The sequence below is a fragment of the Sphingobacterium sp. FBM7-1 genome (assembly GCF_020687765.1).
GTDB lineage: Bacteria > Bacteroidota > Bacteroidia > Sphingobacteriales > Sphingobacteriaceae > Sphingobacterium.
Genome location: NZ_JAJEWJ010000005.1, coordinates 173,014 through 230,684, shown reverse-complemented (window position 1 = coordinate 230,684; position 57,671 = coordinate 173,014). Strand labels below are relative to the sequence as shown.

Genomic DNA, 57,671 nt, shown 5'->3' with positions numbered 1-57,671 from the left:
AGAGGATAAAAAACCGGTAGCTTTTTCTGCATTGACCGCCAAATCGTCGCCTAATATACCTGCCGTTTTACGTGTAGCAACTTTAGCCGTCACGGCTACGTCGTCCATTAAAGCTGCGATATCGTCCAAAATCGCAAAAACACCTGATGCCATAAGCTTCTGTTATAAGAAATAAAAATAGAAAAATTCCTTTTTACTACCCAAACAAAGCACGGAATAAATCTTCTAAGGTCGCCATGGGACGGATAGCAATGTCATACTTTTTGGCATCCAACCCTTTCGTGTTGTATTTCGAAATAAAGATGCCCTCGAAGCCCAGCTTCTGGGCTTCTGTGATACGCTGCTCAATGCGGTTGACGGCGCGAATTTCGCCGGATAAGCCTACTTCGCCGGCGAAGGTGACTTGCGAAGGTAAAGGAATGTCTTGCTGGGAGGAAATCAACGCGGCGATAACGGCTAAATCGATCGCAGGGTCTTCAACGCGTAATCCGCCGGCTATATTCAAAAACACATCCTGGGCACTCAGCCGAAATCCGAAGCGCTTTTCTAAGACGGCGAGCAACATGCTCAAACGCTTGGTGTCGAAACCGGTGGAGGTACGCTGTGGGGTACCAAAAGCGGAGTTACTCACCAGAGCTTGTACTTCAATCATCAGCGGACGCATCCCTTCCAACATGGCGGCAATGGCCACTCCACTCACGGGTTCGTCTCGCTGGGAGATCATAATCTCCGAGGGGTTGGAAACTTCCCGAAGTCCGGAACCTTGCATTTCGTAGATACCCAGTTCGGAAGCGGATCCGAAGCGGTTTTTAACCGCCCGCAGAATGCGGTACACGTGGTTCCGGTCGCCCTCAAACTGCAAAACGGTATCAACCATATGCTCGAGTACTTTGGGGCCGGCGATGGAGCCGTCTTTCGTGATATGCCCCACGATAAACACGGGCGTACTGGTCTCTTTAGCGAAACGCAACAGCTCGGCGGTACATTCGCGCACCTGCGATACGGAGCCGGGAGCCGACTCGATATGGGAGGAATGCAAGGTTTGGATCGAATCGATCACTACGATATCGGGCTGTACGGTTTCGATCTGCTTAAAGATCTGCTGCGTAGAGGTTTCTGTTAAGATATAGCAGTTTGCTGTGGCGTTCTGCGATAGGCGCTCGGCTCGCATCTTGATCTGCTGCTCGCTTTCCTCCCCGGAGATATAAAGTGTTTTTACTTTCGGCACGCCCAAGGCTAACTGCAGCATCAAGGTAGATTTTCCGATACCCGGTTCGCCGCCGATCAGCACCAACGATCCGGGTACAATGCCGCCTCCCAAAACCCGATTAAACTCCCTGTCGGGCGTGCTTAAACGCTGCTCGTCCTGATAGACGATCTCGTTGATCACCGCTGCTTTGTTGGCGCGGCGGGACGTCGCCGGCAAGGTGGTACTCCGCCATTCGGGCACCTTGGAACTGGTTTTCTCGACGACTTCCTCGACGAAGCTGTTCCACTGTTTGCACGAAGGGCATTGTCCTAACCACTTGGCCGACTGATAGCCGCATTGTTGACAGAAATAGGTTGATTTCGCTTTAGCCATTGAGCGAAAATACTAAAAAACAAAAGATTTCAGCCTATATAACTGCTTGATACGTTACTTTCCCTTCGTGATCGATACACTGCACGCGCAATTCGGTTTGATTGATTGCGAAATACATAAAACCGTATGCACTGGCTTGATAACGGCTATAGGCGACATCGTCGCGCACGGGCGTAATTTATACCGGTGTACTGAATTTTCCCGATATGTCCGTCTTCGATATGGATCGGGGTTTGGTAAGCTTGCTCGAGCGTCGCGAAAACATCGGGCAAGGGTATATTTTCTAAATGCAGACGGCTAGTGATCGATGCCGGAACGGCGGCCTTCGTTTCGGCTGCCTTGACGCGGCGCGCGGGCTCTATCCGCACGATACGCATATGTGCATCCAATACCAGACTGGCTCCCCGGCGGTCTAAGAAGACGTTTTCAAAGGCCGGAACGGCTGTGGTGGAAGCGACGACGATTTTACCGCCGTGCAGCTCGACGGCGGTACGCTGTTCGGCTACACGGGTATCGATCGTAAAGGAGGTACCCAATGCGGTCGTTTTCGTCCCACCGGCATACACGCTAAAGGGCCTGCTGGTATCGCGTACAACGTCAAAAAATCCTTTTCCTTCGAGGTAGATATCCCGTGCGGTTACCGAAAAATTGTCGCGGTATTGCAGGCTACTGTTAGCAAACAGGTGCACGGTAGATTGATCGGGAAGCTGAACGGTATCGGTTTGGTCGCTGTCATTAACAATGGACACCCACCGTGGGCTAAGGGCTAGGACGCTGTCTTGCGCGCTGTATTGCGTCGACCCGCGCGGCGCTACCGGTGCCTGCCAAAATTGAAAGGCGATAAAGATAACTTTTATGAAATATTCATGTGTACAAAATACAATTTATTTACATATAAACGAATAAATAATGTCTTGGATGCGGCTTCTAATGTTAAGCTCGTTGAGCTTTGCGGAAACCTGCGGATGAACCCGGTTGGATAAAAAAATATAAATCAGCTGGTTTTTGGGATCTATCCAGAGGCAGGTGCCGGTATAACCGGTATGACCGTATACGGACTCATTGGCGCGCTCGGAGGGATATGCTTTTCGGGGATCGGGATCTGCCCGATCGAATCCTAAACCGCGCCGGCTGGTCTGCGACTGCTTGGAGGTAAATAAATCGATGGTGGCGGGTTTAAAATACTGTATGCCACCATAGTCGCCTCTGTTTAATAGCAGCTGTCCATAGATGGCTAGGTCATTGGCGGTTGCAAATAGACCAGCGTGGCCGGCAACTCCACCTGCCATGGCTGCGCCTTCGTCGTGTACATAGCCTTGCAACAGTTCTTTACGGAATACGCGGTCGTCTGTGGTGGGCACGATCCTTTCCTTCGCAAAACGCTGCCGCGGATTATAACCCGCCGTCTTCATACCAATGGGGCGGTAAAGGAGTTCCTGCACATAGGCGTCCATCGGCTTGGCTGTCATGCGTTCGGCGATTTCTTTCATCACGTACATACTGATGTCGCTATAGACGTAATTGCCGGGAGATGCGACGGGCGAGCGCAGCATCTGCGGCCACATGACCTCCTGATAATAGTTATTACGCAGATAGGCGTTTTCCGCCACACGTACTTGGTGGGCGGTGTCTGGCTGATGCACTAGATCGCCGGCTTTTAGCTGTTGATAAAAAGGTATAAAGGGGGTGAAGCCTGCTTCGTGCAGCAATATGCTCCGCAGGGTAAGGTCTTTTTTACGGGGGTCTTTTACTTGCCCGAGGTAGCTGTTTAGCGAGCTACTGAGCTGGATGATATCGCGTTCTTGCAGGTGCATGATGACCGGCGTGGTACCCGCAATTTTGCTGATGGAAGCTACATCGAATAGATCGCTGGTTTTCGTTTTTGCGGCTCCGGTATAGGTATGGGTGCCATATCCTTTTTCCAGAATGACCTGTCCGTTTTTTACGGCCATCACGACCATGCCGGGGGTAGCACGTTCGCGGATGGCTTCGGCAGCGATGGCATCAACCTTCTTCACCATGCCCACCAAGTCAAAACCGCAGGAGCTTGCCGTGCCGTACTGCAGGCGCGTTTGCTCGGTTTTATTTGGCCCTTGCGTGATGGCCAGCCCGCCAAATACCGACATGGCTGCATAATGCTGCGCTTCTTTGCTAAACGCGGGATAGATCAGTTCGGCATAATTTCCGCTGAGTCGTCGAGGAGACCAGCTGGCGGTGGTTGGCCGCTTTTCAAAACGCACGAGGATGACCTGCTTTTTTTGAACGAGCGACTGTTTGACGAGCAATAGCAGGTCGTTCCGCAGATCTTCTGATGTGCCGGCGACGATGATCGTATTGGAATACTTGGTGTTTTCTTCGTATTGGTTAAAATCCGTACTGTTTATATCGGCATAGCGTTGAAGCATCTGCACAAAAGGGGCGTACTTCGCTGGAAAAGGGGTTACGACGGTAAGGCGGTGTTTATCCAGCCGTTTTAGGGGCAAAAGCGCGCCGGCATTCTGCACCAGGACGGCTTTATTGACCACGTTCTGTTTATATTGGGCAAAGCTGCTGGAGGTATATAGGAGTAGGGACAGACAAAAGTAGACGATCGTACTTCTCATTTTATTCGCGGTTTAAGCTATAAATGTATTAAAAATATCTGCAACATTATGCCCCCGACGAAGATGGATAGCGGGTTTATTTTTGTTTTTTTAGCGGAAAAAGAGAATATCGGCTATATTTGGTCTATGCCCGAAATGATCCATAATAAAACGATCTTCTCCTTATTGGAGGTGTCCCGCAGCATTCAAAAAACAATTGCGGATCGCTACAGAAGTTTGTATTGGATCAAGGCGGAGATGAACAAGCTCAACCACTATAGCCATTCGGGGCACTGCTATCCGGAGCTGGTCGAAAAGAAGGATGGCAAAGTGGTGGCAGAGATGCGGTCGATTTTGTGGAAAGCGGATTACCAACGCATTAATGCGCAGTTTCGCAAATTGCTAAATGAACCTTTGCGAGATGGTATCACCATTTTATTTCAGGCGGGGATTTCGTACGATCCGTTATATGGTTTCAGCTTAAAGATTGTGGACATCGACCCGACCTTCGTGCTGGGCGAACTGGAAAAGGAGAAACGGGAAAGTATACGAAAGCTGCAAGGGGAAGGGATATTTGATGCGAATAAAAGGTTGCCTTTCCCACTGCTGCCTAAACGCCTGGCCATTATTTCGGTAGAGACGAGCAAGGGCCTGTCTGATTTTTTTAAAATTATTCAGCGAAACCCCTGGAAGTATCGCTTTGAATACACCTTATTTCCTGCCCTATTGCAGGGTGACAAGTCGGTGCCTTCGATTATCCGGCAATTAGCGAATATTGCGGAAAAGACGGAGGAGTTTGATGCGGTAGCGATTATCCGCGGTGGTGGCGGTGAGGTTGGACTTTCTTCTTACAACAACTATCAGCTGGCGAAAGCCATCGCTATTTTTCCTATCCCGGTGATTACGGGGATCGGACACTCGACGAATGAAACTGTCAGTGAGATGGTGGCCTATCAGAACGCAATAACGCCCAGTGAACTGGCTGATTTCTTGATACAGAAATTTCATCAATTCGCCCTGCCGGTAGATGAGGCTATGAACCGCATCATACGGGCATCAACGGCGCTGTTCGAAAAAGAAGCGCGCCGTCTAGTGGAAAGCAGCCAGGTGATATCCTGGAACAGCAAAGCCTTACTGGCGACGCAACGTCATCAACTCAGCAGTACGATAGGCCACTTGCAGCTGGCTAGCATGCAATTATTAAAAGATAAAACCACGGAGCTTCATAATATACAGCGCTTATTGCAACTGGCAGACCCAAAACAGTTGTTGAAAAGGGGGTTCAGTATTACGAAGGTTAATGGTCGTGCGCTTACCGAGAATAGCGCGGTGGAAGTGGGCGATGAAATAGAAACGGTTTTGTATGAAGGCACCCTATATAGTAAAATAACCCGAAAAAACCCTGAACCATGACGCAGAAGACATACTCCTATAAGGATGCGCTCGAAGAGCTTCAATTGATTGTTTCGGAAATCGAATCCGGTCAAACCAATGTGGACGAGCTAAGCGAAAAGATCCGCCGGGCGGCTCAACTGATTGCCCTGTGTAGGGCAAAATTAACGGCGTCTGAAGAGGAAGTGGAAAACTTACTCGCACAGCTGGCCGAGAGTACCGCGCCCGCTACGGACGAACAGCCGGAGGATCAGGAAGAATAACAATAAATAAGCCCCGCACATGTGCTTTTGTACGGGGCTATTATTCGGTATGGCTGTAGGAATTAAGCGGTAACTTTTGTTCCTACCGACTTACCTTCGATGATATCCAAGATCACCCGGTCTCGTTTACCATTGGCAATATAGGTCGGGATATTTTTCGCAGCCGTTTGTTTGGCGACTTTGAGTTTGGATTCCATCCCACCGCGACCGGAGGTTTCGCCCTTGTTTGTTTTCGTTACGTATTGTTCTACCTGCTGATCGACTTTGATCTCGCTGATCAGTTCAGAAGCTGCATCATCGGGATGCCCGGTGTAAAAACCGTCAATATCGGTCAGGATAATCAGCATATCCGCGTGGATCAGCTCGGCGATTAAACTCGCTAGCTCGTCGTTGTCCGAAAACATCGAGTGTGATACGGAAACGGCATCATCCTCGTTCGCAATCGGAATAACGCCTTCGGACATTAATCCTTCGTAACAGTTAATCATATTGGTACGGTGCTCGCCGGGGTTAAAGTCCCGCTTGGTGGCCAGTACCTGCGCGCACCGCATACCGTAATTCTGAAACAGGGTATAGTAATGGCGCATCAAACGGGGCTGTCCGATAGCGGAATATACTTGCCGACGTTGTGATTTGTCGGGTATGGCGCTATCGCCCAAAATCTCGCGACCGGCATTTACGGATCCCGAAGAAACCAATACCGTCATGATATTTTCTTCATATAATTGGGCGATCTGATCGACCAATTTATTTAAAGAAGCGAGCATAATACGGTTGTCCCGGTTGGCCATTACACTGGTGCCCACTTTTATGACTACTCTTTTCTTATACATACCTACTTATTGTTTTCTTTTCCCAGCTGTACGGCTCTTTCGAACGCAGCGTAAGCTGCATCTTTAATCAATTCGTTTACATTATTTTCTTCCATAGAATCTAACGCAGCACGCGTTGTTCCGCCTTTGGAGGCGACCCGATCCATCCACGCAGAGGGATTGAGATCGGAACTGTTAAACAGCTCTACCGCTCCCTGGAAAGTTTGCGCGACCATGAGGCGAGCGTCTGCTTCGCGGAAACCCATCTTTATAGCGGCCTCCATCATCGACTCCATAAAATAAAAGACGTAAGCGGGGCCAGACCCGGATATTCCGGTGGATTTGTCGATTTCCATTTCGTTGGCCAGCTTAATGGAGCGGCCGGTCGTATCAATTAACTTTTCTACCGTCAGTAATTCTAGACGGGATACTTCTTTGGACCCGATAAAGGATGTAAACCCGTGGCCCACCTGCGCAGCTAGATTAGGCATCGCGCGCACCACTTTTTTAATGTCCATGGCTTCTTGCATGGTTTTTATCGTGACACCGGCCATGATGGATACAAAAATCTGATCTGGCTTTTTGTGTTGTTTGATTCCTTCGAATACTTCATCACTGTGATAAGGTTTCACCGCAATAAATACGATATCTGCTTGGGGCAGACAATCTTCTAGTTTTTCGTAGACCTCGAACGTACCCTCCGCCCGTAATTCGGCAAGCTTTTCTGCCGAGTTGTCTAAAATCATTAAATCTTTCTCTCTCAATAAATCTGATTGGGCCATTCCATGGGCATACGTCAGTCCCATGTTGCCGGCACCAATTACTAGAATTTTCATCTTTTTTTGTTTTTTAATGGATAATACATTGCCTTAATGTGCTTTTTTCTGAAAAACCATATGGACAAGTTTATCGGGTTAAATTCGTGTTTTAATAACATTAGTTATCACATAACCCCACAAGGAACGTGCTGAAAATTAATGTGATGCAAAATAAGCACTGCGATTTAAAAAGAATTTGTCTCACAACTTACTGTTAGGTAGCCGGTTATCCTAACCATTAACTTTTTTCATATTTTAGTAAACGGCGGTTTTTAGTCACTGCCAAAATGACTACAAAAGGGGACAGCCGTTTATGCTCGTGCAAAATCAGCATTTGGCTTTTCTGCTGATAGGGGGTCTCTATCTATTGTTATTATTGTAAAAAATGTGCTTGATTTATTCGTCGGCTTTGGGAGGGCTTTTAGTAACTCCGGCTTTAAAGCGAGGTTTGAAACCTGCAGGCTTGCTAGAAGCTGCTGGTGCAGGTGATGCTGACGGGGTTTCCGAAGAAGGCTTGTCTGGCTGCGGAGCCTGAGGCGTAGTGGCTTCTTTCGGGGATTTCGTAGTTGGGGCTTTGGTAATGTTCGCTTCGGGATTCGTGGTTTTCGTATCAGACGTCGGCGTTTCTGTCGCTTTAGTCACTCCAGCCTTGAAGCGAGGTTTGAAACCTGCAGGCTTGCTTGAAACTGCTGGTGCGGGTGCTGCTGGGGTTTCCGAAGTAGGTTTCGCCGGCTCCGCGGCCTGAGGAGTATCGGCTTCTTTAGGGGATTCCGTAGCCGTCGCTTTAGTAACTCCAGCCTTAAAGCGAGGCTTGAAACCTGCCGGTTTGCTCGAAGCTGCTGGTGCAGGTGATGCTGGCGTTTCCGAGGCAGGTTGAGCTGGCTCTGCGGCAGGAGTAGCAGCTTCTTTCGGGGCATCTGCTACCGGTGCTTTGGTCGCCCCCGCTCTAAAACGAGGTTTGAAACCTGCAGGCTTACTAGAAGCAGCTGCTGTTGCGTCCGCTGGGGCTGGCTTGGAAACGGCTTCCTTGATAATTTCCGCGGAAACTGCTTCGTCTTTGGCTGCCGTTTCCTCCTCTTCTAACACCCCATACTGCTTCCGCAATTTATTAAACCAAAACTTCTTGGTATGGTCGAAGCTTTTTTCGCCCATTTGAACAAAATGTTGCTTAAACTCATCATACAGCAGTGGGTTACCACCTTGCAACTGTGATAAGTCTATTTTCTTTTTAGCAAAAAACTCTTCAAATGTCATGGCAAATGCTTCTTATTCCATATTGTGGTATACGGCCTGTACGTCATCATCTTCTTCAATCTTGTCGATCAACTTGAGTACATCGGCTGCTTGTTCTTCATCCAACGCGGTATGCGACAAGGCGATACGCTCTAGTTTGGCAGATTTTACTTCGATTCCTTTTTCTTCCAAAAGGCTCTGCATATTCCCAAAATCCTCAAAGGAAGTTTGGACGACAACAATATCGTTTCCTTCTTCGTCTGCTTCTACATACAATTCTTCCAATCCGCCGTCGATAAGTTCCAATTCCAACTCTTCGACGTCTAATTCTTCTGTGGCTGCAAATCGAAAGATTGATTTGCGTTGAAAAATAAAATCAAGTGAGCCTGTCTTACCCAATGAGCCACCTGACTTCGTAAAATAACTGCGGATATTCGCAACGGTACGGTTCGTATTATCCGTTGCGGTTTCGATCAACACCGGTACCCCATGTGGACCATAGCCCTCGTAAACATACTCTTCGTAACCTTTCGCATCTTTTTCAGAAGCTCTTTTAATCGCTGCTTCGACACGATCCTTCGGCATGTTAACAGCTTTCGCGTTCTGGACAGCCGTACGCAAACGGGAGTTGTTTTCTGGATGTGGGCCACCCTCTTTTACCGCAATTGCTATTTCCTTGCCTAAACGAGTAAACTGCACGGCCATTTTGGCCCAACGTTTAAATTTTCTTTCTTTCCTAAATTCAAAGGCTCTGCCCATTTTTATACGTCTGTTTTGAGGTTTGCAAATCATGTCTCCTGCCATCAGCCACCAATATACTTGGTGCGATCACCCCTGTTCCGTTATGCGTAAAAATCAGTGCTACTTGTCGACCAACGCTTAGCAATAGTTTGGCGGGGTGTAATCCACATAAGACCTCTCAAAATTAGGAAGAATATTTTTATTTTCCGCATCTCCCCTTTACCAAGCAGGCGGGGCGCTACCAAAAAGAAGCAAGGCTCCTGTTCGGTCATTTTTTGGTTAAAAAATTGCGATTTTTTAAACGTTCCTAGAAAAACATTGAAACCAGCGTAATATATTATAAAATATATTTTTATTTTCATACTTTTGCGCAGTAAATTCACGGTAATTTATTTAAACATCATAAACATTAAACAAATTTCAGTATGAAAGTTGCAGTAGTAGGCGCAACGGGCCTTGTAGGGTCAGAGATTTTGACCGTTTTAGCGGAACGTAATTTCCCAGTAACAGAGTTGATTCCAGTAGCATCGGAACGGAGCAAGGGTAAGGAAATCGAGTTTAAGGGGAAGAAGTACAAGATCGTTACTCCAGCCGAAGCTATTACACTGCAACCTGACGTGGCTTTGTTTTCGGCAGGTGGTGGCACTTCTACAGAGTATGCTCCCCAATATGCAGAGGCAGGTATCACGGTAGTAGATAACTCGTCAGCATGGCGTATGGATCCTACCAAGAAATTGGTGGTTCCAGAAGTAAATGGTGATGTCTTGTCTAAAGACGATAAAATCATTGCAAATCCAAATTGTTCGACCACACAGATGGTGGTTGTGCTTCAGCCGCTACATGCGAAATATAAAATCAAACGTGTTGTCGTATCCACCTACCAATCGGTTACGGGAACGGGCGTTAAGGCGGTAAATCAATTAATGGATGAACGCGCTGGAAAAGACGGAGAGAAAGCATATCCTTATCCGATTGACCTGAACGTTATCCCACATATCGACGTGTTCCAAGATAATGGGTATACGAAGGAAGAGATGAAAATGATTCAGGAGACGAATAAAATCTTAGGAGACGATTCGATCCGCGTAACCGCAACGACGGTGCGTATCCCCGTTATGGGCGGGCACTCCGAGTCGGTGAACATTGAATTCGAAAACGATTTTGACCTAGCAGAGGTTCGTCAACTTTTGACGGAGCAGGAAGGTGTTATCGTGGTCGATGATCCAGCAAACCTAAAATACCCGATGCCAAAAGACGCGCATGGTAAAGACGAGGTGTTAGTTGGACGGATCCGTCGGGACGAGTCGCAAGATAAAACATTGAACCTTTGGGTAGTGGCCGACAACTTGAGAAAAGGAGCCGCAACGAATGCCGTTCAAATCGCAGAATTGCTTGCTAAAAAAGGGCTTATTTAGCAACTTTAAAATTTTGAATGAAGGGATAGTGTGTGGCATTAGCCTGTTAAGAAAGGGGATCATGTAATTGCATGATCCCCTTTCTTTAACTTTATTGTCGCATCCAGCTATTTGAGGTATATCGGTTTTGCTTCTTTTTCACGAAAAAAAGAAGGTAAGACGTAACATTATGCTAAAAAAAGAAAGACAAGCTTATATTATTCAACAGATTAACGTACATAAAAAGGTGTTATCGGCTGACTTATGTATACAGTTAAATGTTTCAGAAGATACCGTACGACGCGATCTTAACGAACTGGCAAATAACGGACAGGTCTTGAAAGTACATGGTGGTGCCTTGGCGAAATCTTTTCCCTTTCCTTCACAGGATGGGAGTGTCCATAGCCAAGAGTCCAAAAAGGTGATTGCCCAAAAAGCGATGGAACTTCTGCAGCCTGGCATGACGGTACTGGTCGGTGGCGGGCCCCTCTTGATCGAATGGGCAAGGTCTGTTCCGGCTGATCTCTCCTGCACGTTCTTTACAGTGAGCCCACTGGTGGCCTTAGAATTAGCAGAGAAAGAAAATAGTGAGGTTATTCTTATTGGTGGAAAACTATCCAGAAACACCCAAATGGTATCCGGCGCGCAGGTAACCCAGGATCTTTCCGATTTACGGGTAGACCTCTGTTTATTGGGAACTGATGGGGTTTCGCTCAATGAGGGCATTACCGATACCGATTGGGAAGCTGTACAAATTAAACGGGCGATGATTAAGTGTGCTCGAAAAATCGCTATCCTGAGTATAGCAGAGGCGCTGAACGTAGACCTACAAATCCGTGTGGCACCCCTACGGGACCTGACTTATCTTCTTACTGATTTAGAACCCGAACATCCCAAATTAAGTTTATTTACGCAACAAATTGTATTGCGTTAAACGCGGTTCTCCACCTATTTTTTCCCAAGTAGTCTTTGCATCGCGCGCTGGACGATCCAGAGGTTACTTTCGATCTTGAGGTTGTGCCACAGTAGATTATAATCCGTTTTTCGATGGAAAACCAATCGCTTTAAATGTTTGAGTAGTGCGCGCAGGGAATAGTCCGGAAATCCGTTAAATGCCTTGGCGTAGTATTTAGCGTGGTATTTATGCCATTGGTCTACAGCGATCTGATCGACATAAGCCAGATAGTCCGCTTCCGGGGTCAATCGCTGGCTGAGGCGATCCAATAGTTGCTGAGAGGCTGCCGGTGTGTGCAAATGCAGATCATTCCCGGTTTTCTCTACGATGTGAAGGTGGCATCCGGCCAGTTGTCCATTTTCGACCTCAAGTTCCAACATCGCTCCCGTATTCCAGCTTTTCGTATCGGCAATACCGTCAAAATAAAAGTTGCCTAGGCTGTAAAAAATAGGTTTGTTATGGTGATATTCCATCCCCTGCACCATATGCGGATGATGCCCGATGACGACATCTGCACCGCTATCAATCAGTTCCCGATATCGATTGCGCCATTCGGGAATCGGAACATCGATCATCTCTACACCGGCGTGGACTTGTACGATCAACAGATCTACCTGCGTCTTATAATCGGCAATATCTGCACGTACCCTGGGGTGGTTTATCCAAGCATATCCCACCTCCTTCTCGCCTTCCAGCGCGCCATAACCGTTTTCGCCATAGGCCACAAAACCATAACGTACACCGTCTATTGTTTTTATCAGCAAGCCATAGGCTTGCGCCTGATTGCCTACGCCAATGGTGCTGTCCTTAGCCAATGCCGCCAGCGTGTGGTTCAGACCCTCCTCACCATAATCATAGATGTGATTATTTGCCATGGCGAACAAGCTAAAACCTAGTGTTTGGAGCAAATGTACCGCGTCGTTCCGCTGGTTCAACACCGGACCGGTTTTCGCGATAGGGTATCCTTTTCCACGCAAAGGAGCCTCCAGGTTGCAACAGCGGATCGTCTGTTCGTCGAATATCCGTCGAAGCGCCGGGGATAACACAGGCTCCGTTTCCAGCACAATATCGCCTACAAAAAGTAACTTATGACGCATTTCTTTTCGATAACATAATTTCAATGGGCTTGATGGTAATATACGCAAAATACGCCTGCATCAGCTTGTTCTTAAAGCCCATGAGCTTTAATCCTTCTTTAACCTTGGGCATGTGCATGAGGGTCTGGAAAACACGTTCCTGCCAATTTATTCGTGCCAAGGTGGTGTTAATCCACTCCAGGTATGCCGGATCAATGACTTCTCTCAGCAGCCCAACATTTAGCGGCTCCAGCGGATGATGAAGCAGCGCGTAGTAATTGAGGGAGTTTTGGTAGGTATAGTGATGCTTTTCTTCTTCAAAAAGCACGTTATGTTTTTTGAAAAAATCACGCTGCCACTGCCTATTGGCGCGTCGCTCGGCCGGAAGATTGAGCATATCCAATGCGATATCCTGTTCGAGAAAAGGCGAATACGTTTCGAATCCATAATACGGCGGAAGATTGACGAGAAACTGCAGCATCGTCATTTTTGTACGCATCGTGGTCAACAAACGGTATTCAGGCAGCTTTAACAGCGCTCGCTGCTTCTCGAAAAAAGGCGTTACCAACGCTTCTTGATAGTTTGCTTTTAACGCCCGGCTCGCATCTGCGCTCATGCCATGCGTATGGCCTAAGGTGCGATAGGACGCTGGGGTATCGACTTCAGCAACGGTAAAGGCACCGGCCCAAGCATCGCCGATAATACCGCTGAGTAATTGTAGTTTTCTATGGTTTTCACGCTCGGCAATCTGCTTATAGAACTCCATATGGTAGGTGCCCGAAGCCGCAACGGAAACCCCGTACAAGGCATACCAATCGGCGATATAATGATTAAAACCGCCAAGATCAACGCGGTGCCAATCGGTGTTCAGCCTTTCCGAAAGCGCTTGTGCGTATACGGCTTCGCGCGATTGCTGCTGGTCATAGGAGGTGCCATAGGTGTAGGCCCGGATCCGGTTCCTATCCTTCACGAGGATGTTCAGTAAACGCGAGTCGAAGCCCCCGCTGGTCGGGATCAGGATGTCTTCCTGAAACGAATTTGCCCAACGGTTTATCCGATCTTCCATTTTATCCAGAACGTCCGCTTCTTTTGACGGTTTCCCGAATCCTTCTAACACCTGATCCGAGTGTTCGGTAACCACCAGCTTACCGTCTATAACCGTTAAAGATTCAGTCGGTAATAGATACTTGACATGCTTCACTGGCGTGCGCCCGAAGACGACGTATCCGTAATCGAGGTAAGCGGCAAGTCCATGCAGATCGATCTCTAAATTGGCGTAGTCGATCACCTCATTGATAGACTTACTGACGGCTCCTGTTCTTTCATTATAAAAAACTGTGCCGCATCCTACCCAATTTCCGTGTATTGTTTCCATTATTTCCGCTTCGATAATTTACGTTTTCCTATTTCCAACAGCTCCAACCACACCGGATTGCGCGACAGATGAATGACCGTGAGATACAGCCCGACAAATAACATTCCTTGAATAAGGAGCAACAACAGCAACGGTAAATCCGCGAGTAGATGGCTTACTCCCCAAACGGCTAAAAAAGCCCCCAGGCTCGCCAAAAAGGGTGGCAGTATATCTTGGAGCTGTTTCCATAAGCCATAGCCATATACCCGCCCACTTACGAGCGTATTGACACCATAAAACAACAGGCGCACCGCGAGCTGCCCATATATGATTGCCAGGATACCAAAAGCGTAGGTCTGCCACAGCACGAGCGCTGCAAGGGCAAATTTGCCAAGCTCCAGTCGCAGGGTATAATTGGACTTCCCTTTAATATTCAAAAAGTTAACATTCAGATCCGTCAACGAAATAAATATCCCCGCAAAACACAACCATTGGAAATAAGGAACAGAGGGAATCCATTTGTCTGTCAGCACAACGATAAACGCGGGCTCCGCAACGGTGATCGCACAGAAGCTTACCGGAAAAAGCACGAAGGCCAAAGTCTGTATCGTCTTTCTACAGGCATTCAGAAACCTAGGGTAGTCATTTTGTATGGGGGCTAAGGTCGACAAAGTGGTGCCTTGAATGATGGATGAAATGAGCAAGTTTGGCGTCTCTCCCCAGCGATTTGCCTGATAATAGTATCCTGTCTGCTCTTCGGTAAAATGCTTCCCGATAAAGCTATAGTATATCTGGGAGAAAGACCGGCCGAGGACATTCCCTACCATAAAAGAAAGGGAAAAACGCAGGTGATGCCGCAACGACGGAGCAGAAAAGAGGAAACTGATGCGCCAATTGCCCCAAAACCACAACAGGGAGCTCCGAAACAGGGCATATAAGAGCGGTTGCAGTAAGATCGCCCAGATTTCCAGCCCCATCACAGCCAAGGAAACAGCGACCGTTCCCATACATATCACCGAAATGACGTTGATCCGGGCGGTTCTCTTGAAATCGAAGTTCCGGAGCAGTTTGACGTATTGCACAATGCCGAACGAATGCACCACCACTTGTAAAAACATGATCCGCGCGTAAAAAGCCAGGTTATCGATATTATTAAAGCGCTCAATAGCGGGCGCAAAGAAAAACAGCAGCAGGTATACCAATGTACTCACGAGCAGATTAAAGACAAACATGGTGGAGTAGTCTTTTTCATCCACCGCTGGGGAACGCACCAGTGAGGTGGCCAGACCACTATCCACCAGGGCGGTGGAAATGGTGGTAAAAATCATCAAGACCGCTACCAGCCCAAAATCTTCTACCGGCGACATACGAGCGATGATGATACCGACCAAGGTAATGACCAATTGATAGCCAAATCGATCGATAGCATTCCAAAAAAGTCCTTTGAGTGTATTTTGCTTGGTATTTTCGCTCATGCAAAGACATTAAAGCCACAAAGTTAGCAAAAAACGTAGCATATCTGTTCTCTGAAGCTTTCTGTAGGGTAATTCATGAAACTTCATAAAAGAACAGCGTCCGTTTCGTTTTCGCGATCAGGCGATAGCCTTGTTCTTTTAAGAAGTCAATAATGGGCGTCGACGAATAGCCATCCATATCATAGCTGTCTTCTACCAAGATATAATACGGTCGGTATTTTGACCAGTTGTTGGTTTTCAGCACGGCCAAATCAAATCCTTCGGCATCCACGGAAAGAAAATCAATTTTCGTATCGCTTTGCAGGTATTGATCTAATATCGTATCCAGCCTGCGGACGGGAACATCAATCGTTTTCACGATGGAATAGTGTGTCGTATCGTCTCGTTGTGCTGATATTTTAGACGAAAATCCATTTAACGCCGGCTCGTTGAAACAATAATAAGTCAGGGTGCCGTCATTTTCCGCTACGCCTAAATTAAGGTTGACATCACGCTTCCGAAACCAGCGGAACCATTTCATCGCTTCTGGATTCGGCTCGATATTGATCCCTTTCCACCCTTTTTTATAAAAGGCCATGGTATTCGAAAAGCGGTAGGGATGATGAGCGCCTACGTCTACGTAAAATCCCTTATATTTTTTCCGCCCCTCATAAAACCCCAACAGCACAACATCTTCACCTTCCTGGGAGTAGGACGCTTGGGATATAAACTTGTGAATAGGTAGATATTTTAACAAAAACCGTTTGATTTTCTTCATTTTGGAATACGTTGTTAAGCTATAGGCGTCCGATGACAAAATATAGGTTTAAACTTACAAAATATTGTAGGTATGGAAAAGGAGAATAAAGGAATCTGGGTAAAATATATAGGAGGAGCAAAAAGGCATGAATACATAAATAAATATTAGCATGGTTTTTGAATCATTCTTTGTTCCTTTGTATAGCATGCAGAAACTTGCTCCTATTATATTATTTGTATACAACCGACCGAAGCATACGCGGCGGGTACTGGAGGCCTTGGAGAAAAACCTGTTGGCCCAGGATTCCGTAATATACATTATCTCGGACGCGGCGAAAAACGCGGATGCGGTTGAAAACGTAAATCAGGTACGGGCACTTATCCGCGAACCCTGGGACTTCCAGCACATTACGATTGTGGAACGTCAGAAAAACTGGGGGCTGGCGGAGAATGTGATCGACGGGGTCACCCGGATCATTCAGGAGCATGGTAAAGTCATCGTTTTGGAAGACGACCTGTTGACCTCTCCCTATGCGCTAACCTATTTCAATGATGCACTCCACCGATATGAGAAGGAGGAGCGGGTGATGGAAATCAGCGGCTATATGTACCCGGTCGAACATCCTCGTCGTTTGCCGAAAACGTTTTTTTTCCGGGTGGCAAACAGCTGGGGCTGGGCAACCTGGAAACGGGCATGGGATCATTTCGATCCCGATATCGAGGCTTTGACCAAAGACCTAAAGCGCAAAGATATTCGGCGGTTCAGCATTGATGGGAAGGAGAATTTCTGGAAACAGGTAAAGCAATTTAAAGCGGGAAAAATCAATTCGTGGGCTATCCGCTGGTATCTTTCTGTTTTTAATCAGGATGGCTTAGTGCTTTACCCGCGTCATTCCATGACACAAAATATCGGGACCGATGGCTCGGGCACGCATTCGGATATAGACGATGTGTACCGCGTGAAGCTGGCGACCCAAAAAGTAAAATATTTTCCCAACGAAATAACCGAACATCCGAAGGCTTACGCGGCTATCAAACATTTCTACGCGCACCGAAAGGGGAATATTGTGGAGCGACTGATCCGGTACGCGATTAAAAAGTGGGGTAAAAAATGAGACAGCATATGCATAAACTTCAACCGAAAGTTTCCATTATCACGGTGGTTTATAATGATGTCCGGGGCATCGAATATACAATTCGCTCGGTCATGAAACAGACTTATGCCGAATTGGAATATATCATTATAGACGGTGCCTCGACCGACGGTACGCTAGCGGTTATTGACCGCTATCGGGAGGAAGTATCCGTACTGATTTCGGAAAAAGACGCGGGTATTTACGATGCAATGAACAAAGGGCTGGCCGCCGCGACCGGCGACTACGTGCTGTTTCTCAATTCGGGCGACGAACTTTATGAGGACATGACCTTGGAAAAGGTGTTTTCTGCTGCAGATAATGCAGACATTTATTATGGCGAAACGAAATTGATCGATGAAGAGCGTAACATTGTCGGTGACCGGCGTCATAAAAACCCGAAACAGTTTGACTGGAAGTCGTTTCGTTATGGCATGAATATCTGTCATCAGGCTATTTATGTAAAACGGACTATTGCCGAACCGTATGATTTGCAGTACGCCCTTAGTGCCGATATTGACTGGGTTATCCGGGCAGCTAAAAAGGCTCGGAAAATTGTTAATGTAAATCAGTACGTCGCAAAATACCTGGTAGGTGGCTTGTCGCAAAAACGACATCTGCAAAGCTTGAAAGAACGCTACGCCATCTTCCAGAAACATTACGGTACATTCGCCAACGTGGTTAACCACGGCGTTATTGCCGCACGCCTTATCTTACACCGATTAAAACATGGCCGAACAAGAGCATAATTGGGCTGAAAATATGTTGCAGCCGGAGTTGTTGGTCGAACTGGCAAATACTAAAATGCCTTTCGGTAAATACCAGGGGTGGCTATTATGCCACCTGCCCGAACCGTATTTAACTTGGTTTCATCGCAAAGGATTCCCGAAAGGCAAACTGGGGATGCAGTTAGCGACACTCTACGAAATAAAGTTGAATGGTTTGGAGTATTTGCTCAAACCTCTTATCAAGAAATAGTCTTTATCCTTTTTTCTTGATAAAAAAGGATGCAAAAACCGAACGAAGTGAGCTCATGGATGCTAAAACAAACACGAATCCATAAATCAAGACTTGCACGTTTCATCCTTCTCAAATATCAGATCTTCATTAAAAAAATACAATTGCACAATCCCTCATTAACATCTAAAGGTCGCATACGGATGTTTGAGGTATGTAGAAATTCATCCTTAGCACGAACCATTCCTCTCAAATATCCGAAGCGACGAGTTTTTTGTTTCTTTTTTGCGGAAAAAAAGAAAATAAAAAACAGTATTTTTGTAAAAAATTTTAACATTAAACGCCGTTTGCAGCGGTATCAATGAATATGGAAAAATATCAAACGCTACTGTACTACTGTTACAGTACTATCGAAAATGCAGAACAGTTCGCTGCTGATCATCTTGAATTTTGTAAATCACTGGGTCTTGTTGGTCGTATTATCGTTGCCGATGAAGGTTTGAACGGGACGGTTTCGGGAACTCGGGAAGCTTGTCAGGCCTATATGGACGCGGTGCATGCCGATGAGCGGTTTGCGAAGACGGATTTTAAGGTGGATGAGGTGGACGAGCCTTCTTTTATCAAAATGCACTGCCGGTACAAACCGGAGATTGTTCATTCGGGTTTGCGCGATCCGCGGGTTATCGATCCCAATAAGGAAACGGGTAAACACCTAGAGCCGAAAGATTTCTTGGAGATGAAAGACCGGGAGGATGTGGTTATTCTGGACGTACGTTCTAATTACGAGCATACGGTCGGTCGTTTTAAGAATGCGGTGACATTGGATATCGAGAACTTCCGGGAATTTCCGGAAAAGATCAAGGAACTGGAACAGTATAAAGACAAAAAGATACTAACGTACTGCACGGGTGGAATTAAATGTGAAAAAGCTTCCGCTTTATTGCTAAAAGAAGGTTTCAACGATGTTTACCAACTGCATGGTGGGATCATCAAGTATGGTAAGGAAGTAAACGGTAAGGATTTTGAAGGACAGTGTTATGTGTTTGACAACCGCCTTACTGTTGATGTGAATACCGTTAATCCATCTGTCGTATCGACCTGCAGAAACTGCGGCGCCGTTACGGCAAAGATGATTAACTGTGCAAACCCCGAATGTAACGAGCATTTCACCCAGTGTGATGATTGCGGCTGGGAAATGGAGGGGTGTTGTTCGTCGAGCTGTATGGAGCATCCTCGCAAACGCACCTATGATGGAACGGGCTATTACGTGAAAGTTCCACAGCCCGTGAATGTAGACAAGATCAGCAAAAGAAAACATAAAAACCGACCCGCGGCAGCCCGCGAGAGCTAAAAACAAGGGGCCTTCGATATCGTATCGAAGGCCCCTATAAATTTTTGCTGAGGTTGCTGGGTTTTGCTTACCGAAGCGTTAACAATACCGGACAGTGATCGGAATGCACTGCCGAAGGTATAATCTCTGCCCCGGCGATCCGATCTGCTAAGGATTTAGATACCATATTATAATCAATCCGCCAACCTAAGTTTCTCGACCGCGCTCCAGCACGGTAGCTCCACCAAGTATAGTGATGTGGGTCGGGATTCAGGTGTCTAAAAGAGTCTACATACCCGGAGTTGATAAAATTTTCCATCCACTCCCGCTCCGCCGGCAAAAAGCCCGAGCTATTCGCATTCGATTTGGGATTATGGATATCAATTGCGCGATGACAGATGTTATAATCGCCTGAAATCACCAGATTTGGCTTTTCTTGCAGCAGTTTATCGCTGTACTCCTGAAAATCTGCCAGAAAACGATATTTGAAATCCTGCCGCACATCGCCAGTCGTTCCCGAAGGGAAATATACGCTCATCACCGAGAGATCATCGAAATCTACACGGATGGTACGTCCTTCAAAATCATAATCCTCATGTCCGCAACCGTATTCGACATGCTTGGGGGTGATCTTGGTGAAAATAGCCGTGCCGCTATATCCTTTCTTTTGAGCCGGATACCAATAATGCTCGTAACCCATCTGTTCCAGCATAAGAATTTCAGGAACTTGGTCTTGGGTAGCTTTAATTTCCTGCAAACACACGACGTCCGCATCCATGCTCTTCATCCAGCCCAGCCAATCTTTTTTTAGTGCTGCCCGAATACCGTTTACGTTATAGGTGATAATCTTCATTAATAGTATCTCGAATAGAAAATGTCTAAAATCTTGGTAAAGAAACCCGTTTTAGGTTGAAGTCCGGCCTGTTCCCGTTCCAGATTTAAGGCTTCTCGCCGGGTCAGTAGCTGCATCGACATACGCACGTCCTCCAAAGGACGATCGCGCTCATCAGTCTCTACCACCGCTATCTGATCTATGGTTGCCACACCGCTTAACAGTTCGCCGAACACCGTATAGTTACCATCCAGATGAGGCACGCCTCCAACCGTTGTATAGGCCTCCCGCTGCTGTGCCGTCAGCTTCTTCCCGTTTAAGCGGAACGTCTCTAAGGAGTCTAATGCAGCCGGACTGAATACGCGGCCCTGCACCAGATAAAACTGCGATGCGGATGACTGCTTTGCGGGATTATTATCCCTTGCCGCACCAATCGTTCCTTTTTTGTGAATGAGGCTGTCCTGAATCTCTGCCGGAATCTTATAGTCGGGTCCGCCTGTGCCAAGTGCCTGTTTCTGTGCTGCGTAACGGGAATCGGGATCTCCGCCTTGAACCATAAAGTTTTCAATAACGCGATGGAACAGCAATTCGTCGTAGTACCCTTCCTTAACCAGTTTAACGAAGTTGTCGCGGTGCTTAGGCGTTTCGTTATACAGCATTAATAAGCATTCGCCTTTATTTGTCTGTATAGCTACATAATGATGTTTCGGTGTTTTCGCCCAAGCCATCGTGGCCAATAGCATGCCCATAACGAGCAGCCCTATTTGTTTGTAGTTTCTTCTCATGAATGCGTATTACGATAAGGTATAGGTATCCTCAAAATAATCAATAATCAAGGATTTCAGAATCATTTCTTGTTCTAACAATGTATAGTTGGGAATGGGCTTCACCAAATCCCAATGCGGCCAACCCTCTTCATCTAACCCCTTCAGCTCATAAAAGCCCATCGCACTGAAAAGGCGGCAGGTAGCGATGTGCATAAGCTCTTCTTTTTGTCGTTTAGAAAACTGTTGTGGACCTTTTCCGAGTTCCTGCACGCCGATAAGAAAGAGCATCACTTTAAGATCAGGGAGTTCCATGTCGAAATCCTTTGCAATAATGCTTTGCAGTTCCTTCCACTTTTTATTAATCTCCGATGCTTTCATACCTAACAAAAATAGGGAATTATTTACGCAGTTCCTGCAAGAGTTCCTTACAGCGTTTTTCGATCATGTTGTACACGGGTTCAAACTGTGTTTCGTCGTAGTAGGGATCTGGAACAATCCCTTCGGATAAAAATAGCTGCACCTTAACGCGATCTTCGTCGTTCCGCCCTAGCGCCAGCACATCCCGCAAGTTGTTGTCATCCATCACCAAAATCCGATCATAACGATCAAAAAGCTCCGGTTGAAACCATTGCGCCCGCTGCGTGGTGATGTCTACGCCGTATTTCTTGGCTACCGCGATGGAGCGTTTGTCGGGTTGGTTGCCCACGTGCCAATCGCCCGTGCCCGCAGAATCAATTTCCCAGTCTAAACCCTCCTGCTCCACCAAGTGTTGCATGATGCCATGTGCCAGTGGTGACCGGCAGATATTACCTAAACAAACCATCAAAATTTTCATGCCCCGAAAATACCGCTATTCCTTTGAATATAGAAGCCGAGGGCACAAAGTGATACATTTATGATAAAAAAACGCGCCACCCACTTTACGGTAGATGACGCGTTTCTTTGATTTTTATTTCCTTTAGTATTGGATCGGGAAGTTGAACTCTACCGTTCCGTTTTCGGACACACCCGTAATCCGTACGATGTTTCGTTTGGTACTGCCTAATGCAGATTCTACATCATCGACGCTGTTTACAGGTTTTCCGTTTACATGTGTTACCACCAGGCCTTTTTCCACGCCGAAGTATTCAAACATACCCCCACGGTGTACCTGCGTGATCACCACACCAGAGTTAACCCCGAACTTCTTCTTCTGCGCAGCATTTGCCGGCGTGAAGCTCGCACCTAATTTATTAAATATTTCGGTCGCACTGGCACTTACTTCTTCTGAAGCCGCTGACTTTTTCGATTCCTGTGCCTTCAACGTAACCGCCACTTCTCGCTCTTTACCGTCACGCTTATAGGTCATTTTAAGTTTGTCACCCGGATTCAAGCGCGCGACACGTTCTTGCAGATCAGACGAAGAATAGATCGTTTTGCCTTCTACTTTCGTAATAATATCTCCGGTTTTAATACCGGCTTCTTCAGCAGCACCGCCTTTTACGACATCAAAAACATACAATCCTTGGATGTCATCAATCTTATATTCTTTACGGATGCTTTCGTCAACCTCGCGGAAACTCACCCCTACATAACCTCGCTGCACGGTACCGAATTCTTTAAAGTCGTCTACAATCTTTTTCACCAAGTTAACCGGGATAGCAAATCCGTATCCAGCATAAACACCAGTTGGAGAAGCAATAGCGGCATTGATACCAATCAACTCACCTCTAGTATTCACCAAGGCACCACCACTATTTCCTTTATTGATCACCGCATCTGTTTGGATAAAGGACTCTACCGCGGTACGCACGATCGGCTCCTGCGGCTGCCCATATCCATAAGGGGATCCTTGTCCTTGCTCCCCGAGAATACCGATCTGACGGCCTTTCGCACTTACAATACCCGCCGTAACCGTAGATTGTAGGCTTAACGGATAACCAACGGCCAATACCCACTCGCCGATACGCACATTGTCGGAGTCACCAAACTTCACAAAGGGTAAGTTGGTTCCAGAAACTTTAATCAAGGCAAGGTCGAAATCCGCATCGCGACCAATTACTTTCGCTTCGTAGGTCCGCTGATCGGTCAATTTAACTTCGATTTTATCGGCATCTTCCACCACGTGGTTATTGGTCACGATATAACCATCTGGCGAGATCAACACACCTGATCCCGAAGCGGTTGCTTGTCGAGGCTGTGCTTGCCGGCGCTGGGGCATGCCAAAAAACTCTTCAAACATATCGAAAGGCGAACTGCCGCCACCGCGTTGTGAACCGCGCGCCGTCATCGTCACTTTGATGTGCACAACACCGGGCGATACGGCTGCAGCGGCTTGGGTAAAGTCTGGATTACCCGTTGAAGACGTAATTTCGGCTCCGGGGTTATTCGCAAAATAGACTTTCTGCTTTTCTTCGAAGGTCATCTGTTCGTTTTGCTTATTTTCGAAGAGCTTGTACCCTCCAATAGCCACCGCGCCTCCAACTGCGGCTATTAATAAACTCATTCCTATTTTCTTCATTGTCATAATTACTGTAATGATCTATTATCTATAAAAATTTTCTTTTTACTTTTGTTATGGTTTATTCAAATGTAGTACCATTAGAAATTGCATGGGAAGTTTTGACAGTTAAAAAATGTTAATCGACCAGCCTAATCGCGACTTTTAACATGATTTAACAAACAAAAGCTGCATTGTAACAAGAATATTGATTTCCTACCATATAATCAAGCAAATGCATAGAAAAATAAAATTTTCAAAATACCAAGGGGCCGGCAATGATTTTGTATTAATCGACAATAGAAGCGGTGTTTTTGACCGAAAGGACGAGCATCTGGTTCGAGCGCTCTGTGATCGAAGATTTGGAATCGGTGCAGACGGTCTAATGCTTCTTCAAAATAACAAAAATTTTGATTTCGAGATGATTTACTACAACGCAAACGGTACAGAAGGGAGCATGTGCGGCAACGGGGGGCGTTGTATCGTAGCTTTTGCACGTGATTTGGGAATCATAGAAGAAAAGACTGTCTTTTTGGCAGTCGACGGCGAGCATGAAGCTGCTATCCATGGCGATCAAGTGGATCTAGGGATGATCGATGTTTCGGATATCCAGCGAGATGGTGCAGCATATGTACTGAACACCGGATCGCCGCATTATGTCGCTTGGGTAGAAGACCTCTCCCACAGCAATGTGTATGAGATGGGATCCGCCATCCGTAATAATGACCGTTATAAACAGGAAGGAATCAACGTCAATTTTGTAGAGAAGGAAGAAACAAGCTATTTCGTACGGACTTTCGAACGGGGCGTGGAAGATGAAACGCTCGCCTGCGGTACCGGTGCCACCGCATCTGCCATGGCCATCGCACTCGAAAACGGCTTGGAAGGTGAACAAGAAATCCCCATCCGGGTTATGGGCGGACAGTTGTACATCCGATTTCACAAAACCGGTGACAAATTTACGGACGTACGGTTGATCGGGCCGGCAAAGTTTGTTTTCAACGGTACTATTCCTTCTTTTTCCCCGTGAAAAAGAAGCAAAAACCTCCTCGCTTCGGATTTTTGAGGGATTGGATAGTACCAAGAAGGGGGTTCTACCTCCTCAAAATCCGGATGCGAGAATAAATATCCACGAGGGTTAGTGCATAAAACCAAACGTGCTATTCTCTCGCACTATTTTTATTCGACTATTCCTGAACAGAATAAAACTCACTTCGTTCAGACATTATTCTGTTCTATACGGAATAGCCTTCATAAAAATGGCCGCAGAACAATATAAGGTCGTCTATACCCGCCTCCGCACGATCAATCATGAATCGCGTCCGTTGACGTTATTGCACTCCCCCTCCTTAACACACAAAGGTCGCGTCCGGATGTTTGAGGTATGTAGAAACTCATCCTTAGTACTATTCCTTCATTTTTTCCTTGATGAAAAAACGAAGCAAAAAAATCAAGACTTAATATTGTTCTGCTATTTTTATTCGACTATTCCTGAACAGAATAAAACTCACTTCGTTCAGACATTATTCTGTTCTATACGGAATAGCCTTCATAAAAATGGTCGCAGAACAATATAAGGTCGTCTATACCCGCTTCATCACGATCAATCATTCATCGCTTCCGTTGACGCTATTGCACTATCCCCTCCTTAACACACAAAGGTCGTATCCGGATGTTTGAGGTATGTAGCCCCCCCCTTCTTAGTACTATTCCTTATCTCAAATATCCGAAGCCACGATTTTTTTTGCTTCTTTTTTGAGGAAAAAAAGAAGAATAACACTATAGCACTCCCCCTCCTTACCCTATAAAGGTCGCATCCAGATGTTTTACGACTGCACAAATTCATCCTTAGTACAATCCAATATGTAAAACATCTGAAGCGACGATTTTTTTGCTTCTTTTTTGAGGGAAAAAAGAAGAATAAAGCTATATTAGAAGCTTTTTTGAGGGACTTCCGAAATTCGATGCAGCAAGTTAAAAGTAAATTACCGTTTAAATTAATCTATTCGCTAGGAATACATCCGTATTTAGGTTATTTGATGGAGCCACATATTGTGCAGTTAAACGCAAATGGCTCGTATTCCTTGAGTTATAGGCGGATTTTTACCAATACGATTGGTGATTTTGCACCGGCATTGGACGAAACCGACTACCAGCTTATAAAGCTGCTCGACGAGATTGAACAAACCCATATCATCAAGGCATTTAATAAGAAGGCGATGCGTCCGGCGGACTTCTTCGGGAAAGTTTTCGACGAGAAAATTTACGAACGGATACGTCCCAAGATCGAACAGAAAATGCTCACCGTCTTAAAGCAGCTGAAAAACAAACCGCTCTTTTTGATGAGTAAAGACGGCTATCCGGCCGAGGAGGAAATACGTATTGCGGACGAGCCTACTTCGATTTTGTTCCATTTTCGACGCAACGAGACGGAGACCCGTTATTTCCCGACGTTGAAATACCAAGGGCATCGGCTGGATTTTATGTATAAGGATGCGCGCGTTATTGTCAACAAGGAAGCTTGGTTGCTCGTAGAAAACACCCTCTATTATTTTGATCAGGATATAGATGGCAAGAAACTTAGCCCTTTTCTTAGCAAACGATACATCAGCGTACCGCGGAATACGGAACGCCGATACTTTGAAACTTTTGTGAGCGGACTGATCGAAAAACACCATGTGTATGCGGAGGGTTTCGATATCAAGACGCACAAGGAAAATGCGATACCTACCTTAAGACTATCCTACGTTTCCGCGGGGCAGTCCTTTTTACAGCTGTCGTTTAGATACGGTCCGTATGAATTTTCGGCGGGCACCGAGCATCCGGTAACCGTTCGACTAACACATGATGAAGAAAATGACACCTATGTTTTTCATCGGATAAAACGCTCACTGGTTTGGGAAAAAAAGCAGGCGGATCTGCTGGAAGAATTGGGGCTGCGCCGGAAAGACGCATTATTTGCCAACTTTGTTACGGCAGACGAATCAGGGTCTATTGTGGATTGGCTAAATACGAAGCAAGAGCAGCTTTTGGAAAAAGGCTTTACTATTACCCAGACCAAAAGTGATCGGCGTATTTTCATCGGAAAGATGTCTCTCGAGATGGCGATTGAGGAAGGAAACGACTGGTTTGATGTGCAGGCGGTTGCTCATTTTGGCCCTTACAAAATTCCATTTATCTCCCTGCGCGACCATATTTTAAATAAGAATAAAGAATTTACGTTGCCGAACGGCGAAATTGCGCTGATCCCGGAAGAATGGTTTTCGCAATATGAACATTTGTTTCTCTTTGCAACGAACAAACATAGTTTACAGCTCAGTAAAACCCATATCGGCCTGTTGCACGAAATTTCGGAGCACACGGCGCTTTCTTTCCATCGTAAGCTGGAGCAATTGCTAAACTTTGACAGCATTACCGAGGCGCCCCTGCCGGAAGGATTCCGGGGTGAACTACGCCCCTACCAGAGAGCAGGCTACAACTGGTTTCATTTTCTGCAGGAATATAAGTTCGGTGGCTGCCTAGCGGACGATATGGGATTGGGAAAAACTGTACAGACGCTTGCTTTGCTCCAGCAGCAAAGGGAACAGCTTAAAGGAACGGACTATGCCAAGACCTCACTGCTGATCTTGCCCACGTCGCTCCTTTATAACTGGCAGAAGGAAGCAGAGAAGTTTGCGCCCCAGCTACGTATTCATCTCCATACGGGTTCCAACCGGCTAAAAGACACGTTTGGCTTTTCGCATTTTGATCTGGTGATAACGACCTACGGGATCGTCCGCAGCGATTCGGAAATGCTGACGAAGTTCTTTTTCAACTACATCATCCTGGATGAAAGCCAGCATATCAAAAACCCGACGTCCAAGTCGTTCAAGGCTATTAAAGTCCTCAAAAGCAAACATCGACTGGTACTGAGCGGCACACCGATCGAGAACTCTGTGGGCGACATCTGGTCCCAGATGCATTTTGCCAACCCCGGTCTGCTGGGTTCGTACAGCTATTTTCAAAAAGAGTTTGTAGCACCTATTGAGAAAAAGAAAGATGAAGAAAAAGCCGCTCGTTTACAAGCTATTATCAAGCCTTTCATCCTCCGTCGTACCAAGGATCAGGTAGCCAAAGAGCTGCCGCCGAAAACCGAACACACGGTGTATTGTGAAATGACGGAGGAACAGGCCAGTTGGTACGAACGCATAAAATCGGAATACCGAAATGCTTTACTGGACAACCAACTACAGCAGAAAAAACAGGGCAACCAGATCATGCTTTTGCAAGGATTGACGAAGCTCCGGCAGATGGCCAATCATCCTGCGATGCTGGATCCGGAGACGGCTTTCCCTTCCGGTAAATTTGATACCGTTATCGAGATGCTACAGTCTATCATCGCAGAAAATCATAAAGTATTAATATTCTCGCAATTTGTAACTCACCTACAGCTATTTCGGGCGCATTTCGACCGAGAAAAAATAGCCTATGCGTATTTGGATGGGAACACCAAGCATCGCGCAGACGCGGTGGAAGCGTTTAAAGAAAAGGAACAGACGCAGATCTTTCTCATTTCCATTAAAGCAGGGGGTGTGGGGCTCAACCTGACGGAAGCGGACTACGTTTTTATCTTAGACCCTTGGTGGAATCCTGCCGTGGAGCAACAGGCGATTGACCGCTCGCACCGTATCGGACAGACGAAAAATGTGTTTATCTATAAATTTATCAGCAAGGATACGGTGGAGGAAAAAATACTGGCGCTACAAGGTCAAAAGAAAAGTCTATCCACTTCGCTCATCACGACGGAAGAGAGTTTTATGAAATCCCTGTCCACGGCGGACATACAGGAACTGTTAAGGTAATTTGTTAATTAAAAAAGAATAAACAATTCTTATCAATAAACGAAATCAGCTTCTATGTTTTTTTCTGCCTAGAGAAAGCCGGTCCGACCCTCCGGCTTACCCCCTATTCTTCATATTTGTTGTTAATATTCCTAACAGTTGATTTTAAATCATCAATCAAGCTCTGTGGCTCTAATATTTTAAGGTTGTCTCCAAATGATAAAAGCTCCATAAAGAAATCATGCGTAATGAATAGTTTGAGCTGTATTCTTAATTCATCAGCATTATCTACTAGAATCCGTTGGGAATCGTGCAATGGCAAAGACTTGATATACTTTCCTTGAAATGCATTGAAAGAAAGTATTACATCTTCTGGCTGATGACCGTTCGGACTAATGATACCGAAGCAATATCTATAATATTCATTTACATCAAAATCTTTCGGAACGGTGAATTTTCTCTTCGAAATATCTAAATCTGTTATACGGTCGAGCGCAAAACTCTTTATCGCGTTATCGCTCAGATCCTTGGATAAGATATACCATCTATTTTTGAATTCTTTTAGAGCATACGGCTCTACCGTGCGCTCGGTTAATTCATCCTCCCAATATTTTTGATAGACAAAGGTTATCTGAACTTGATTTTTCATGGCATGAAGTAAACCATAAAGATGTTCCGTACCTTGAGGTTTCCGCTTTTCAAAATGAATATGTTTAGACAACCTATCGGCTACGTTCAAAGCATTGAAGGTATCGAAAGCTTCCAATATCCGCTCGCTTGCTTCTGGTTGACCGTCAAAGTCGATGTAATAGACCTTTTTAGAAAAGTCAAATAAAATATCAATATTGTACAAAGAACGGATGTCGTCTCTATCTCGTTGAAATGTACGCTTCGAAACATTAAAATTATAGCCTTGAACTTCTGATTCCAACGCTAAATAATCCTCGATTTCAGCAAATGTGGCTGAACGCTTTCTTAACTTTTTAATAATGAGACTATACCTAGCAAGTGACTCTCTTTTTGACATAACTTATGATAAATTGATGCGTTAATATATTGAATGTTTTTGTATTTTGTTTTTCCATAGTCGGAATGATTGTGACCAAATACGTGGTACTTTGGTGCCAACTGAAATATAAAATCGCTGATTTCTTCACTGCCAAATCCATTGTCTAAAATACCATAAGGAGGATAATGTGATGCAATGATGTCAATTTTATTTTTCGTTTCAAGACTATTATAAAAAGGGAAAGCACTAATTCCCATTATGTTTATTTCACGTATTACTATCGTTGCGTCATTTAACCAGATAATGTCTTTACGAATCAATTTTTTACCCCATTCTGGTTCTAACTCGAAAGGCAAATCATGATTTCCGTGAATAAATATTTTATGTGGTATTTCTAATTGAGCGTACCATTTAAAAAAATCCAAAACTTCATCCATATCTCCTGCATTACAAATGTCTCCACAATGAATTACAATCTGAATGTTTTTAGGAATATCGATTAAACGATGTTTGCCATGTGTATCTGATAACAATAAAATGTTTTGGCTTTTAATTTTAATCGTGTGCATAGCCAAATCCAATTTTAGTTGTTTTTGTTATTATGGATTCCTCGCTACAAAATGACTGTATTTCTTCAAAGTTGGTCATTGTGCCGTGAACGATTTCCTGTATTTCACTTTTGCGAATAATATTATCTATCTGCCCACCTGAAAAATCAAATTTATCTGCGAGTATTTGACATGCTTCTTCATTCAAATGAGGCATTTTTGATTTCCATATTTTAGCTCTTACCTTTTTTGTGGGTTTATTGAACTGTACTTTGAATAAAAATCTTCGCTCAAAAGCGATATCCAAATTATTCGCTAAGTTGGTAGTTGCCATTAAAATGCCATCAAAGTTTTCAAGCTCTTCCAGTATGATATTTTGGATAGCATTTTCAGTTTGAGCTACATTGGAATTACTGTTTTCTTTCCTTTTGGAAATAATGGCATCAGCTTCATTGAAAAGTAAAATAGGTGTTAGTTTAGATTCTTTTGCATAAGCTCTGTAATCTGTGAAAATACGTTTAATGATTTTTTCACTTTCGCCAAACCACATGGATTTTGACTGACTGATTTCCACTTTCATTATTTCTCGGTTTGTCGCTTTTGCCAATTGTTTTACAATTTCGGTTTTTCCTGTTCCAGGTGCGCCATGTAACAAAACTGCAATTCCTTTGGGTAAACCTTTATTTGTTAATCTTGTCTGTGTTTCATTAAACTTGTCTTCTTGAAGTAAATTTTGAAGTGTTTCTAATTGATTCATCTCCTCATTATCAAAAACCAATTCACGATAAATAACTTCCGAGGGAATAATGATATTGTCTTTTTTCTTTTTGTTTAGAAAAAGTTTAATATCACAATCATTCAGAAGTTGGAACGAGGTATCCGTCAATTTCATTTCTGTATCATTGAAAAATTGGGCTTCTATAATTTCAATCAGATTATTGTTGATTAGGATATGATTGCCCGACAACAATTTTTGTACTTCATTTACTCTCTCTGAAGGACTATCATAAATACCATCCAAAGCTCTTCCAATATCTGTAGATTCATTTCCTGATACTGTTTTCCATATTAGGTATAAAAACATATAAGCATCCTCTGTGCTAAAGTTGAATTGCTTTACTTTTTCTATTAACGGAAAATGTGTGTTGTCTGCAATCAATTTTTCAACTTCTCGAAATAGTTCAAAGGTTGAAATTTTATCATCGTCTCGTTGGTCGCCCAATTTGTATAACTGTTCTAACAAATCTATAATACCCTTTATTTTATTCTCATTGATTTTGAGCAAAGGTTTGTTTTGTAAAATGGCTTCTGTGATTTTTTCGTGAATAACAAATTGGTCATTAGCTCCTGCTAACTTCACACGGTGTCTCGATTTCTTTTTTTCAAAAATCCCAACTTTGTGCAAGTACTCAAAATCATCGCTGTATTCCAAGATTTTCATTGGATTACAATCAAAATATTCTATCAAATCGTTCAAATCGACAGTATCTCCTTTGTAGTTTAAAGCAAAAACCATTGCAATAAAAAAGGTTTGATTATCCGACGTTTTGAAATATTGGGAAAGTGTATCTAGTTCGGATTTGATGCTTTCAAAAAATGAATTTTCAAGCTTACAATTTTTTGATTGTTCGTACACTTTCCCAATGCTTTCCAGAATTTGTTTCTTTGTGATACTTTCCATAAACCTATCTTTTTTGACAAAGGTATACCCAGAGTAAGACAAAGTGTGTCGTGGTTTATATTAGCCTTTTATATTCTTTTTAAAATTCTGTAGTAATGATAATATATTTTCTTTACCAACAGGATTCTGACTATGTACATCAAATTTGGGCAATCGAAAATTATTATCTAAACAATAATTTACTAACCATTTAGCACAATCATACCCACTCTCTTCGAGCCCTAAATCGTGGTCAAAAGAAATGAAATCAGGCAGTCCACTATCAGTAATGTAAGTTACAAACTCCGTATAAGAACGAACTCCTATGTGTCCTTCTGGGATTGGTCTCAAATCATCAAGATAAAGTTTTTTCATTGAGTTTGTCTTCGGTGTTTAGCTCTATAATATAGTCAAATACAGAATTTCTATTTTCAAATTCTTGTTTATTATACCAATCGTTGTTTTGTGTACAAACATATTTACTGGAGTTACAATCAAATGCGATTTGTCTTCCGTTAAATTCAAAATATTTCCAATCATTCACAGAGCTTTGCTTGCAATACGAAATATCAGGTTGCTCGATCATTAACTCTACAAATAAAGAATACGAATAATATTCCCTGTGCTTTCCATTTGTTGCAGTTTTTTCGAGTAATAGAATATCAAATTCATTATTCCGCCTAATTAATTTTTGATCCCCACAAGCGGAAACCATCTCAAACTGTTTAACGAAGTAATATCGCCAATCATTTTGATCCGAAAATTCATCAACAATGGTTTGCAAATCTTTGGATAGATTTGAAACAGATACTTTATCAACAAGCTGTTTTAAATATGCTCGTTTTTCGTTATTATCTCTTAGGAGCCTCTTCCAACTAATATCACGTTCATTTCTTCCTTTGCTGATTAAAAAACTATAATTTCTACCAATACTCAACAAATAATCACCTGTTGCTAACAAAGCTCTTTCAAAAAGATAATTGTCAAAGTTTTTCACTCCGTCATTACTAAATACGGCTCTTGCTTTTTCTGCGTATTCTTTGAATTTATCAATATTGTGTATTTCGTTTTCATCTTTACACCAATCTAAAATAAAGCCGATTTGTCCGTTGAAATATCCGTGATTTTCAATTTCAATAATTGTATTTTTCCAAACCTCATTTTGTGTAATAAGTTTCGCTTTTAGTTTTTCTTCTATAACTTGCTCACTAATGAAACCCGAAAGCGAATTAATTTGTATTTCTGCGAAGTGATCAACGATTGAATTTCTATATTGCAACAATTCGTTTATAGAACGTAGAGCATTTGCAAAGTCATTAGCATTATTGAATAAATAGGGTCTGCTACCTTCTACCAGATTACGAACAACACGCAACCAACTTTTCAATTTTTCAATTTCAATATTTTTTTCCGATGCCAAATATTGATAATAAGCAAAAGCAATAACCAAATCAGGATATGATAAGTCATTTTTAATTGTACCATTAAAAATTTCTTGCTCATTCACATAAGTGGTTTCTGAAATAAATGTATTCAATCCATCTTTATCAGACAATTTATTTAAAGTAGCTTTCAATGTTGTAAAATACTCCTCATCAAAACAACCTAACTCCAAATATTGATTGAATGGAATTGTATCGCTTCCTCTCAATAAATCAACGTTGGCTCTGAAATTATCACTTTTGATATCTGCTTTAAGCGTATAATTAATTACTGCCTTTGTTCTGAAAAAATTCAGAAGCTGTTCGTCAAAAATGTTTTCGGTTTCATTACGATATTTCCAAAACAAATCTGTCCAAACTGTGTCAATTTTATGAGCAAAGGTTTCTGTTGGGTCTGAATAGTCTTCCCATTTATCGATGTGTTGCTCAAACTTTGCTTTGAAATTTTCAAAATCGGTAAGAGGCTTACCTCTTGCATTCATTTTGATATACAAATCATCAGAAAGTCCAAAGTCTTGCAGTTCTATGTAATGAAAGCTAATGTTGTTTAACTTGTTCCAAACTTCGGTGTTATCTTTAAAATTTTGATGAATCGCATCCAACATAGTCAGCATCGATTTTATTGTTGGGTCTCTTTTCCAAGAAAGGAAAAACCAGGAGCTATTAATGATTGTCTTGGACAACTCATTATTCTTTGGTTTTATTTTTTCTTTATCATGATAATCTGTTTCTAACAAATTATCAAAATCAATTCCTATATTGATTAAATCATTGCAAAATTCACGTGAGCTGGTACGTGTTTCGTAAGTGAATTTTGTCAAGAGTTTTATCAATCCATTGTCTAACTTATTTTCTTTGGTAGCAACGAACCAATGCAACAAAAACAAAGTTGTTAATCGCTGTTGCCCGTCGAGAGGTTGCAAAGTTGTATTATCTTCTTTATCCTTTTTAACACTTCCGTAAACAAAATCTAACTCTAGTTTTTTACCATCAACAACTTCTAGCAAAGCATTCAAAAAATTAGTTCTTATATCTGCTTTTCCCTCTCTGCCTTGAGCGTAATCACGCTGTATAATAGGAATTTCAATTTTATGCTTACTAATTAACTCACGAAAAGTTAATTTTTCAGATGTTGGATTATTGTTCATTTTCTGTTAATTCGGTTTGAGGTAAATATTCAGTAATTACTTCTTGTATCTTTTCAAAATATGACGTTTTGTCATTTTCATTCCATACTTCAATATCTTGTACATTGCTGGAATAATATTTCATAAAAACATTCTTAGTACAAATGGGAATAAAAGTTCCTTCAATTTCTCTTTCGATTATCTTTTTCCTCTTTTCTTTAAATGAATCGTTTTTATAAGAACGATTTGTTCCTCTGTCTAACAGACAAAGATTTTGCAGTCTGTTATCTTCTTCCCCTAAAACATAATCAATTATATAATCAAACTCATTTTCGTCAATAGTGTTGCCTGATTGTATGGTTTGTTCAATTTGATTATTTCTGTCTTTATCTTGATGATTTTCTGTTTCGACAAAGTTGTTTCTCAGCCAATCAGCTTGATTTTCCTTGTTTACTTTCACTTCTGTTGCAATAGCGTGAATATGTTCAACGTCCCAAAACTCTTTTTTATACCGGTCAAAAGGAAAACGATTAGTTTCGTTTTCATTATTGAGCATTGTTTGAATGTTTTGCAGTAATAAAATTTCACGTATATATCCTCCGTTATATTCTACTTCTTCAAAATTCACTTTTCTAAATTTGGATTGTATTTCGTGGTTTAGCCAATTTGCAAATACTGTTTTTGACTTTTCTTTTTTTTCGTTAAGAATATTTTTGATGTTTGTTCCAGTTGCAATCAAATAGCCAATTTTATGGTACAATTCTCTGTCGTTGAACCACTCTTCAAGCGTTTGAAAATATTTTTTAATTTCCTGCCAATTATCGATTATCTCGTTTTCTAGTTTGGTTTTGAATTTCTCATTAAAGAAATAAAAAGTTGAATATTTATCATCGCTTTGTTTGTCAGCCATTAAATTGAAAATAAACTCTATTCTCGTTGCCAAATTGTTTTCACTTTTATTGATGAAATACCAAAACGAATCATCTTGTAAAGCATATTCGATTCTATCCCACTCTGAGGCAATTTCTAATTGTTTCAAACGCAGTTTTTCCGCGTCGACGTTTTCAAAATTCGAACTGTTCAAAAACAAAGCTTTTATCAATTCAGCATTTGTTAGCGGAATTTTTCCGCTATTGATTCTCGTGAAAATATCAATAGAAATTTCGTTCTTTGAAGTTTCGTACCAAATAACTTTAGTAGAATCATTAAATTTCAACTCAAATGATTTTTCTACTTTTTTTTCTTTGAACCAGTCTTTAATAGTTTGATAAGCAATTGATATGTGGAAATAGTCAATATTTGAATCGTCCTTTTCTATTTTTCCCAATTCATTTTTTAAATAATTCGCAGAACCTTCTCGTGTTTCATATTCCACTTCAAAAAGTTCCGTTCTACCTTCTTCTGTATATCGTTGATTCAAATAATATAAAATCAAATAAGTCGTAGTTAACCGTTGCTGTCCATCGATTACTTCCCACTCGTTTCTGTCTCTGTCTGTTTCCTTTACAACAATAGGCTGTAAGCAATACCAAGTTTTTTCACCGGAATTGGCAATTTCTTTTGGTGAAAATTCATTGATATCATTCAACAAGTCTTTTACCTGTTGTTCTGTCCAACGATAACCTCTTTGATACGATGGAATAAAAAAATTCATCCCCAATAATTCGGAGATTGGTTTAATTGATATGTTGTTCATTTATAAAAATTTTTATACAAATCCTTATTCGTGATGGTTATTAATTGTTTATACTCACAATGCCGGCGCATGTTTTCCTTTATTCGCTCCGTCCGGATGTCTAAAACAATAACCGTTGGTCAGGTTTTGGATACTACTTTGGCCTGTCCCACAATACTTGCAGGTATACTTTGTTTTTTCGCTACCTTCGTACAATTTGTGTCTTCCCTTGTTTGCTCCGTTGGGATGCCTAAAGCAATAACCGTTGGTCAGCCCCATGACACTGGAATGTTTAGTTCCACAATATTCGCAATAATAGTTTGCCATAATTTAGATATTTAAAACCGTGCCTACTCTATCAAGTTTTCGGCTTCCCTTTTATTCCACCACAATGTTGGGATGAGCTTCAGCTAACCCGTGTCCCGGTGGAATTTGCATAGTGAATTTTATTTTAGTTAATATATTTCTCTTCTCGGTTACGGAAGAAGCTAAACGCTGATCAATAATAAGGTCTCAATTGCACAACGTTATACAATAATAGGAAATAAACTTACACAATCAAGCAAATAATTCCCATACTTTTTCTATTTTAAAGTATCGCATATAATATTCCACAATTTCCTCTTTTCCGAATCCCGCTTCTATAAAATCCACCAATTTCCTGTCACCTTCACCCTTTGCCAAGAGTCCAACAATAGCATTTAAAAACACGTCATCTCGTTTTGCTTTACTATCGGTCAGCCATAAATAATAGTATGCCGCTAGGCATTCATCCCCAACTTCTCTGCATATAAAATCGTAAAGAGCGCGATCTCCCTTATCTATTCTAATCATAGCAACGATACCATCCCGAATATCAAAATCGTTGATATCCATAATTTTTCGGAAGTAACCTTCCTGCATATACTCGTCGAAAATCCAATTGGGTAAAAGCTGGGTATCGGAAGCATAAATCTTGGGACCATAAGGCCAGTAGAAACGAGGGCGCAAAGTGTTGAAGGAAGACTCTCCCCCGGAGCCATTGGTAAGCGTAGTCATCTTTGTCCTCCATGAGCTTTGATAATAGGGATACCGTAGTGCATAGACAACGTCTTCTCCAAAGAACATATGAAATACCTCAGCATTGCATAGATTCCTTGCATGCAACAAGCTCTCTTCGTCGATCACAAAGTTTTCGTCAATGTTTTTGCTATAAGCGTCATAATGGTGAGTACTTTTATACACCGTGTACACCATTACTTCACGCAGAAATCCGGCTAAATTGAAACTGCTTTTCTCCCATTGATATAACATAACGGAAATCGTATCGAAAAGATCAAACCTAATCCCTTCCATACATAAGAAAGGAGTATTGAATTCCGTCTCGATCAGCTTATCAAAATTGTTATCTTTTTTAAACGCTAAATATTCATCGGGGCGGAGCATAATAGCATCACGCAGTGCGTCTGCTACAACGGTATGATGAAGATGTATATCCATCTTATTTTTAGCCTTTCTCAAAAAATGGAGATTGTTGCAGTAAACCACTTTTGGCTTAGGCTTGCCTAATACATAGGAATATAGCCACTCCAATCCCGCTTCAAAGAGCGTGTCATAAACTTTTCTCTCCGCCTCCGATCCGAAATACTCTCCTCTTCCAATAAGAAATTTGAAGCGGGTATTTCTAATTATCTCGCGTACAATATTTTCGTTTATCATAGCATCAAAATATCAGCTCGCATCATGTGACCATCGATACGGTAGATACTCAGGGACAAAACTTGGCCTTAAAAACTTAGCAGCTTCAATGGCATTTTTAAAATCTGCCGAATTATCGATGAGATACGTAGCGCCCGTACTGGGGCAGGTAAATTCGCTCCAGCAGTACGGCTGCCCGGATTTCCCCTTCCGATCCTGCAAATAATCAAATTTTTCTTTGCTTTTGTACAGCCGTAAAACTTCTGTATATCCCGAATGATGCACAACCTCTTTCTCGTCCACTAACTCTGCCTTTAAAAAATCCAGCAACCCTTTGTCGCCTATCCGTTCGTTGACAAGGGTGATGATACCCGACCGGATATCTTCGTTGTCTTCTGCTAAAAACCGGCGATAGAGCATATCCGTTCCATAACACCTAAATATCCATTCCGGCATTTCTCTGCCGTGTATGTAGTAAGCTTTCCCCCCTTGAGGCCATTCTATAGCCGGGTATACCGTAGAATGCAGCAGGCCGTGTTCATCCTGCCGTATGACGGGGTTGGAGAGCGCTAGCACAAAATCGTCCCAGAAAAAAACATAATAGACACCGGAGCAGTACATTTTTTTTAAATAAGAAAAATCTAAGGCCATAAAATCGCCCAAACGTATATGAAAATCCAAATAAGCTATCCGCGCCAAATGCTCTTTTAAGTTTATACCATTTTTACCATACCCATTTATAATATCTTGTACAGTGTGTTGATGACTGAGGTGAAGGTGTTCCGATAACACTCTTTTCAAAAGGAGATCGTCAATCCACTTGTTCTTTCCCCTGATACAGCTATCAATACATCGATTTAAAGCATTCTCAACGGTCAACCTGTTTATCTTTTTTGATTTCACATCACGGATCACATCTACATCCAGACCATTGCAATAACGGATTTGCGGTTTGGGACGGTGCAATAGATTTTTGTAAAGCCACTGCACACCCTGCTCAAAATCTTCTTTACGAATCTGGCTATCAATCAACACTTCTTTGTACTCGCTACGTATATTATTAAGTGTCGCGCTGTTATAAAGGTATTTTTCGTCGTTGTTTTCTTTCATCATAACAGATAATGAATTTATTAGGTGTCTAATCAGTTATTCGTCGCCTATGGTTTTCTCTCGGATTGAATCTTTGTTGAATGCCAACCCTATAAATCCCCTTGGGGATAACGGTGTGTCTATGATCCTTTTTGGCCAAAATCTGCGCTTCGTCAAGCGTTAGTTTGTTGTCTCTTAAATGCTCCGCCAACGAATGGTTTAAAATACAGTCTTCTTTAGTCTCAATGATAAAGCTACCAGCCAGCTCATACATATCGTAATCACCAAACAGAGCGTGAAACGAGCCTGAACGTTCCGAAGCAGCGATAAATTTTTTATCCACTTTTTCTGTTCCAAAAGGAATTTGATCAATCTTAAACCACTGTGTGTCGCCTTGGTGTGCAAATTGTTCTAGAATATTCATATTAAAAAGTTTTTTGTTTCCTACAAAATTGATCACGACCTCTGCCAAAAGGTGTCGTTGTCTTATGCGCTATCTTGCCCAAGGTTAAATCCTACGCGCGCCATGCCTTTCATCTGCATGAACTCCTGCTCCTCTTGGTTGTAGATAGCAGCCAATGCCATGGGAGCAGTAATATGCGACGTAAAACCTAGTTTATCGGAAAGTGCTTGCGCTTTTGGCACTTGTAGCTCCGTAAATTCGTATTTGGCAATGAGCCGACCCTTTCGTAATAGTGCTTTGTCCACATTCGACAGATCGGTATTGAACGAGCAAATTACCTGAATGTGGAGACAATCTGCCAACAAGCCATCGGCGAGGTTCAACAGTGTCGATACGGGCGAATGATCGTTGACATTACGATCTACAATAATCTTCTCGGCATCTTCGATGACCAATACGGAGTTGCGGTTGTCCATGAGCAAGGAAATCAGATCGGGCTTGGTCATAACAGGTGCCATATCAGTCGGCAAGAAAATAACCTTTTTCTTTAAGCTACCGGCCAAAAAACGGAGGTAAGAGGTCTTCCCCGTCCCCGGTTTGCCGTGCAGCAATACCAAGCCCTTGTCGTTGTACCGACTAAGCCGTCAATAAATGGTCTCGTGTATAGGCATAAAGTCATCGTTATAGTTGGACGCAATATCCATCTGGGGCATGGTAAGACTCATCTTTCTAGTTTCGATTCCTTCTCTGGTCTTGACCAACAAGTGGATGTCTGGTTGATCTCTTTTCTTATGGAAAAATTGGGACAACCTGTCTATAATCTCTTCCACTTTTGCCACGTCTGTTTTATAAAAAAGATATGTGATCCGTCTAACCCCCTCAAAACGCACGATAAGATCCTCGTACAAAAAGCAATAAAAGTCTCGTGGCCGCAGTTTTCCCTCATCGAAATCTTCCGAATCGACACCCACCTCGAAAACATGGTTTTTCAACTCTTTTTGATAGTGCGTTTTAAAAAAATCATAGGCTTTCATCAAGGCTATTTCTTCTTGGTGGACAATATTAGGAAGATGTCCAAAATAGCAAACAAACAAGCGCTCGGGTCTAATATCTCCAAAGTCATCAAACGCATTGGTCAAATCCGATTTAGAAAGAAGTCCATCCGGACTGTTTTCCATAATATGCGCTTGGATTTGCTGTATATTGTCTTTCCATCTCCCTAGTTTTGTCATATCGCTTTATTTTAGTTGTCGACAACAAAACTACAACGGGAGTCAGCCAAGATATGTCTCGGTCAGTATTTTTATAAATTTACACTTTACAGCGAAGACTGCTTCGCTTCTAACGCGAGATCTATGGTTATAGGATACTTTTTATGCGTTATCGCTATGCTTGTCGGAACGTCTTTTACATTCCATGTCTGATACACAATCTCTAAATACTCCTGCGCTCCTTTCACCTGCCGAATACGTTCTACTTTTCGCTCTTTCACGACATAGTAGCAATCGTCCTGCACGTACACCGGATAGTATTGTTGCTGACCCGCGAACATTACGGCAGAAGTGGCAAAACGTTGTGCCGTCAGCGTACGGAAAATATTAACCATTTCCTTCGCTACTGCGCGCTTGCCCAAGCTAGGGGTCGCTCCCTCCAATTCGTATCCGTTGGGTAAGAGATGAACGTCAAAAAGTACCTGATCAAAGTCGCTGACGAAGGTAATGCGGTGTTCATTTCGCCCCAATGCCTTGATCGTGACACTTCCCTGCATGTGCTGATCAAAAGCTTGCAGTTTCGTACGATACACCCACTGCTGTGTGGTATCCGTATAATAGCTATTCAACTCCTGTGCTGCGGATTCACGAATTCCTGAAGCATTGGGGTACCGATAGGTGCCACAAGATGAAAAAAGAAGCAACAGGATGAAACTAAAGGTTAAAAATCGATTCATCGACAGATATATTTGCTAAATGTTGGTTGTTTCCCAAACAGTATACACAGTTTATGATACATACTGCTGCAAATTTAGCAAATCATTTAGAGAAACCGATAAACCGCTCAGTTTAATCGGTTTCTCCTACATGCGTTACTCCTTTCCATTAATCATTAGGCTTACGGAGCGAAAGTAGTGGCAAACAGGAAAAGAGACAGGATAATTTCGACAAATCATGGGAATCCTTTCTTCATGTAGGAAAGAAACCGGGGCGGCCAGACCCCCAAACCCGGATAAGTTCAAAGCATTATCAGAAGAAAAATCATTACTTTTACAATAAAGAACAACGATCAATTCGTAAACTTCATAAACAAATTAACCAAATGAAAAATAACATCCTTCTATTACTGCAATTATGTGCAGGAACATTGTTCGCACAAGAAAAAAACGGAATATAAACTGACCATGCCCAATAAAAACCTTCTCAACGTATGGAAAGAAACCCTGTCGGCCAGACCCGCGAGCCGGGATACGTTCCGGGGCATGCATTTGGCTGTGCTGCATCAGGCGACGCAACAAAAATGGAATGAACGCCTTCTGCATATCCAGTTTGAAACCCACGATTTTATACTTTGTGAGTTAAAAGGGCATCCCAAGGAACTTACTGGCTACGAATTGCCCCAAAAAGAAGAGGAAATTCTCTGGCTCTGCCTGCAGTTTCTGGGCTCCCTCTCTTTCCCTAGTGGAAAAACCAGTACGGCAGACACGTTTTTCTCTTTTACCTCAGCCAATGAGCAACACCTCCTAACGGTCCCTGCTGGCAAACAATGGGCACTCTTGTTAGGCCTGACGGGCGCATCTCGGCAGCAGCTGCTAGCCGAACAACCCCAGTTGCGGAAACACTATGCGGATCAGGACAGCAACGTCCTGCCTGCGGTAAGCCTTGCTTATAACGAACGGAAATTGCTGGAGCAGTTTTCCAAAAATCTATTCGGTCCCTTTACCACCGTACATCATATCGGCCTGTTATTTGGTAAATGCTATACCGCCTACGCCCAGCAGTTGGATAAGCAAGGAGGACAAGACAAAGACGAAAGTTTAATTCAACTGTATCACCGAGCGATCCAATACATTACGGAGAATTATATGGATGAACAGTTAAATCTTGAAAAAGTGGCTGCCGCATGCCATTGCTCGATAAGAAATATAACACGCGCCTTTCAGGGGCGTCCCACATCCATCACCCGGAGTATTCTACTAATACGTTTGTATAAAGGTCGTGAGCTACTGCACACTCACCCAGAGTGGACCCTTGAGCAGATTGCGGGAATGCTTCATTTTTCGGATGCAAAGCACTTTGCAAACCATTATAAGAAACACTTTCATCGTACACCTAGGGAAGAACGAAAAGTGTGGATCAAAACCAAATGAAAGGTTTATTTTTATAATTCGGCTCTTTTTTTCACAGAAAAACATCATGCTATCCAACAGATAAATAAGTCTTTCGCTTCCTGAAGTAACAACCCTGGCAAATAAGCTATCGTTGCCCGCTTGCAAATGAGCTTCCAAGAAGAAACAGCTCATTCCTTTGACGAACTACCCAGTTGTTTTTGTCCACAAACTGCCGCTTTTGCTGGAAAAGCTTCCTTTTCTATAAAAATGACTACCTCCACCACCCTCCAACATAGTTATTTCGTATGACTACCTATCGTTGCTTCCTCAACAATGAGCTGCTTTTCCGGACAAATTATCTCACCGGACAAAACACCTACTCTTTTTTGTCAACGAACTAAGTCTTCTGCAAAAACAGCTAGTTGTTTTGATAAAACAGCTCATTAATTTCTGTGTCTCATTTCCCCCTGACATTAATCAGAAAACCCGATTAAACACACAATAAAGCACGTTTTTGGGCGATAAATCGTCTAAAAAACTCCTCTCTAAAGGTGTAGAAACAAGCCAAAAAGTTTTTCGGGGTCCACCCAAAGTTGGCCTGAATCTACACCTTTTGCCTGTTTTTGTACCCCATCTTTGTACTGTACGTACAACAGAAGTAATTAATAATTTTTTAAACATCAAAAAACATTACAAAATGTCAAAACCAAATTTTAGATGTAAAAACGCAACGGAATTATTGCGTTATGCAGACCAAATCTTTCAAAAATTGATCGAGAATGAGGATATATTTGTTGATCCCGTTCCAAGCTTAGAAGCATTCGAAACCAGCTTAAGGAAGTATCGCAAAGCATTTGTGGAAGCTTCTTTCCGCGATCAGCGCGCCGTCATCCTCAAAGGACAAGCGGGCAAGGAACTACAGGAGGTTATTTACCGGCTTTCCCACTACGTAGATGCCATAGCCCTAGGCGACCCTGCTATTATTGTAGCCGCAGGATTCCGACCCTCGGAAAGCAACACTGCACGCTATGACCGTACCCCTAAAGCAGAAAACCTGCGTGTATCCCATATACAGGTGGGCTCGGGTATTGTGCGCATACAGGTAAAACCTTGGACACCTGCACGCCTCTACCGGTATGAGTACCGTAAAAAGGGAACGGATGCCTGGGCAAGTATCCTGCATAGCAAATCGACCATTGAGATGCGCGATCTGGATAAATTGCAGGAATATGAATTCCGTGCATCCTACATCGGCCGGGACATCGAACCGAATTACAGCGACGTAATTGCGGCACTGGTTGTCTAGCGCCCTCCCAGTAGAGACGCCCATGCTGGCGTCTCTACTTTAATTTTTATCTTTACAAGAGCTTATAAACATGGAAATAACAACACAATCTCATCCTTTACGTACCATCACGCTCCGGTACGACCGCACGAAACCCGCCACGGACTTCGAAACACTTGCGCTACAGTATTTTCAGGAGATGCACGACCGCACCTGGGAAATGAAACAGCGCATAAACGGCGCCCGTCTTCAGATAACGGGTTTCCAGATTGAAGTCGAAGAGCTGGAAGCCCTGTTCGAGAATGCTAAGGCAAAATTTAACCATTTACAAAAAGCCTACGATACCAATCCCTATAAACCTACGCTTCGGGTGCAACTGAAACGCATACTGGCGGAGCTCCATACTTTTATGGATCGCTTTGTACCCCAACTGGTCAAACTAACCGAGGCGTATTACGCTTATGACGAGTATACCTTTGCACAAGACAAATGGTTGGAGGAGATCGCGCATCCGGCTTTCAACAAGATTTTCGAAAATTATACCGACTGCTCGGTAGATATGGGCTTCTTTGACACGGATCTGGACGACTTCCGAGGGGTACGGAGCTTGGTGAAAAAACAGGAAGGGAAATATTATACGGAAATGGATTCCCTCATCGATAACTATTCAGACTTGAATGAGCTGATAGCGGATTTTTTTAACGCGGTGGAGGAATTCGATAAGGAGTTGATCTAAAAGCCCCACCACTATTAAGCAAGCATAATTTTCTTATCTTTACCCCAAAAAACGATGGCATTAGTAAACATCCCCCGACTGGATTTGCTGCAGTATACACAGGGCAGCGCAGCCCAGCGGGCACAATTTGTACAAGACATAGGACGGGCCTTTAATGAAACGGGTTTTGTGACCGTTGCCAACCATGGGCTGAGCGAAGAACTGATCGACGAACTCTATGCTGTTGTCAAAGCTTTTTTTGAGCTACCCGAAGCGGCTAAACGGAAGTACGAGTTTCCAGAATTGGCCGGACAACGAGGCTATACCGCTAAAGGAAAAGAAAAAGCAAAGGATGCACATACGCCGGATTTAAAAGAATTCTGGCAACGTGGTCAAACCATCGTGGGAGCGGATTACGACAAGCGCGATTTCCCGGATAACATTGTGGTGGAGGAGCTACCGAGGTTCAACGAGGTAACGGGAGAAATCTATAAAAAACTCGAACAAGCCGGACGCGAGCTGCTAAAAGCGATCGCGACGTATTTAACGCTGGAGGAAGATTATTTTGAGCAATACGTCGTCAATGGTAACTCGATTTTGCGGGCAATACACTATTTCCCGATCGAAAACCCGGAAGTGCTGCCAGCAGATGCGGTTCGCGCAGGGGCTCATGAAGACATCAATCTGATCACCTTGCTCATCGGCGCCAGTGCCGACGGCCTGGAGGTATGGACGAAAGACGGGGAATGGTTTCCTATCAGAGCAAAGGGAGAGGATATCGTGGTCAATGTCGGCGATATGCTGCAGCGCTTAACGAATAACAAACTCAAATCCACGACCCACCGCGTGGTGAACCCGCCCCAGGAATTGATGAAGACCTCGCGCTATTCCGTCCCTTTTTTCCTGCACCCCAAAGCTTCCATGAGTCTAGCCTGTCTGGATTCCTGTATTTCGGAGGCGTATCCAAAGGCTTATCCGGATTATACGGCCGGACAATATCTGGACGAGCGCTTACGCGAGATCGGATTGAAAATGTAATAGAAGAAAAACCATGATATTATCAGATAAAAGAATTTTAGAGGAAATAGATAAGGGAAGCATTGTGATCGAGCCTTTCGACCGAAAGTGTTTAGGGACAAACTCCTACGATGTGCATTTGGGCAAATATCTAGCCACCTATAAAGATGCCGTGCTCGACGCGAAAAAGCATAACGAAATCGAACATTTCGAGATATCGGAAGAAGGTTTTGTTTTACAACCGGGCAAGCTGTACCTCGGCGTTACGCTTGAATACACCGAAACACACGGGCATGTTCCGTTTTTAGAGGGAAAATCAAGTACGGGCCGATTGGGAATAGACATCCACGCTACGGCGGGTAAGGGAGATGTTGGTTTTTGCAATACCTGGACGCTGGAGATCTCGGTCGCGCAACCCGTCCGTGTATACGCGGGCATGCCTGTGGGGCAGCTCATTTATTTTGCGGTAGATGGAGAGATCGAAACCTTTTATAACACCAAAGGTAATGCGAAATACAATAACAAAACCATCCGCCCCGTAGAGAGTATGATGTGGAAAAATGCATTTTAAAAAAGAGCTGCGTGTGCAGCTCTTTTTTTTAGAACTCCATCAAATAAGCCTTCAAAAATTCATCAAGATCACCATCTAATACCGCTTGGGTATTGGATGTTTCCACGTTGGTGCGGAGATCTTTAATCAATTTATACGGATGCAGTACGTAGTTACGAATCTGTGATCCCCATTCTATCTTCTTCTTAGAGCCCTCAATCGCTGCGGTAGCTTCCTGCCGCTTGCGCATCTCGATTTCATAAAGCTGGGATTTTAACAAACGCATCGCATTTTCTTTGTTCTGGAGCTGCGAGCGGGATTCTTGGTTCTTGATAATGATACCAGTCGGCTTATGGTGTAAGCGGACGGCCGTTTCAACTTTGTTCACGTTCTGCCCGCCGGCACCTCCCGAACGGAAGGTATCCCACTCCACCTCGGCATCCTTCACCTCGATCTCAATATTATCGTCTACCAACGGATAAACGTATACGGAGGCAAAGGAGGTATGTCGTTTGGCATTAGAATCGAAAGGCGAAATTCGTACTAAGCGGTGCACGCCATTTTCTCCTTTCAGGTAACCGTAGGCAAAATTGCCCGAAAACTGCAGGGTAACGGTTTTAATGCCGGCCACATCGCCTTCTTGGTGATCTTGCTCCACGACTTTACAGCCGTGCTTCTCGCCCCACATGATATACATACGCATCAACATGGAAGCCCAGTCGCAGGATTCGGTACCGCCGGCACCTGCGGTTATCTGTAAAATGGCATCTAACTGATCTTCCTCGGAACTGAGCATGTTCTTGAATTCGAGTTCCTCGACCTGCTCGAGAGTGAGTGCATATTGATCGTTTACATCTTGTTCACTCGCATCGCCAGACTGGAAGAATTCGTACATCACCCCGACATCATCCACCGCGGCGGATACTTCATCGAAATGCTCCGTCCAGAGCTTGATGTTCTTGATTTCCTGCATCACCTTTTCAGCCGCTTTCGTATCGTCCCAAAAGTCGGGCTGCAAGCTGATGGCTGTTTTCGTTGCTATTTCGGATTTCTTCGCATCGATGTCAAAGATGCCTCCTCAGGGACTCTACTCTATCCCTTAAATCTTGTATTTGTTCTTTGGTCATGTTCAAAAGTAAAAAAATTATTTCTATATTCTTATGCCGCTCTAGCCGCGGCACGGCTCATACTTTTTTTCCCGCAAAAAAAGTATGCAAAAAATCTCGCCACTTTAAAATTTTGAATAGAGGGGTAATGCAATTATAATATTCCTACATATTCAAAATTTTATATGTGGCATAAGAGGTCAAGAGTGGGACAATACAATTGTATTTAGTGTTCATGAACTCATTTCGTTCGGTTTGCGCAACTTTTTTCTAAAAAAAGTTGCACAAGAAAAAGCTATATTTGATCTCTTAACAAACAACTTATATTTTTATGTTTCCAAAGATAGATTTCACCAAAACTCAAGCTTACAAATATTTAACAGACCATTATATTTCTATTAACGAGAAATCCTTAAAACAGTTGTTTGCGGAAGATCCGCAGCGCTTTGAGAAATTTTCTGTACAGATAGCAGATATTCTGGTTGATTTTTCAAAAAATAGAATAACCGACGAAACTTTGGCGTTGCTGGTGCAACTGGCGAAAGAATGCCAATTGGGTGAGGCGATTGACGCGATGTTCGCAGGCGAGAAAATTAACCAAACGGAAGGCCGGCAGGTGCTACACACGGCGCTGCGCAACCGCTCTGCCGATGCGGTCATGGTGGATGGAGAAGATGTTATGCCGAAGATAAAGGCGGTACAGGCACAGATGAAAGCTTTCACCAACAGTATCCTTTCCGGCGAATGGAAAGGCTATACCGGCAAAGAGATAACGGACGTGGTGAATATCGGAATCGGCGGCTCGGATTTGGGGCCAGTAATGGTGACCGAAGCGCTAAAAGCTTATAAAACGCGGCTGGATATGCATTTCGTATCGAACGTGGACGGAACGCATATTGCGGAAACCTTAAAAGGCTTGAACCCAGAAACGACTTTATTTTTAATCGCATCCAAAACGTTTACCACACAAGAAACGATGGCCAATGCGCAATCGGCGAAAGACTGGTTTTTAAAATCAGGCGCGGCAGAAGCCGATGTTGCCAAACACTTTGCGGCCCTCAGCACGAATGAAAAAGGAGTAGCGGCTTTCGGTATCGACACGCAGAACATGTTTGAGTTTTGGGATTGGGTAGGCGGACGCTATTCGCTTTGGTCTGCGATTGGTTTATCTATTGCCCTAGGTATCGGATATGATAATTTCGAGCAACTGTTGGAGGGGGCTTACGCTGCGGATGTACACTTCCGGGATACAGAGTTTGAGCAGAATGTACCGGTGATACTCGCATTGTTGGGGGTTTGGTACAACAATTTCTTCGATGCAGAAAGCCACGCGATTTTACCCTACGATCAATATATGCACCGCTTTGCAGCCTATTTCCAGCAGGGTGATATGGAAAGTAACGGAAAATACATTGATAGAAACGGTGAACGTGTTGAATACCAGACGGGGCCGATTATTTGGGGAGAACCCGGCACCAACGGACAGCACGCGTTTTATCAACTTATCCACCAGGGAACGAAATTAATCCCTTGTGATTTTATCGCTCCGGCTGTTTCCCATAACCCCATCGGCAACCACCACCAGCTCTTATTGTCTAACTTTTTTGCACAGACCGAAGCGCTGATGAATGGTAAGCCGGCTGAAGAGGTGATCCGTGAGCTGCAACAGGCGGGTAAAAGCGAAGCAGAGATTACTGCTTTGAAAAATTTCAAGGTATTCGAAGGAAACCGCCCGACCAACTCTATTCTACTGAAAAAGATCACACCATATACATTAGGCAATTTGATCGCGCTGTATGAACATAAGATTTTTGTACAGGGCGTTATCTGGAATATCTTCAGCTTTGACCAATGGGGTGTGGAGCTGGGCAAACAACTGGCCAATAAGATTCTTCCGGAACTGGAAACGGACGAACCGATACATGCACACGATGCTTCGACAAATGGCCTCATCAACCAGTACAAGGCCTGGAGATAACTCATAAAACAACAACGAGGGGCGAAAATAATTCGCTCCTCGTCTATTCTACATATTGCAAGTCGCTATTATTGCAACACTTCACTTAATTTTTCTTCCAACGCTGGTCCGCGCAGGTTAGATGCAACAATCCGACCCTCTGGATCCAACAGGTAGTTTTGTGGAATACCACGGATGGCATACAATGCAACAACAGGGGAATTCCAGCCTTGCAGATCCGATACCTGCGGCCACTGTTCCAGCCCGTCAACCTCGATTGCTCTCATCCAATCCTCTTTTTTCCCGGGACGATCTAGGGATACCCCTAAAACCGTGAAGTTTTTGTCTTTAAATTTCTCGTATGCGGCCACGACTGTTGGGTTCTCCCGACGGCAGGGTCCGCACCAGCTTGCCCAGAAATCCACCAACACATATTTACCTCTTAAGGAAGAAAGTGCCAAATCATTCCCGGCGGTGTCCGGCAAGATGAAATCCGGCGCTAAGGTTCCGATGGCGAGTTTTTCCAGATTGGTTATTTTCTCGCTCAGGTCTTTGCCTAAATCGGTAGCTTTCAAACTGCTGGATAAGCTCTCAAACGCGGGCTTCAAGGCAGTAACATTTTCCGGATTTAGCTCTTCGTTCACAATAACTAGGGAAACATAACTGTCGGGATTATCCTGAATGAAAGCCAAACTGATATCTTTCTGCTTTTTGAAAAGTGCATCTGCCTGCTCCTGCAACCCGCCCATAAAGGCTTCATCTTGTTGCTTTTCTTCCGGAGCAGCGTGATATGTTTCGTTCAAAGCCTCGAAACCTTCGTTTATCACAGACAGCTGGTTATGGTATTTAGCGTAATCGTCGTTGATTGCATTTCCGCGTGCCGTAGCGCCGCTAAAACTTTCTCCTTCTAAATGGATAACCCCTTTCGAAAAGTAAAGGGCGTTCGTCTCCACCTGTTGTCCGCTAGTAGCTATGGCTTGAAGATCCGAGAGGGTTTCTCCGTTTTCGGCCAGTATCAACACGGCCTGCGCCGGCTGTGCTACCGTTCCTTGGTATTTAAACGTCCCACCTGTTACCGAGGTGGAATCGATCAACATCCGTCCGTTGTCCTGATATTGAAAAAATACTTTTGCGCCGTCCGGAATACTATTTATTTTCCCGTTTAACGTAAAGTCTTCCTGGGCAAATAACATCGCTGGAATTGCCCCTAAAATTGTTAATATTCCTTTTCTCATACTCATTTTCTTCTATAAATCTCTTTGGGATAGGAAAACACAATGGGTGTTATCCTCCTTCTCCATTATAACTAACGTATATCTCGGGTGGTTTGTTACAGCAACGGAACAATTACCAGCGGCCACTGGCACCACCTCCACCGAAGCCGCCTCCGCCAAACCCGCCAAATCCACCACCGTCGCCAAAGCCGCCGCTTCCTCCTCCGAAACCGCCGCCTCCGCCGCCGTGTCTTCCCATTCCGCTTAGCAAGGTCCACCAGAAAATATCTGAAGCGCCCTTCCCGGTCATCACCCGACCACCGCGGCCGCCACGGCCTCCTCCTCCGCCTTTGGAAATCACGGAGATAACGATAACGGCGATAATAACGATCAAAATAACCGGAATGCCGCCCCCGCCTTCTCCGCGCTCGCGCGGATCCGCTTTATATTCTCCTTGGGTATAAGCGATAATGGCATTGGTTGCCGCATCCAGGCCCTGGTAATAATCTTGCCGACCAAAATAAGGTCGTATTTCCTGCTGGATAATCCGATGGGCTATAATATCCGGTAAGGCTCCTTCCATACCATAGCCGGTTTGAATGGTGACGGTACGATCTTCCAGCGCGGCTAGCAACAAAACACCATTGTTGTATTTTTTTCCACCCACACCCCACTTTTGTGCCAGCCGTACGGCATAGTCAGCTACGTCATAGCCTTCGGTTGACGAGACTAATACGACGGCGATCTGGTTGGAAGTGGTGTCTTCGAATGCGAGCAGTTTGCGTTCCAGCGCTTGTATTTCTCCAGCGGTCAAGGTACCTGTATAGTCGGTGACTAAGTGATCGGGTGCGGCTGGTAGATTTTGTGCACCAAGCGAAAGAATCGACCCCCACAACACAAAAAACAGCACAACCGCTTCTTTAACCCTTGGTTTAAATATCGTAAATAGTCGCATTGGATTTTTAATTTTTTCATTAGAACAACTTGCTTGCACAAGGCAATGAAGCTTGCAAAAGCTACTTCTATTCATGCCTCTTTTTAATGGGTTGCTCATGCAGGTTTCCAAAATAGATATCATCCGGAAGTTCATTCACATCATCTTCGCTACGTGGAAAATAGGCCTGTAACTGTTCGCCTATATCGTGTATCCCTGCAATCAGTCCCTGCACCAAATCACCCTGACGGAAAAATGAAACCATCAGTTCCTTGGTGTCATCCCAAAAATTAGCAACTACTTTGGTATTGATGCCCCGGTCGCCAATGATCGCAAATTCGTGGTCGTCGAGCGCCATATAGATAAGCACCCCGTTGGCTTGAGCCGTTTTTTGCATTTCCAGTTTCTGGAAATACGTTACGGCAGCATCGATCGCGGAAGCGGCTTTCAGTTTCTTATCGATAACTAAGCGAATTTCTCCAGAGGTCTTGGCCTCCGCTACACTGATTGCCTGAACAATACGATCTTGCTCTTCCGTTGAAAATAGCTCCATATTATTTACTAAAATGCAACGGTAGGTGCCTTATCGGATCCTTCAGCTGCTTGAAACGTACCTTTTGCTTTGAAACCGAAGATACCTGCCATAATGTTATTCGGGAAGCTTCTGACCGTGGTATTATAATCCTGCACGGCTTCGTTATACGCGCGGCGTTCTGTGGAAATTCGGTTTTCCGTTCCTTCTAGTTGAACCTGCAACTCTTGAAAATTCGAGTTGGCTTTCAAATCCGGATAGGCTTCCACACTGACGAGCAATCTGCCGATAGACTGCGATAGCGCGTCCTGTGTCTGTTGATAGTTTGCAATAGCTTCTTCGGATAGATTGGACGGATCGACGGTCACCGATGTAGCCTTCGCCCGGGCTTCTACAACCGCAGTCAATGTACCTTCCTCGTGTTCAGCAGCGCCTTTTACGGTGGCAACTAGATTTGGAATCAAATCCGCACGACGTTGATAGGCATTCTCTACCTGTGCCCATTTACCTTTTACATTTTCATCTTTAGAAACCATGGTGTTGTAACCACAAGAGCTAAACGACAGTGCCGTAAACAAACCAACGATTGCAATAAGTAGTCTTTTCATCTGTGAAGTTTTATTCAAATTTTTATAAAAATACTAATTATCGTTCTTTTTTTTAGAAAAAAAGTAACCAAACCGACCGGAGGGAGCTCAGGGACACTAAAAATATACATTTGTCCCTAAATCTCGTCGCTGCGACATTAAGTGTTAATTGGGGGGGTGCAAAAGCGTAAATAAAGCGATTAATTATACCTCGTAGAAATGCGGAATTAAAGCGGCCTTATATTGTTTTGCGGCCATTTTTGTGCAGGCTATTCCGCTAAAAACAAAATAATGTTTGAGCGAAGCGAGTTTCATTTTGTTTAGGAATAGACAAAGAAAAATAGCAAAACCATATTCAGCCTTGACTTTTTTGTTTCTTTTTTCGTCAAGGAAAAAAGAAAAGAACCTACCTTTGTATTGTTTTCGGAATAAAAACCCGACTCACAGTTATGCAAAAAGAAATTGAAATTGCGGTCGTACCGGAGAAAATCCAGGACACCGAGCACCTGCTCGAGCTTGGTGCCAAACAGTTGAACTTAGAACGCTCCCGTATACAGGGGCACCATATCCGTAAACGCTCCATCGATGCCCGAGGCAGAAAGGTACTGTATCGCATGCGGGTTATTTTCTATATCGACGAACTACCTATTCCCGAAATCTTCACCGCTGCTATCAAACCGGTGCACGATGCTCTGCCGGTAATTATCATAGGTGCGGGCCCCGCGGGTTTGTTTGCTGCTTACCGCTGCTTGGAACGGGGGCTAAAGCCCATCGTCATTGAACGTGGAAAGCAGGTAAAGGAAAGACGGCGTGATCTGGCTCGAATAAACCGGGAAGGTTTTGTCAATCCGGAGTCGAACTATTGTTTTGGCGAAGGTGGCGCGGGTACGTATTCCGACGGTAAACTTTACACGCGGTCGAACAAACGTGGTGATGTGGACAAAGTGTTGCGTATTTTTGTGCAGCATGGTGCTCCTGAAGACATTCTTGTAGATGCGCGACCGCATATCGGCACGAATAAACTGCCGCATATTATAGAAGATATGCGGAATACCATTTTAGAATTCGGCGGTGAGATCCGATTCGATTGCCGCGTGAATGATATCGTAGCCGAATTCGGGCAGGTAAAGGCCGTCCGCACATCGGCTGGAGAGACGATAAAAGCGGATCATGTCATCGTCGCTACCGGGCATTCTGCTCGGGATATCTTCTATCTTTTCCAGCAGAAAGGTTGGCTGATCGAGGCAAAACCTTTTGCATTAGGCGTAAGGATAGAACATCCTCAAGAAATTATTGATCAGGCACAGTATCACTGTTCCACACGGCCCGAAGCTCTTCCTCCAGCGTATTATAGCTTAGTCGAACAGGTTAATGGCCGGGGGGTATTTTCTTTCTGCATGTGTCCTGGCGGAATTATTGCGCCCTGCTCTACGGAAGATAACGAGATTGTGGTGAATGGATGGTCGCCTTCCAAACGGAATAATCCGCATGCCAATTCGGGAACGGTAATCCAAATCAATATGGAAGATGTACCGAACGCTTTCTCTGATCCGTTTGCGCTATTGCGATTTCAGCAGGATATTGAACAGCAGGCTTTCCGTTTAGGTGGTGGTAACCTGGTAGCGCCGGCACAACGCATGGTAGACTTCGTGCAACAAAAAGTTTCCGTTACGCTCCCGGAAAACTCCTATAAGCCCGGTACAAATAGTGTTGATCTGAACCAGGTGTTACCTTCTTTTGTACACGAGGCCTTGCGAGGGGCTTTACCTCTTTTTGGTCAAAAAATGAAGGGATATTATACCAATGAGGCTATTCTGGTGGGTGTAGAGTCGCGTACATCCTCCCCTATCCGCATTCCTCGTGATAAAGAAACCCTGCAACATCCTGAAATAACGGGCCTTTACCCCTGTGGAGAGGGCGCGGGCTACGCGGGTGGAATTGTATCGGCTGCCATTGACGGCATCAATTGCGTGGATGCCATACAATAGCTCCTCTTAAAAATTAGATAAAAGCTATTGACAGATATATTACGAATCACTATCTTTGTACCACCATCAGCGAAAGTAGCTCAGTTGGTAGAGCACAACCTTGCCAAGGTTGGGGTCGCGAGTTCGAATCTCGTCTTTCGCTCAAAAGAGGTTGTTTCCAAAAAAGGGAGCAACCTCTTTTATTTCCGGCTCATTTCATGTGTTGTTTTTCAACAAGTTTATGATTAAACAGACCTTAGAATAACGCGCCTTTTCCTTATAGATTGAGGTGTATGGGTAGAGAATATTTCACGCGGACCGGTATACCTCGCATATATGCCGGACTCCACCGTTTAGCTCCTTTGAACGCCGCTATACCGGCCTGGCCGGTTCCATATCCTAAATCTTTTGCGATAACAAAATTCGACATTCTTCCATCCTTTTCTACGACAAATTCGATTTGAACAACTCCTGAAATTTTGTTTTGTATAGCACTTTTTGGGAATCGATAGTTTTGGGCGACGAACTTCCGCAAGGCGATAATTCCTCCCGGATAGTCTGGATTTACCCTAAATTTGCTGGTATCATAAGGTGTTTCAACGCCTGTTGAATCTTTTGTTACACCAGAAAGTAATTCTCCGTCACGATACGTTTCCGTAAAAGTGTACTTATCATTCAGAAAAGTACCGCTCCATTCGCCTACCTTTTTATGGGATTTATAATGCCCTTGCTCTAGATTATTACGTTCATCCAAAACAGCAAAGCCATTCCCGTTTTCGAGATGTTTTACTCCGGATGAATCTTGATAAAGCAGAACCAAAGGGTCTTGTATTTCTATTTTCTCTTGGCTATCCATTGATGATGGGTAGAAATAGACGATTTTGAGTCTTCCGTTTTCATGAAAATAAAATGCGGAATCAATGAGCGTACTGTTGTTCGTATAATTCTCTTTCGACTTTAGCAAGCCGTTTTCAAAAAACTCACATTTCTCGCCCACGAATTGATAACTACCTTTGCGCTGATAGGTACCTCTCAACTTAGGTTTATTGGTGCTGAGATAGATTTCTTCTACGATAGGCTTTCCCCCTTCTTCCGCAGGGACGGCAACCGTTCTGCTATAATAGGCTTCCGCTTTGCTTTTCGTCTCTCTCCCTTCCTTGGTATGAAAAGTTTGGGCCTGCGCAAAGACCCATGGGGTCCAGCAGAAAAAGATGGTGAAAAAATAAAAGAATTTTATCATAAGGACATATCTTGAAGACCCTAAAATAGGACCTTTTTTTAAGACGGCAAAAAATGCTAAAAACTGTTTGCAGGAGAACACAAAAAAGGCGTTTGATGTATAACCAAACGCCTTTCAAATTATAATATATGGGAAACTACTTATTTCTTTCTAATCCGATTTCTATGAGGTGCTCAATGTATTGGCGAACTTGATCGTTTGAAAAACGAGAGGTTACATCAAACGCAAATGCATGTACTAATAGTACGCGTGCCGCTTCTTCACCAATTCCCCGAGCACGAAGATAAAACAGGGCATCTTCATCAAACTGTCCCATCGTACAGCCGTGGGAACATTTTACGTCATCCGCGAAAATTTCAAGCTGCGGTTTTGTATATACAGCAGATTTATCACCGATAAGCATGTTATTGTTCTGCTGGAAGGCGTTTGTCTTTTGCGCATCCTCCCGAACAAAAATCTTCCCATTGAATACAGCCGTGGACTCGTCTTGCGGAATGTTCTTATACCACTCGTACGATTCACAGTGCGGCTTCATGTGATCAACAATCGTATGGTTGTCGACCAACTGTTGGTCTGCCGTTAGGTTGATACCATATAGATGTGACTCTACTTGCTCGGCATCCAAGCGTACGTTGATATTGTGACGTACAAACGAAGCCCCAGGCAAATTACAGTTGTAGTTGTTATACAGACTGTGTTGCTCCTGATAAACCTCGGTATGCATGATGTAGTGGCTCGCAGGATCGGCTACCTGCAGGTAGTAATGCTGTATTTTCGCCTCTTCCTCTACCACAATTTCAGTCACTTTATTATGCACATTTTTTGCCGCACCGTCCGTCGTCACAAAAGATTCGATAATTTCTATCTCTGCGTGAGGTTCTGCCACAATCAGATTACGTGTCTGGGCAAAAAAAGCGTCTTCTCCTGCCGCGACATGTACCAGATGAATAGGCTTAGAAATCACCGCACCTTTCGCAACCGATATGTACAAGCCTGCGGTATGTAATGCCGTGTTCAACTGCACCATGATATTATCCGACTGGTCGGCGTGCTTTGCGTAATGCTTTTCAAAATTAGGCTCTGCGTAGGCCTCGCTGATAGGTTTGACAACCAAACCTGCTTCACCCTCCAAGGAAGACAAACCCGATATGTACTGTCCGTTTACTAGGACAATTCTATAGGCATCTAAACCCGGAATATCGGCTTTCCTTGTATCCACCTTGTCCGCATCTAGGGGACTGTGTAATACATACGATGAATTGACGAGGGGGTGTATGTTCGTATATTTCCACTCTTCGTTTTTGACCGTGGGAAAACCTTCCTGTTGAAATCGCTCAAAAGCATGCTGGCGCAAGGTTGTCAAATGTGACGGTTCTTGCGTATTCTGCTCTTGAAAAGCCGAAATCAACTGTTCATATAATGATTCTGCAACTAGTGTACTCATGTTCTTTTTTATCAATCCGCTGTCTACATTATCCATGGATAAGTGTTGTTATACGGTTTGCGTGTCGTATTCTTTTAGCCAATCGTAACCTTTTTCCTCCAGCTCCAATGCTAACTCTTTTGGACCTGTCTTTACAATGCGTCCGTTATGCAATACGTGAACAAAATCCGGCACGATATAATCTAGCAAACGTTGGTAGTGTGTAATCACCACGAATGCATTGTTTTCGGAACGCAGCTGGTTGACACCATTCGCCACTACACGTAGCGCATCAATATCAAGTCCAGAATCGGTTTCATCGAGAATCGCGAGCTTCGGGTTTAACATGGCTAACTGAAATATTTCATTACGTTTCTTTTCACCACCGGAGAACCCCTCATTTAATGAGCGATTAGCCAAGCTGGCTGAAAAATCAACGAGCTTTTGCTTATCCTTCAC

General features: G+C 43.8%; 55 protein-coding genes and 1 tRNA gene (2 of these 56 only partly in view). 18 read left to right on the top strand and 38 right to left on the bottom strand.

Annotation, left to right across the window (positions count from 1 at the left end; all coding sequences use genetic code 11):
- The 4 genes from LKO28_RS10900 to LKO28_RS10885 form a co-directional block, all read right to left on the bottom strand.
- On the bottom strand, window positions 1-153 hold the 5' end (the start) of the coding sequence (locus LKO28_RS10900) for a DUF808 domain-containing protein (protein ID WP_227694875.1). Its footprint begins 711 nt before the window's first position; 153 of the gene's 864 nt are visible here — the first part of the coding sequence; it begins with the start codon at window positions 151-153; its stop codon lies off the left edge, out of view.
- A 43-nt stretch (window positions 154-196) separates the two neighbouring features.
- On the bottom strand, window positions 197-1,582 hold the full coding sequence (radA, locus tag LKO28_RS10895) for a DNA repair protein RadA (protein ID WP_227694874.1): 1,386 nt from the start codon (window positions 1,580-1,582) through the stop codon (window positions 197-199).
- 146 nt (window positions 1,583-1,728) lie between these two features.
- Complete coding sequence (locus LKO28_RS10890) at window positions 1,729-2,331, bottom strand: FecR family protein (protein WP_227694873.1); 603 nt, start codon at window positions 2,329-2,331, stop codon at window positions 1,729-1,731.
- Window positions 2,332-2,466: 135 nt separating this feature from the next.
- On the bottom strand, window positions 2,467-4,185 hold the full coding sequence (locus tag LKO28_RS10885; RefSeq protein ID WP_227694872.1) for a serine hydrolase domain-containing protein: 1,719 nt from the start codon (window positions 4,183-4,185) through the stop codon (window positions 2,467-2,469).
- Window positions 4,186-4,233: 48 nt separating this feature from the next.
- Between LKO28_RS10885 and xseA the strand changes: the two genes are divergently transcribed.
- Both xseA and xseB read left to right on the top strand, forming a co-directional pair.
- Window positions 4,234-5,577: an exodeoxyribonuclease VII large subunit gene (gene xseA / locus LKO28_RS10880; RefSeq protein WP_227694871.1), complete on the top strand. Its 1,344-nt coding sequence runs from the start codon at window positions 4,234-4,236 to the stop codon at window positions 5,575-5,577.
- On the top strand, window positions 5,574-5,819 hold the full coding sequence (gene xseB / locus LKO28_RS10875) for an exodeoxyribonuclease VII small subunit (protein ID WP_227694870.1): 246 nt from the start codon (window positions 5,574-5,576) through the stop codon (window positions 5,817-5,819). The genes xseA and xseB overlap by 4 nt, the downstream gene beginning before the upstream one ends.
- 62 nt (window positions 5,820-5,881) lie before the next feature.
- Here xseB and proB read toward each other — a convergent pair whose 3' ends face one another.
- The 4 genes from proB to LKO28_RS10855 all read right to left on the bottom strand — a co-directional run bounded on the left by proB (window position 5,882) and on the right by LKO28_RS10855 (window position 9,441).
- Window positions 5,882-6,652 (bottom strand): glutamate 5-kinase, encoded by a 771-nt coding sequence (gene proB, locus LKO28_RS10870; RefSeq protein WP_227694869.1) that lies wholly within the window; start codon window positions 6,650-6,652, stop codon window positions 5,882-5,884.
- 2 nt (window positions 6,653-6,654) lie between these two features.
- Window positions 6,655-7,467, bottom strand: coding sequence for a pyrroline-5-carboxylate reductase (proC, locus tag LKO28_RS10865; protein WP_227694868.1), 813 nt, complete (start codon window positions 7,465-7,467; stop codon window positions 6,655-6,657).
- Window positions 7,468-7,845: 378 nt separating this feature from the next.
- Window positions 7,846-8,703 (bottom strand): hypothetical protein, encoded by an 858-nt coding sequence (locus tag LKO28_RS10860; RefSeq protein WP_227694867.1) that lies wholly within the window; start codon window positions 8,701-8,703, stop codon window positions 7,846-7,848.
- 12 nt (window positions 8,704-8,715) lie between these two features.
- Window positions 8,716-9,441 carry a YebC/PmpR family DNA-binding transcriptional regulator gene (locus LKO28_RS10855; protein ID WP_227694866.1) on the bottom strand — a complete coding sequence of 242 codons (726 nt, stop codon included), beginning with the start codon at window positions 9,439-9,441 and terminating at the stop codon, window positions 8,716-8,718.
- A 407-nt stretch (window positions 9,442-9,848) separates the two neighbouring features.
- On the opposite strand from LKO28_RS10855, the gene LKO28_RS10850 reads away from it, so the two are divergent.
- Window positions 9,849-10,838: an aspartate-semialdehyde dehydrogenase gene (locus tag LKO28_RS10850; RefSeq protein WP_227694865.1), complete on the top strand. Its 990-nt coding sequence runs from the start codon at window positions 9,849-9,851 to the stop codon at window positions 10,836-10,838.
- Between the two features lie 169 nt (window positions 10,839-11,007).
- The gene (locus tag LKO28_RS10845; RefSeq protein WP_227694864.1) at window positions 11,008-11,751 is read left to right on the top strand and encodes a DeoR/GlpR family DNA-binding transcription regulator; all 744 of its coding nucleotides are present in this window, start codon (window positions 11,008-11,010) and stop codon (window positions 11,749-11,751) included.
- 14 nt (window positions 11,752-11,765) lie between these two features.
- Here the strand turns inward: LKO28_RS10845 and LKO28_RS10840 are convergent, their stop codons facing one another.
- The 4 genes from LKO28_RS10840 to LKO28_RS10825 all read right to left on the bottom strand — a co-directional run bounded on the left by LKO28_RS10840 (window position 11,766) and on the right by LKO28_RS10825 (window position 16,434).
- Window positions 11,766-12,869, bottom strand: coding sequence for a CapA family protein (locus LKO28_RS10840; protein ID WP_227694863.1), 1,104 nt, complete (start codon window positions 12,867-12,869; stop codon window positions 11,766-11,768).
- Window positions 12,859-14,223 carry an asparagine synthase-related protein gene (locus LKO28_RS10835; protein ID WP_227694862.1) on the bottom strand — a complete coding sequence of 455 codons (1,365 nt, stop codon included), beginning with the start codon at window positions 14,221-14,223 and terminating at the stop codon, window positions 12,859-12,861. The genes LKO28_RS10840 and LKO28_RS10835 overlap by 11 nt, the downstream gene beginning before the upstream one ends.
- Window positions 14,223-15,677: a lipopolysaccharide biosynthesis protein gene (locus tag LKO28_RS10830; RefSeq protein ID WP_227694861.1), complete on the bottom strand. Its 1,455-nt coding sequence runs from the start codon at window positions 15,675-15,677 to the stop codon at window positions 14,223-14,225. Before LKO28_RS10830 ends, LKO28_RS10835 begins: the two co-directional genes overlap by 1 nt.
- 73 nt (window positions 15,678-15,750) lie before the next feature.
- Window positions 15,751-16,434: an FkbM family methyltransferase gene (locus LKO28_RS10825; protein WP_227694860.1), complete on the bottom strand. Its 684-nt coding sequence runs from the start codon at window positions 16,432-16,434 to the stop codon at window positions 15,751-15,753.
- 187 nt (window positions 16,435-16,621) lie between these two features.
- On the opposite strand from LKO28_RS10825, the gene LKO28_RS10820 reads away from it, so the two are divergent.
- The 4 genes from LKO28_RS10820 to LKO28_RS10805 all read left to right on the top strand — a co-directional run bounded on the left by LKO28_RS10820 (window position 16,622) and on the right by LKO28_RS10805 (window position 19,856).
- Window positions 16,622-17,530 (top strand): glycosyltransferase, encoded by a 909-nt coding sequence (locus LKO28_RS10820; RefSeq protein WP_227694859.1) that lies wholly within the window; start codon window positions 16,622-16,624, stop codon window positions 17,528-17,530.
- Window positions 17,527-18,297 (top strand): glycosyltransferase family 2 protein, encoded by a 771-nt coding sequence (locus LKO28_RS10815; protein WP_227694858.1) that lies wholly within the window; start codon window positions 17,527-17,529, stop codon window positions 18,295-18,297. The genes LKO28_RS10820 and LKO28_RS10815 overlap by 4 nt, the downstream gene beginning before the upstream one ends.
- A complete protein-coding gene (locus LKO28_RS10810; RefSeq protein ID WP_411028042.1) occupies window positions 18,278-18,526 on the top strand; it encodes a DUF3820 family protein in 249 nt (82 codons plus the stop codon). Before LKO28_RS10815 ends, LKO28_RS10810 begins: the two co-directional genes overlap by 20 nt.
- 346 nt (window positions 18,527-18,872) lie before the next feature.
- Window positions 18,873-19,856, top strand: coding sequence for a rhodanese-related sulfurtransferase (locus tag LKO28_RS10805; protein WP_227694857.1), 984 nt, complete (start codon window positions 18,873-18,875; stop codon window positions 19,854-19,856).
- Between the two features lie 67 nt (window positions 19,857-19,923).
- Here LKO28_RS10805 and LKO28_RS10800 read toward each other — a convergent pair whose 3' ends face one another.
- From LKO28_RS10800 to LKO28_RS10780, 5 genes are all read right to left on the bottom strand, one after another.
- The gene (locus LKO28_RS10800; RefSeq protein WP_227694856.1) at window positions 19,924-20,688 is read right to left on the bottom strand and encodes an exodeoxyribonuclease III; all 765 of its coding nucleotides are present in this window, start codon (window positions 20,686-20,688) and stop codon (window positions 19,924-19,926) included.
- Complete coding sequence (locus tag LKO28_RS10795; RefSeq protein ID WP_227694855.1) at window positions 20,688-21,452, bottom strand: peptidylprolyl isomerase; 765 nt, start codon at window positions 21,450-21,452, stop codon at window positions 20,688-20,690. Before LKO28_RS10795 ends, LKO28_RS10800 begins: the two co-directional genes overlap by 1 nt.
- Before the next feature lie 9 nt (window positions 21,453-21,461).
- Window positions 21,462-21,812, bottom strand: a complete 351-nt coding sequence (locus LKO28_RS10790; protein WP_227694854.1) for a hypothetical protein — start codon at window positions 21,810-21,812, stop codon at window positions 21,462-21,464.
- Window positions 21,813-21,831: 19 nt separating this feature from the next.
- Window positions 21,832-22,269 carry a low molecular weight protein-tyrosine-phosphatase gene (locus LKO28_RS10785; RefSeq protein ID WP_227694853.1) on the bottom strand — a complete coding sequence of 146 codons (438 nt, stop codon included), beginning with the start codon at window positions 22,267-22,269 and terminating at the stop codon, window positions 21,832-21,834.
- Window positions 22,270-22,392: 123 nt separating this feature from the next.
- A complete protein-coding gene (locus tag LKO28_RS10780; protein ID WP_227694852.1) occupies window positions 22,393-23,919 on the bottom strand; it encodes a Do family serine endopeptidase in 1,527 nt (508 codons plus the stop codon).
- Window positions 23,920-24,148: 229 nt separating this feature from the next.
- Here LKO28_RS10780 and dapF point away from each other — a divergent pair, with 229 nt between their 5' ends.
- Together dapF and LKO28_RS10770 are read left to right on the top strand one after the other, a co-directional pair.
- Complete coding sequence (dapF, locus tag LKO28_RS10775; RefSeq protein WP_227694851.1) at window positions 24,149-24,943, top strand: diaminopimelate epimerase; 795 nt, start codon at window positions 24,149-24,151, stop codon at window positions 24,941-24,943.
- Between the two features lie 934 nt (window positions 24,944-25,877).
- A complete protein-coding gene (locus tag LKO28_RS10770) occupies window positions 25,878-28,754 on the top strand; it encodes a DEAD/DEAH box helicase (protein ID WP_227694850.1) in 2,877 nt (958 codons plus the stop codon).
- Window positions 28,755-28,857: 103 nt separating this feature from the next.
- Here LKO28_RS10770 and LKO28_RS10765 read toward each other — a convergent pair whose 3' ends face one another.
- From LKO28_RS10765 to LKO28_RS10705, 13 genes are all read right to left on the bottom strand, one after another.
- Complete coding sequence (locus tag LKO28_RS10765) at window positions 28,858-29,760, bottom strand: helix-turn-helix transcriptional regulator (RefSeq protein ID WP_227694848.1); 903 nt, start codon at window positions 29,758-29,760, stop codon at window positions 28,858-28,860.
- Complete coding sequence (locus LKO28_RS10760) at window positions 29,709-30,311, bottom strand: metallophosphoesterase (protein ID WP_227694847.1); 603 nt, start codon at window positions 30,309-30,311, stop codon at window positions 29,709-29,711. Before LKO28_RS10760 ends, LKO28_RS10765 begins: the two co-directional genes overlap by 52 nt.
- Window positions 30,298-31,971: an AAA family ATPase gene (locus tag LKO28_RS10755; protein WP_227694846.1), complete on the bottom strand. Its 1,674-nt coding sequence runs from the start codon at window positions 31,969-31,971 to the stop codon at window positions 30,298-30,300. The genes LKO28_RS10760 and LKO28_RS10755 overlap by 14 nt, the downstream gene beginning before the upstream one ends.
- Before the next feature lie 60 nt (window positions 31,972-32,031).
- On the bottom strand, window positions 32,032-32,325 hold the full coding sequence (locus LKO28_RS10750) for a cyclic-phosphate processing receiver domain-containing protein (RefSeq protein ID WP_021191509.1): 294 nt from the start codon (window positions 32,323-32,325) through the stop codon (window positions 32,032-32,034).
- Entirely contained in the window at window positions 32,306-34,540 is a 2,235-nt protein-coding gene (locus LKO28_RS10745) for a DUF262 domain-containing protein (RefSeq protein ID WP_227694845.1), read from the bottom strand. The genes LKO28_RS10750 and LKO28_RS10745 overlap by 20 nt, the downstream gene beginning before the upstream one ends.
- Window positions 34,530-36,215 carry a DUF262 domain-containing protein gene (locus LKO28_RS10740; RefSeq protein WP_227694844.1) on the bottom strand — a complete coding sequence of 562 codons (1,686 nt, stop codon included), beginning with the start codon at window positions 36,213-36,215 and terminating at the stop codon, window positions 34,530-34,532. The genes LKO28_RS10745 and LKO28_RS10740 overlap by 11 nt, the downstream gene beginning before the upstream one ends.
- Before the next feature lie 54 nt (window positions 36,216-36,269).
- Complete coding sequence (locus tag LKO28_RS10735) at window positions 36,270-36,521, bottom strand: hypothetical protein (RefSeq protein ID WP_227694843.1); 252 nt, start codon at window positions 36,519-36,521, stop codon at window positions 36,270-36,272.
- Between the two features lie 231 nt (window positions 36,522-36,752).
- On the bottom strand, window positions 36,753-37,892 hold the full coding sequence (locus LKO28_RS10730) for a hypothetical protein (protein ID WP_227694841.1): 1,140 nt from the start codon (window positions 37,890-37,892) through the stop codon (window positions 36,753-36,755).
- A 12-nt stretch (window positions 37,893-37,904) separates the two neighbouring features.
- Complete coding sequence (locus LKO28_RS10725) at window positions 37,905-38,984, bottom strand: hypothetical protein (RefSeq protein ID WP_227694839.1); 1,080 nt, start codon at window positions 38,982-38,984, stop codon at window positions 37,905-37,907.
- A 25-nt stretch (window positions 38,985-39,009) separates the two neighbouring features.
- Complete coding sequence (locus tag LKO28_RS10720) at window positions 39,010-39,384, bottom strand: hypothetical protein (protein WP_227694838.1); 375 nt, start codon at window positions 39,382-39,384, stop codon at window positions 39,010-39,012.
- A 62-nt stretch (window positions 39,385-39,446) separates the two neighbouring features.
- Window positions 39,447-39,980, bottom strand: coding sequence for an AAA family ATPase (locus tag LKO28_RS10715; RefSeq protein ID WP_227694836.1), 534 nt, complete (start codon window positions 39,978-39,980; stop codon window positions 39,447-39,449).
- 27 nt (window positions 39,981-40,007) lie between these two features.
- Window positions 40,008-40,595 (bottom strand): hypothetical protein, encoded by a 588-nt coding sequence (locus LKO28_RS10710; protein ID WP_227694835.1) that lies wholly within the window; start codon window positions 40,593-40,595, stop codon window positions 40,008-40,010.
- 86 nt (window positions 40,596-40,681) lie between these two features.
- The gene (locus LKO28_RS10705; protein ID WP_227694834.1) at window positions 40,682-41,311 is read right to left on the bottom strand and encodes a hypothetical protein; all 630 of its coding nucleotides are present in this window, start codon (window positions 41,309-41,311) and stop codon (window positions 40,682-40,684) included.
- Between the two features lie 447 nt (window positions 41,312-41,758).
- On the opposite strand from LKO28_RS10705, the gene LKO28_RS10700 reads away from it, so the two are divergent.
- The 5 genes from LKO28_RS10700 (at window position 41,759) to dcd (ending at window position 46,273) form a co-directional block, all read left to right on the top strand.
- Complete coding sequence (locus tag LKO28_RS10700) at window positions 41,759-42,724, top strand: helix-turn-helix domain-containing protein (protein WP_227694833.1); 966 nt, start codon at window positions 41,759-41,761, stop codon at window positions 42,722-42,724.
- A 658-nt stretch (window positions 42,725-43,382) separates the two neighbouring features.
- Entirely contained in the window at window positions 43,383-43,991 is a 609-nt protein-coding gene (locus LKO28_RS10695) for a hypothetical protein (protein WP_227694832.1), read from the top strand.
- Between the two features lie 70 nt (window positions 43,992-44,061).
- Window positions 44,062-44,706 carry a hypothetical protein gene (locus tag LKO28_RS10690; protein ID WP_227694831.1) on the top strand — a complete coding sequence of 215 codons (645 nt, stop codon included), beginning with the start codon at window positions 44,062-44,064 and terminating at the stop codon, window positions 44,704-44,706.
- A 54-nt stretch (window positions 44,707-44,760) separates the two neighbouring features.
- Window positions 44,761-45,723 (top strand): isopenicillin N synthase family dioxygenase, encoded by a 963-nt coding sequence (locus LKO28_RS10685; protein ID WP_227694830.1) that lies wholly within the window; start codon window positions 44,761-44,763, stop codon window positions 45,721-45,723.
- Between the two features lie 13 nt (window positions 45,724-45,736).
- Window positions 45,737-46,273, top strand: a complete 537-nt coding sequence (gene dcd / locus LKO28_RS10680) for a dCTP deaminase (protein WP_227694828.1) — start codon at window positions 45,737-45,739, stop codon at window positions 46,271-46,273.
- Between the two features lie 28 nt (window positions 46,274-46,301).
- On the opposite strand, the gene prfB is transcribed toward dcd, so the two are convergent.
- A protein-coding gene (gene prfB / locus LKO28_RS10675; protein WP_227694827.1) for a peptide chain release factor 2 occupies window positions 46,302-47,379 on the bottom strand; the annotation gives its coding sequence in 2 pieces (ribosomal slippage) (window positions 46,302-47,318 and window positions 47,320-47,379; 1,077 coding nt in all).
- A 310-nt stretch (window positions 47,380-47,689) separates the two neighbouring features.
- Between prfB and pgi the strand changes: the two genes are divergently transcribed.
- Window positions 47,690-49,336, top strand: coding sequence for a glucose-6-phosphate isomerase (gene pgi / locus LKO28_RS10670; RefSeq protein WP_227694825.1), 1,647 nt, complete (start codon window positions 47,690-47,692; stop codon window positions 49,334-49,336).
- Between the two features lie 68 nt (window positions 49,337-49,404).
- Here pgi and LKO28_RS10665 read toward each other — a convergent pair whose 3' ends face one another.
- The 4 genes from LKO28_RS10665 to LKO28_RS10650 form a co-directional block, all read right to left on the bottom strand.
- Window positions 49,405-50,550 carry a TlpA disulfide reductase family protein gene (locus tag LKO28_RS10665; RefSeq protein WP_227694824.1) on the bottom strand — a complete coding sequence of 382 codons (1,146 nt, stop codon included), beginning with the start codon at window positions 50,548-50,550 and terminating at the stop codon, window positions 49,405-49,407.
- Between the two features lie 112 nt (window positions 50,551-50,662).
- The gene (locus LKO28_RS10660; RefSeq protein WP_227694823.1) at window positions 50,663-51,484 is read right to left on the bottom strand and encodes a TPM domain-containing protein; all 822 of its coding nucleotides are present in this window, start codon (window positions 51,482-51,484) and stop codon (window positions 50,663-50,665) included.
- A gap of 67 nt (window positions 51,485-51,551) precedes the next feature.
- Window positions 51,552-52,016, bottom strand: a complete 465-nt coding sequence (locus LKO28_RS10655; protein ID WP_227694822.1) for a TPM domain-containing protein — start codon at window positions 52,014-52,016, stop codon at window positions 51,552-51,554.
- Between the two features lie 8 nt (window positions 52,017-52,024).
- Window positions 52,025-52,603: a LemA family protein gene (locus tag LKO28_RS10650; protein WP_227694821.1), complete on the bottom strand. Its 579-nt coding sequence runs from the start codon at window positions 52,601-52,603 to the stop codon at window positions 52,025-52,027.
- A 428-nt stretch (window positions 52,604-53,031) separates the two neighbouring features.
- Here LKO28_RS10650 and LKO28_RS10645 point away from each other — a divergent pair, with 428 nt between their 5' ends.
- Window positions 53,032-54,570, top strand: coding sequence for an NAD(P)/FAD-dependent oxidoreductase (locus LKO28_RS10645; RefSeq protein WP_227694819.1), 1,539 nt, complete (start codon window positions 53,032-53,034; stop codon window positions 54,568-54,570).
- A 69-nt stretch (window positions 54,571-54,639) separates the two neighbouring features.
- Window positions 54,640-54,712 (top strand) — tRNA-Gly (locus LKO28_RS10640).
- A gap of 114 nt (window positions 54,713-54,826) precedes the next feature.
- On the opposite strand, the gene LKO28_RS10635 is transcribed toward LKO28_RS10640, so the two are convergent.
- The 3 genes from LKO28_RS10635 to sufC all read right to left on the bottom strand — a co-directional run.
- Window positions 54,827-55,789, bottom strand: coding sequence for an energy transducer TonB (locus LKO28_RS10635; protein ID WP_227694818.1), 963 nt, complete (start codon window positions 55,787-55,789; stop codon window positions 54,827-54,829).
- A 136-nt stretch (window positions 55,790-55,925) separates the two neighbouring features.
- Window positions 55,926-57,233 (bottom strand): Fe-S cluster assembly protein SufD, encoded by a 1,308-nt coding sequence (sufD, locus tag LKO28_RS10630; RefSeq protein ID WP_227694817.1) that lies wholly within the window; start codon window positions 57,231-57,233, stop codon window positions 55,926-55,928.
- Between the two features lie 48 nt (window positions 57,234-57,281).
- Window positions 57,282-57,671, bottom strand: the 3' portion of a protein-coding gene (sufC, locus tag LKO28_RS10625; RefSeq protein ID WP_227694816.1) for a Fe-S cluster assembly ATPase SufC. Its footprint extends 369 nt past the window's final position; 390 of the gene's 759 nt are visible here — the last part of the coding sequence; its start codon lies beyond the right edge, outside the window; its stop codon occupies window positions 57,282-57,284.

Excerpts from the sequence above, each read along its gene's own strand:
- radA (WP_227694874.1), bottom strand. The coding sequence starts at position 1,582 with ATGGCTAAAGCGAAATCAACCTATTTCTGTCAACAATGCGGCTATCAG.
- LKO28_RS10885 (WP_227694872.1), bottom strand. The coding sequence starts at position 4,185 with ATGAGAAGTACGATCGTCTACTTTTGTCTGTCCCTACTCCTATATACC.
- xseA (WP_227694871.1), top strand. The coding sequence starts at position 4,234 with ATGCCCCCGACGAAGATGGATAGCGGGTTTATTTTTGTTTTTTTAGCG.
- xseB (WP_227694870.1), top strand. The coding sequence starts at position 5,574 with ATGACGCAGAAGACATACTCCTATAAGGATGCGCTCGAAGAGCTTCAA.
- proB (WP_227694869.1), bottom strand. The coding sequence starts at position 6,652 with ATGTATAAGAAAAGAGTAGTCATAAAAGTGGGCACCAGTGTAATGGCC.
- proC (WP_227694868.1), bottom strand. The coding sequence starts at position 7,467 with ATGAAAATTCTAGTAATTGGTGCCGGCAACATGGGACTGACGTATGCC.
- LKO28_RS10860 (WP_227694867.1), bottom strand. The coding sequence starts at position 8,703 with ATGACATTTGAAGAGTTTTTTGCTAAAAAGAAAATAGACTTATCACAG.
- LKO28_RS10855 (WP_227694866.1), bottom strand. The coding sequence starts at position 9,441 with ATGGGCAGAGCCTTTGAATTTAGGAAAGAAAGAAAATTTAAACGTTGG.
- LKO28_RS10850 (WP_227694865.1), top strand. The coding sequence starts at position 9,849 with ATGAAAGTTGCAGTAGTAGGCGCAACGGGCCTTGTAGGGTCAGAGATT.
- LKO28_RS10845 (WP_227694864.1), top strand. The coding sequence starts at position 11,008 with ATGCTAAAAAAAGAAAGACAAGCTTATATTATTCAACAGATTAACGTA.
- LKO28_RS10840 (WP_227694863.1), bottom strand. The coding sequence starts at position 12,869 with ATGCGTCATAAGTTACTTTTTGTAGGCGATATTGTGCTGGAAACGGAG.
- LKO28_RS10835 (WP_227694862.1), bottom strand. The coding sequence starts at position 14,223 with ATGGAAACAATACACGGAAATTGGGTAGGATGCGGCACAGTTTTTTAT.
- LKO28_RS10830 (WP_227694861.1), bottom strand. The coding sequence starts at position 15,677 with ATGAGCGAAAATACCAAGCAAAATACACTCAAAGGACTTTTTTGGAAT.
- LKO28_RS10825 (WP_227694860.1), bottom strand. The coding sequence starts at position 16,434 with ATGAAGAAAATCAAACGGTTTTTGTTAAAATATCTACCTATTCACAAG.
- LKO28_RS10820 (WP_227694859.1), top strand. The coding sequence starts at position 16,622 with ATGCAGAAACTTGCTCCTATTATATTATTTGTATACAACCGACCGAAG.
- LKO28_RS10815 (WP_227694858.1), top strand. The coding sequence starts at position 17,527 with ATGAGACAGCATATGCATAAACTTCAACCGAAAGTTTCCATTATCACG.
- LKO28_RS10810 (WP_411028042.1), top strand. The coding sequence starts at position 18,278 with ATGGCCGAACAAGAGCATAATTGGGCTGAAAATATGTTGCAGCCGGAG.
- LKO28_RS10805 (WP_227694857.1), top strand. The coding sequence starts at position 18,873 with ATGGAAAAATATCAAACGCTACTGTACTACTGTTACAGTACTATCGAA.
- LKO28_RS10800 (WP_227694856.1), bottom strand. The coding sequence starts at position 20,688 with ATGAAGATTATCACCTATAACGTAAACGGTATTCGGGCAGCACTAAAA.
- LKO28_RS10795 (WP_227694855.1), bottom strand. The coding sequence starts at position 21,452 with ATGAGAAGAAACTACAAACAAATAGGGCTGCTCGTTATGGGCATGCTA.
- LKO28_RS10790 (WP_227694854.1), bottom strand. The coding sequence starts at position 21,812 with ATGAAAGCATCGGAGATTAATAAAAAGTGGAAGGAACTGCAAAGCATT.
- LKO28_RS10785 (WP_227694853.1), bottom strand. The coding sequence starts at position 22,269 with ATGAAAATTTTGATGGTTTGTTTAGGTAATATCTGCCGGTCACCACTG.
- LKO28_RS10780 (WP_227694852.1), bottom strand. The coding sequence starts at position 23,919 with ATGAGTTTATTAATAGCCGCAGTTGGAGGCGCGGTGGCTATTGGAGGG.
- dapF (WP_227694851.1), top strand. The coding sequence starts at position 24,149 with ATGCATAGAAAAATAAAATTTTCAAAATACCAAGGGGCCGGCAATGAT.
- LKO28_RS10770 (WP_227694850.1), top strand. The coding sequence starts at position 25,878 with ATGCAGCAAGTTAAAAGTAAATTACCGTTTAAATTAATCTATTCGCTA.
- LKO28_RS10765 (WP_227694848.1), bottom strand. The coding sequence starts at position 29,760 with ATGTCAAAAAGAGAGTCACTTGCTAGGTATAGTCTCATTATTAAAAAG.
- LKO28_RS10760 (WP_227694847.1), bottom strand. The coding sequence starts at position 30,311 with ATGCACACGATTAAAATTAAAAGCCAAAACATTTTATTGTTATCAGAT.
- LKO28_RS10755 (WP_227694846.1), bottom strand. The coding sequence starts at position 31,971 with ATGGAAAGTATCACAAAGAAACAAATTCTGGAAAGCATTGGGAAAGTG.
- LKO28_RS10750 (WP_021191509.1), bottom strand. The coding sequence starts at position 32,325 with ATGAAAAAACTTTATCTTGATGATTTGAGACCAATCCCAGAAGGACAC.
- LKO28_RS10745 (WP_227694845.1), bottom strand. The coding sequence starts at position 34,540 with ATGAACAATAATCCAACATCTGAAAAATTAACTTTTCGTGAGTTAATT.
- LKO28_RS10740 (WP_227694844.1), bottom strand. The coding sequence starts at position 36,215 with ATGAACAACATATCAATTAAACCAATCTCCGAATTATTGGGGATGAAT.
- LKO28_RS10735 (WP_227694843.1), bottom strand. The coding sequence starts at position 36,521 with ATGGCAAACTATTATTGCGAATATTGTGGAACTAAACATTCCAGTGTC.
- LKO28_RS10730 (WP_227694841.1), bottom strand. The coding sequence starts at position 37,892 with ATGATAAACGAAAATATTGTACGCGAGATAATTAGAAATACCCGCTTC.
- LKO28_RS10725 (WP_227694839.1), bottom strand. The coding sequence starts at position 38,984 with ATGATGAAAGAAAACAACGACGAAAAATACCTTTATAACAGCGCGACA.
- LKO28_RS10720 (WP_227694838.1), bottom strand. The coding sequence starts at position 39,384 with ATGAATATTCTAGAACAATTTGCACACCAAGGCGACACACAGTGGTTT.
- LKO28_RS10710 (WP_227694835.1), bottom strand. The coding sequence starts at position 40,595 with ATGACAAAACTAGGGAGATGGAAAGACAATATACAGCAAATCCAAGCG.
- LKO28_RS10705 (WP_227694834.1), bottom strand. The coding sequence starts at position 41,311 with ATGAATCGATTTTTAACCTTTAGTTTCATCCTGTTGCTTCTTTTTTCA.
- LKO28_RS10700 (WP_227694833.1), top strand. The coding sequence starts at position 41,759 with ATGCCCAATAAAAACCTTCTCAACGTATGGAAAGAAACCCTGTCGGCC.
- LKO28_RS10695 (WP_227694832.1), top strand. The coding sequence starts at position 43,383 with ATGTCAAAACCAAATTTTAGATGTAAAAACGCAACGGAATTATTGCGT.
- LKO28_RS10690 (WP_227694831.1), top strand. The coding sequence starts at position 44,062 with ATGGAAATAACAACACAATCTCATCCTTTACGTACCATCACGCTCCGG.
- LKO28_RS10685 (WP_227694830.1), top strand. The coding sequence starts at position 44,761 with ATGGCATTAGTAAACATCCCCCGACTGGATTTGCTGCAGTATACACAG.
- dcd (WP_227694828.1), top strand. The coding sequence starts at position 45,737 with ATGATATTATCAGATAAAAGAATTTTAGAGGAAATAGATAAGGGAAGC.
- pgi (WP_227694825.1), top strand. The coding sequence starts at position 47,690 with ATGTTTCCAAAGATAGATTTCACCAAAACTCAAGCTTACAAATATTTA.
- LKO28_RS10665 (WP_227694824.1), bottom strand. The coding sequence starts at position 50,550 with ATGAGAAAAGGAATATTAACAATTTTAGGGGCAATTCCAGCGATGTTA.
- LKO28_RS10660 (WP_227694823.1), bottom strand. The coding sequence starts at position 51,484 with ATGCGACTATTTACGATATTTAAACCAAGGGTTAAAGAAGCGGTTGTG.
- LKO28_RS10655 (WP_227694822.1), bottom strand. The coding sequence starts at position 52,016 with ATGGAGCTATTTTCAACGGAAGAGCAAGATCGTATTGTTCAGGCAATC.
- LKO28_RS10650 (WP_227694821.1), bottom strand. The coding sequence starts at position 52,603 with ATGAAAAGACTACTTATTGCAATCGTTGGTTTGTTTACGGCACTGTCG.
- LKO28_RS10645 (WP_227694819.1), top strand. The coding sequence starts at position 53,032 with ATGCAAAAAGAAATTGAAATTGCGGTCGTACCGGAGAAAATCCAGGAC.
- LKO28_RS10635 (WP_227694818.1), bottom strand. The coding sequence starts at position 55,789 with ATGATAAAATTCTTTTATTTTTTCACCATCTTTTTCTGCTGGACCCCA.
- sufD (WP_227694817.1), bottom strand. The coding sequence starts at position 57,233 with ATGAGTACACTAGTTGCAGAATCATTATATGAACAGTTGATTTCGGCT.